This window comes from Streptomyces sp. MMG1533 (genome assembly GCF_001279775.1).
In the GTDB taxonomy this organism is placed as follows: domain Bacteria; phylum Actinomycetota; class Actinomycetes; order Streptomycetales; family Streptomycetaceae; genus Streptomyces.
This window is the reverse complement of record NZ_LGDG01000134.1, coordinates 1-57,237: the sequence shown is the minus strand read 5'-3', so window position 1 is coordinate 57,237 and position 57,237 is coordinate 1. Positions and strand designations below refer to the sequence as shown.

Here is a 57,237-nt window from a genome sequence, read left to right as displayed (position 1 = left end):
AGCGGGCGCGGCTCCTCGCCGAGGAGAAGGTGCGGGCCGAGGAAGAGGCCCGCCGGAAGGCCGCGGAAGACCGGCGCCGCAAGCAGGCCGAGGAGGAGGCCCGGCTGCGCGCCGAGGCCGAGGCGCGGCGCCTGGAGAAGCAGCGGAAGGCCGAGGATGCGCTGCTGCGGGCCGAGGAGGCCCGTCGGCTGGCCGAGCAGGCGGCGGCCGCGGCGGAGGCGGGGCCCAAGTCGCCGGGGACTCGGCGGACGGCTTCCGGCCCCGCGCCGGACGCGGCGACCGTGGCGACGCCGGTGGTGACGCCGACGAACGCGTCGGGCGGGCCGGTGGACGAGACGGCCGTACTGCCGTCGGTGGCGCCGGAGGCCGCGGACGACGAGACCGCGGTGCTGCGTCCCGTTCGGGACGAGCAGGCGGACGGGCGGTCTTCGGGGGCGGCCGCCGGTGGGGCGGACGCCGAGGTGACCGCCGAGCTGCCGCAGCCGCCGGTTCCGCCGGGGGCGGCGGACGAGACGGCGGTGCTGCCGCCGGTGGCGCCGACCGGTGCCGGGGACGAGACCGCGGTGCTTCCTCCTGTGCCGCCTGGTGCCGCGGACGAGACGGCCGTGCTGCCTCCCGTACGGGACGAGGCTCCCGGGGATCGGATTCCGCCCGGGTTCTTCCGCGACGATCAGGATGGGTCTGCGTCCGGGGCCGGGGCACGGCCGGACGGGACCCAGGACCGGACGCGTGAGCTGCCCCAGGTCGACGAGTCAGGGGTGCCCCGGCGGCGGGCGCGGTCGGACTGGGCCGAGGAGACGCCGCTGGACGATCTGCCGACGTTGGCGGACGAGCTGCTGGGGCCGCACGGGGACGAGGAGTTCGACGAGGAGCGGGGGCGGCGCGGGCGCGGCCGACGGGGCTGAGCCCGGTTGTCGGTGCGGGCGGGTGGGTTCGCTCACCCGCGCCGACGGGGCCCGTGCCTTGCCGTGGGTCGAGAGCAGCCCCCGCGGCACGACTGCCCGCACGCTGCGGGGCCTGCGGGGTGTGTGGGCCTCAGGATGTGTGGCCCTCAGGGTGTGTGGCTCGGCTCGTGGTCGCGGGGCACGGGCCGCCTCGCCTCGTTGTCAGTGCCGGCCCTCACAATGGGATCCGCAACGCGAAACGTGACGAAGGGGCGGGGTGAGGCATGGCCGTCTGGGACGACCTGGTCGGGCAGGAGAGGGTGAGCGAGCAACTCGGTGCCGCTGCCCGGGATGCCGACGCCCTGGTCACCGCGGCCACCGCCCACACACCGCCGCCCGAGGCGTCGAAGATGACCCACGCCTGGCTGTTCACGGGTCCGCCCGGTGCGGGGCGGAACCAGGCGGCGCGGGCCTTCGCCGCCGCCCTGCAGTGCGTCAGCCCGGACCGGGCTCTCGGCGGAGTCCCCGGCTGCGGTTTCTGCGACGGCTGCCATACGGCGCTGATCGGCACCCATGCCGATGTCTCCACCGTCGCCGCCGTCGGCTCCCAGATCCTCGTCGACGACATGCGGGACACCGTCCGCAAGTCGTTCACCTCGCCGGCGAACGGCCGCTGGCAGGTCATCCTCGTGGAGGACGCCGAGCGGCTGAACGAGAAGTCGGCCAACGCCGTCCTCAAGGCCGTGGAGGAGCCCGCCCCCCGCACGGTCTGGCTGCTGTGCGCCCCCTCCATCGAGGACGTCCTGCCGACCATCCGCTCCCGCTGCCGTCAGCTGAACCTCTCGACGCCGTCGGTCGACGCCGTCGCCGACATGCTCGTACGCCGGGAGGGCGTCGAACCGGTCGCCGCCATGGCCGCGGCGCGCGCCACACAGGGGCACGTCGACAGGGCCCGCCGCCTCGCCACCGACCCGGCCGCCCGCGCGCGCCGGTCGGCGGTGCTGAAGCTGCCGCTGCGGGTGGAGGACGTCGGCGGTTGCCTCAAAGCCGCCCAGGAACTCGTCGACGCGGCCTCGGACGACGCCAAGCAACTTGCCGAGGAGACGGACGGCAAGGAGACCGAGGAGCTGAAGGCGGCGATGGGCGCGTCCCAGGGCGGCCGGATGCCGCGTGGCACGGCGGGCGTGATGAAGGACCTGGAGGACAAGCAGAAGCGACGCCGGACGCGTACGCAGCGCGACAGCCTCGACCTCGCCCTGACCGACCTCACCGGTTTCTACCGCGACGTCCTCGCCCTCCAGCTCGGCTCCCGAGTGGCGATCTCCAACGCCGACGCGGAGGACGCCCTGGAGCGGCTCGCCCGCGCCGGCTCCCCGGAGTCCACGCTCCGCCGCATCGAGGCGATCGCCGCGTGCCGCGAGGCCCTCGACCGCAATGTGGCTCCGCTGCTCGCCGTGGAGGCGATGACGATGGCGCTGAGAGCGGGCTGACGGGGGCGGCCCGGCGGTCCGGCCCCGTCGCCGTGCCGCGGTTGCCGCGGTTGCCGCGGTTGCCGGTGAAGGCATCACCGGCCCGTGTCCCGGTTCACCCCTGACAGGCCCCCGCCCGCAGGAAGTTGACCATGTCACTCGTACGAGCCGCGACATGCACGGAGGGCATTCAGGTCGCTGCACAGAGTTACGCTCGGCTGATGTACATCAGGCGCAGCTTCCGCCCCCTCGCCACGGCAGGCCAGACCGACCCGCCCGTCCGCCACACCCGAACACGCAGAGCCCGTACCGGCGGAGTTCTCCTCGCCGCCACCGCGCTGCTCGTCTCTGCCTGCTCCTCGGGGAGTGCGACGAGCCCCGGCGGTGCGGCGGCTCAGGCGGCGCTGGCCGCGCTGCCGGAGGCCACGCCGACCGCCCTCGCGTCGTACTACGGACAGAAGGTGAACTGGCGCAGCTGCGGAGTGCCCGGCTTCGAGTGCGCCACGCTGAAGGCGCCGCTCGACTACGCGAAGCCGGCCGACGGCGACGTCCGGCTCGCCGTCGCCCGCAAGAAGGCCACGGGTCCGGGCAAGCATCTCGGGTCGCTGCTGGTGAACCCCGGCGGACCGGGCGGTTCGGCGATCGGCTACCTGCAGGCGTACGCCGGGATCGGCTACCCCGCCGAGGTCCGCGCCCGCTACGACATGGTGGCCGTCGATCCGCGCGGCGTCGCCCGCAGCGAGCCCGTCGAATGCCTCGGCGGGCAGGACATGGACGCGTACACGCAGACGGACGCCACGCCCGACGACGAACGGGAGACCACCGAACTCGTCGACGCGTACAAGGAGTTCGCCGAGGGCTGCGGCGCCCACTCGCCTCAGCTGCTGCGCCATGTGTCCACGGTCGAGGCGGCCCGGGACATGGACATCGTGCGGGCGGCGCTGGGCGACCCGAAGCTGAACTACGTGGGGGCGTCGTACGGGACGTTCCTCGGGGCGACGTATGCGGGCCTCTTCCCGGAGCGGGCCGGCCGACTCGTCCTGGACGGCGCGATGGACCCCTCGCTGCCCGCCCGCCGGATGAACCTCGACCAGACGGCGGGCTTCGAGACGGCGTTCCAGTCGTTCGCGAAGGACTGCGTGCAGCAGCCGGACTGCCCGCTGGGCGGCAGGAACACGACGTCCGCCCAGGTCGGCCGGAACCTCAAGGCCTTCTTCGAGAAGCTGGACGCCCGCCCGATCCCCACCGGCGACGGGGACGGCCGTAAGCTCGGCGAGTCCCTCGCCACCACCGGCGTGATCGCGGCGATGTACGACGAGGGAGCCTGGGCGCAGTTGCGCGAGGCGCTGACCTCGGCGATGAAGGAGAACGACGGCGCCGGCCTGCTGGTCCTCTCCGACAGCTACTACGAGCGGGACGCCGACGGCCGCTACGCGAACCTGATGTTCGCCAACGCCGCCGTGAACTGCCTCGACCTCCCGGCCGCCTTCGACACCCCGGACGAGGTACGCAAAGCCCTCCCCGCCTTCGAGAAGACGTCCCCGGTCTTCGGCGAGGGCCTCGCCTGGGCCTCCCTGAACTGCGCGTACTGGCCGGTGAAGGCCACGGGTGAGCCGCACCGCATCGAGGCGAAGGGCGCGGCCCCGATCGTCGTGGTCGGCACCACCCGCGACCCGGCGACGCCCTACCGCTGGGCCCGGGGCCTGTCCGCCCAGCTCTCCTCCGCCCGCCTCCTCACCTACGAGGGCGACGGCCACACCGCCTACGGCCGCGGCAGCACCTGCATCGACTCCACGATCAACGCGTACCTGCTTCGCGGCACCCCTCCGACGGACGGAAAGCGCTGCTCATAGCCCCTGCTTCCGGCCCAGGGGACCCTGCCCTCGGGGCCGGTACGGAGCACCCTCGGAAACTGTGTAGACTTTCCCACGTTGCTGATCGCACCATGGTGCGGACAGCTCGCCGCCTTAGCTCAGATGGCCAGAGCAACGCACTCGTAATGCGTAGGTCTCGGGTTCGAATCCCGAAGGCGGCTCGGATTAACCCCAGGACTCACTCGCCGTGACCTGGGGTTTTTTCATGTCCGGGGCATGCCGAGCCGCACGACGGGGATGCCGTGGAAGTGCTTGCGTGAGCGATGCGCGAGCGGAACGGTGCCGCGGCTCACTGGTCGGGCTTCCGGCGTTCACTCTTCTTCTTGCTCTTGGCCCGCGTTGAAGTGGGACCAGCTTGGCCGGGGTGCAGCGGGCTGCCCGCACGCCTCGCCGCGACGCCACGGACCTGCGCGGCAAGCGGCTGCTGGAACTCGGCTGCGGCCCCGGCCACAACGCCGCCCGCCTCGCCATCCGCTACGGCTGCCGCCGAGATCCTGGAGCAGAACGCTCAGCGACGTGCGGCGGGCTGAGGAGGGCGCGTACGTGGTCGAGATCGGCCTGGCCCGGGTGGTCTTGGTGGCCCATGTCATCCACAGCGCCTGGGGCGTCGAGGCGCCGAACGGCTTCCTCACCGTCGTCTTCGCCGCCCACGAGTGGAGCGGCGAGCCAGAGAATCGCGAACCCCGAAAGCATGCGGAGGTTCGCTGGGTGGACACTCACTCGATCCCCGCGGAGTTTGTGGACACCACGGCCAGCGCCCTGCATCGCCATCTCGACAGCGGTCCTGAAGTGTCCCTCGCCCGCTCCCGGTCCATCCGGTCAACTTTCTCCGGACTTTGGACAGAGCGGCCGGAAAGCGGGGCCCGAAGGTACGTAAGCGCGCCACCGGTCGGCATTGAATGCACCCTTTGCCCACTCGCAGAGCGAGTGCACCGGGTCCACTGTTGCGTCGACGTCCCACAACCGCACCGTATTGTCGCTGCTCCAACTAGTAATCGTCTTGCCGGCGGGACCGAATCCCACGCCGGTGACGTCAGCGCTGTGCCCTTCGAGCGGCCCGCCGATCTGCTGCCGGGTGATGACGTCCCAGAGCCTGACCGTGTGATCCATGCTGCCGGTGACCAGCGTTTTTCCGTTGGGACTGAACGCAATGGACGTCACGCCGCTGCGATGGCCGGTCAGCGGCTCCCCGATCTGTTTACGCGTGGCCACGTTCCAGAGCCGGACGGTATTGTCGCGGCTCGCGGTTGCGAGCATCGTGCCGTCGGCACTGAATGTCATCGCGTTGATCTGCGCGGTGTGACTGGGGGGCGTCTCGCCGATGCGGCGATGTGTGGCAGCATCCCAGAGCACCACTGTGTCGTCCTCGGTGATGGTGGCGAGTGTGCGGCCGTCAGGGCTGAATGCGACGCTCGTTGCTCTGACATCGAGTGCCTTGCCTATCTGACGATGCGTTGCCAGATTCCATACGCGCACGAAGCCCTCGTCGGAACTGACGAGTTTCCTGCCGTCGGGACTGAAAGCTATTGCGATAATGAAGCCGGTGCGGCTGGGCAGCGACTTGCCGATCTGGCGATGGGCTGTGAGGTCCCATAGTTTCACACTGTAATTTGTTTCGAAGGAGGTGGTCGCAAGCACCGTACTATCGGGGTTGAAGGAAATTACGGAGCCAAAATCCACGTCACTGGAGACCAACGGATCACCGATCTGGCGACGTGCGCCAACGTTCCAGAAGCGCACAGCGTCGTCGGATCCCGCGACGGCCAGGATCTGACCATGGGGGCTGAGCGCTGCCGCCAGTTGCTCCCCGGCATCGACCCATGTTCCGATCTGTCGTAGCGTGCGGACATCCCACAGCCGGACCGTGGTGTCATCACTCGAACTGGCCAGGGTCGATCCGTCCGGGCTGAAGGCCACAGCCCGGACCGTACTTGCATGGCCGGTGAACGGCGCCCCCATCCGGATGTGGCGCACGATGTCCCAGAGTTGCACGCCGCCGTCGTCGTACGCGGCGGCGAACATCGTGCCGTCGGGGCTGAAAGCCACCGAGTCGACCCCCTCGGCACTTGCGGTGAACGGTTTCCCGACCGGGGCTCGGGTGGTGGTGTCCCAGAGCCGGACGCTGCCGTCGGCATCGGCGGCGGCGATGGTCTTGCCGTCCCCACTGAAGGAGACCGACGAGATTCCGTAGCCGGCTGTCCTCAGTGCCTTGCCAATTGGCGCGCGGGAACTGGTGTCCCAGAGCTGTAGGTCGTCGTCGGCTCCGGTGGCGAAGGTTCGGCCGTCGGGGCTGAAGGCTACTGCGGCACCGTAGGCCTGACCTCCGAATGGCTCGCCGATCTGGCGATGTGTCGCCACGTCCCATATCCGTACTGTCCCGGAGTCGCCCTCGCCACCGGTGACGAGAGTCCTGCCGTCAGGGCTGTGGGCGACCGAAAAGATCGCCCCGGCATGGGCTTGGAATGCGTCACCGATCTGTGTGTGGTCGGCGACGCTCCAGAGTCGGACAGTGCCGTCGAAACTTGAGCTGACCAGAGTCTTACCGCCCGGTCCGAAGGCTACCGACGTGACGCCTTGGTTGTGCCCGATGAACGGGGCACCGATCTTCCGCTGTGTTGCCGCATCCCAGAGCCGCACAATGCCGTCGTCGCCGCCGGAAGCAATGGTCTTGCCGTCCGGGCTGAAAGCCACCGATCTCACGGGCCAGGAATGAGCGAGCAAGCCGGACCCCGGGGCAACGGCGGCGTTGAGGACTGCGAGGCGGGACTCTGGAGTGGGGTCGATCCGCCATGCTGCCAACGCTTTCAATCGGGCACCGAATGGGTCACGGGTCGCAAGGAAGGAACTCTGGCTGATCAACTGCTGCGCGACGGCGTGGTCACGCTGGCGGGTGGCCTCGGCGCGTGCGAACAGTGCGATCACGGACACCGTGCTCGCGATCAGGAGGAGCAAGCTCAGTACGGCCGCGGTGATCCTGGCTGTCCGCAGGTTGCGCGTCGTGTCGCGGATGCCTTCCGACTTCAGGTCGTCCTCTGGAAGGCCGCGTACGACGGACGCGATACCGAGTGCGATGTTGTCGACATCCGGCACGAGATCGGCACCGTTGTCGGGGCGGTGGAGGGCCGCGGATTTCCAGACCGGTTGTTGCTTGAATCGTCCTGACAGACGGGTGGGCAGCGCCGTCGAGAGTTCCGGATTCCAGTCGGCCCGTTGCTCGTCCCAGACCAGCTGTCCTGCGGTCACAATGAGCAGGATCGTGTCGACCGCCTTGTGCTTCAGCCACCACTCGATTTCCCGGTCGACCCACACCGATGCCTTTGACTCCGGCGATGCCATGACCACGAGCCAATCAGAGCGGGCGAGGCCGGATTCGATCTTTCCCCAGAGTTGCGGCCCGATCGATACACCGCTGTCATCAAGGAAGACTCTGATCCGAGGTGGCTTGTACCAGGGCCGGGACTGCTTTTCGATCGCCCGCTGCAGGTGCGGCAACCATCGTCGGTCGCGATCCCCGCTGTAGGAGAGAAAGGCGCCGTATCCGAGTTCAGTCCTTATTCGTCTGTGGCGGGCTATGCGTGACCGCAACCAAGCGAATGCCGGACCTGGCTTCCGGAGTTGAATGGGGAAGCGTCTCCTCCTCATGCGGCGGGCAGGTATTCGTGGCCGTTCCATTGCAACCTGACTTTTGCGATGGCGCCTTCGGCACAGCTGGGGTTGCACGAGTTTGCGGATTTGGCAATCGTGTAACGGCCGTCTCCGCCGGGGCCGACGAGCCGTGCGTTGTAATAGGCGAGTCTCCCGCCGCTATAGTGGTCCCCCGGGTCGCTCCAGCCGATGTCCTCGAACCCGTCTTTGTCAGGTACGAGTACCAGCACTCCGTCATAGCGTCCGGGGTTGTAGATCACGAAGGTGTTCTTGGTGGCGTCAGATACAGGAGCAGCGAAGTGTAGTTCCTTTTCGTAGACGTCCACGTCGATGGATGCCAGTGCGTGACCGCTACTGGTGACGGACGCGATGCACCCGCTGGGGCTTTGGGAATCGGTCCGCCGGACCAGGAATACGCGGACCGCCCCGAGGTCTGGATGCTTGATGTCTCGATGATCGAGCACCGTACCTGGACACTGCGCGGTGTCCGGCGGACTGGACGGAAATGAGGCGGGCGAGGGCGCTGCCGAGTGGGTCGCCGCCGATTGGGGCGATCCGCTCGTACTGTGTGTGCACCCGCCGACGAACACCATTGCCAGAGCCGAAGCCAGCACTGAGATCCGAACGCCTACCGGGCCGGGTGTGGACCGCAAGAAATGCCGATGTAAACGCTGGGAAGCGCTGGGAGGCATGGAATTCCCCCTGTGTCTGAATGGGACTGATCGGCTAGGCAGTAACTCTGAATTCTATCCGGGTGGATGTGTCGTAGGGGAGAGCCTCTACGAAATCCGACCATCCGGTACTCGTCGTCGCACGCCTGTGGCGATAGTGGCCTGTGCAGTTTCGGAGAGGCAATAGGCACACGTGTGCGTGCCGGTGCCGTGACGGCCGGGAGGGGCCCTGTGAACCAAGGGCGACATCTTCAACGGGGCATCACCGAGAAAGCCGTGTGACACCTGTCATGGCCTCTTACCAGGCGGTTCCGGACAGTGGAGCAAGGAGTGCTGCGGGCAGGTGGGGAGGGTTCAACGCGGATGAGAGTTCGAAGTCGGGGCCGAGGAGGGGTTCGAGGCGGCGTGCGAGCTGCTGGGCGACCGGTTGGTCCGGGTGGTGAGGCCAGTGCGGTGGCAACCACGAGGGCGTCGAGGAGGTATTTGTGGCCGTGCAGGCCGGCTGCGGCGAGGAGTTGGCCGGCGTGGCGGGCGATGGCTTCGGTGGGCGGGGCGATGTTGACGCGGGAGACGGCGTAGTCGAAGCGGGCCTGGTTGGTCCTGGGGTCGCGGGCCTTGACGAGGGTCGCCGAGCTCGTGACGACACGGATGTCCTCCGCCTCGGCCGGCCACTCGGTGAGCTCGGGGGCGCGCTGTACGAGCTTGGACAGGCCCTCGCAGTCCAGCACGAGCGTGCCGCTCACGCGGCGTCCGCCGAGCCGGCCGTGTCACCGCGCAGGATCGCCCGCTTGGCGTCGACCGCCGTCAGATCCACCGGGCCGTGCTCGGCCTCCGCGTCTTCGATGAGTTCGCGCAGTCGGTCCCGTTCCAGTCGGCGCTGGATGAGGGCTTCGACGTAGGCGGACATGCCGCGGGCGGGGGAAAATCAGCAAGAGAACCAAGCCCGCGATTTCCGGCGCAGTGCATTAGGCAGTGTACTAGTCGGTGCGGTACTTCTCCGCCGCCGCGTGGGCGAGTTCCTGGGATTTCTGCAGAGCCGTGTCCACCGACTGCCTTCCGGCGATGGTCCAGCTGATCTCCTGGGAGACCTTGGTGCCGAGATGGGCGAACTCGGGGATGCCCACGTACTGGACACCCGTGTAGGGGCGTGGGCTGACGCCCGGGTTCCGCGGGTCGGCGGAGTTCGTGGCCGCCATGTACTCCTGCCGGTACCAGGCGGCGGCCGCGTTCTGGTATTCGGGGTTGGCGTAGAGCGACTTCCGGCTTCCCGCGGGCGCCGCGATCCAGCCGAGTTCCGTGCCGACCAGCTCCTGGTAGTCCTTGGAGGAGGCCCAGGAGATGAACTCCCAGGCGGCGTCCTTGTTCTTGCTGGCGTTCTGGATGCCCCAGGCCCATGTCCACAGCCAACCGGCCTTCTCGGTCTTGTCGTGTGGCGCCGCGACATAGCCGACCTTGCCCTTGATCGCCGAGCCGTCGGCCTCGACCGACGACGCCAGGGCGGTTGCGTCGTACATCATGGCGCACTTGCCCGCCACGAAGGTTTCGAGCGTTTCCAGGACACCGCTCCGATGGGCGTCGGGCTGACCGTACTTGCGGACCAGGTCGACGTAGAACTGCACCGCTTCCTTGAACGCCGGTGAGGTGAGCTGCGCGTTCCACTTCATGTCGTACCAGGCACCGCCGAAGGTGTTGATGACGCTGTTGAGCGGGGCGAGGTTCTGGCCCCACCCGGACATGCCGCGCAGGCAGATGCCCGCCGCGCCGTTGGTACCGTCGACCTTGGCCGCCAGCGAGGCGACCTGGTCCCAGGTCGGGTCCCGCGGCATGGCCAGCCCGACCTTCCTGAAGAGGTCCTTGCGATACATCAGGAAGGAGCCCTCACCGTAGAAGGGCTCGGCATAGGTCTTGCCGTCGGTCCCGGTCAGCGACGCCATCAGGTTGGGGAACATGTCGTCCTGGTCGAAGGACCTGTCCGCCTTCACGTAGGAGTCCAGCGGGGCGAGCCAGCCGTTCTTCGAATAGATCGGTACTTCGTACGAGCCGACGATCGCGACGTCGTAGTGCCCGGCCTGGCTCGCGAATTCGCGATCCGTCCTGGCCCGCGACTGGTTCTCCGGCAGCAGGGTGTAATTGACCGTGATGCCGGTCTCCGCGGTGAAGTGCCTCTTCGTGAGCTGTTTCAGCTGCTGCATCTGGGCGATGTCCATGGTGAGCACGTTGATGCTCCCCTTCGACCCGCCGGACGGCTGGTCTGTGGCATTGCAGCCCGAGAGCGCCAGGCCTGTGGCCGCTGCGGCTGCCACGACCAGACGGGCGAGGCTCCTGCGCTTCATGGCACTCCGATGGCCCCGGGATTCGCTTCGATCCCTATATTTCCTATTTTGCACTGTGATAAGCAGACGATGATGAAATGTTGACGCAAGTGGTCCCGCTCAGGTGCGGCCGCGCGCCCCCGCGGAACGCCGGGAGAGCGTGTCGGCGGTGACCGCGGCGAGCAGCACACCACCAGTGATCATGAACTGGACGGCGTCCTGGACCCCCAGGAGCGCCATGCCCGAGGCGATCGACTCGATGACCAGCACGCCGAGCAGCGCGGACCATGTCGAGCCGCGCCCGCCGAACAGACTGGTGCCCCCGATGACAGCCGCAGCGATGGCGTTGATCAGCAGCATGCCGGAGCCGGCGGCGCGGGCCGTCGTGGGGCTCGCCGAGGTGAGCCCCGAGGCCACGAACAGGCCACCGATCGCGGCCAGTGTCCCCGACACCATGAACATCAAGATCCGCACCCGTGCCACGCCGACACCGGCGCGCCGCGCCGCCTCGATACCGCCGCCGAGCGCGTAGACCGTCCGCCCGTAGAGGGTGCGCCGCAGGACGTAGTCAGAAACGACGATGACCGCCAGGAAGATCAGGAGGGCGAGCGGCAGGCCCCGGAACTGGTTGAGCGCGTAGGCGGCGGCGAAGACGATCACTGCCAGGACACCTGTGCGCACCCAGATCTCGCCCAGTGGCCGGTGCGGCATCCCGGCGGCCTTGTGGCGGTTCCTGTTCCGGTGGGAGACCAGGAAGTACGTGGCGGTGCCGAGCGCCGCCAGACCGTAGGCCGCAGCGGCGGTACCGAAATAGGTGCTGGTCAGGGAGGCGACCAGACCCTCCTCGTCGAGGTTGATGGTGCCACTCGCGCCCAGGAGGAAGAGCGTCAGACCGTTCCAGGCAAGCAGCCCCGCGAGGGTGACCACGAACGAGGGCACGCCGACCCAGGCGAAGAAGACCCCGTGGACGGCTCCCGCTGCCATTCCCGACATCACCGCCACGATGACGGCGAGCCACTCCGGCATGCCGAGGTTCACGTTCAACACGGCGAACGCGGCCCCTGCCAGACCGCTGACGGAGCCGACCGACAGGTCGATCTCGCCGATCAGCAGGACAAAGACGATGCCAACGGCGACCAGGCCGGTACCGACGATGTCCACGCTGAGGTTGGACAGGTTGCGCGGCGAGAGGAAGTTGTCGTTGAGGCCCTGGAAGACGAGCCAGATCGCGACAAGCCCGAGGGCGACCAGGATCGGGCCGCGTTCGCCGCCGCGCAGCCTGGCGCGGAACTCGTCGGCATATCCCCTCAGGTTCATGTTCCGCCTGCGGGTGCGCGAATGCCGGCCCGACGTCGCGGACACGGCGTCTGTGCCGCCTCCCGTGCCGGTGGGTTCCGAATCCCGGGATGCCCCCTTCCTGCTCATGGCCAGGCCTCCTCGTCGCGCGTCGTGCGGTGGGCCACGGCGTTGTCCGCCGCGCCGGTGATGGAGGAGATGATCCGTTCCTGGGACGTGGTGTTCACGTCGAAGAGGCCGTTGTTGCGGCCGAGGCGCAGGACGGCGACGCGGTCCGCGACGGCCTTGATGTCGCCCATGTTGTGACTGATGAGGAGCACTGCGAGGCCGTGGTCGCGGAGCTCCTCGACGAGGTCGAGGAGGTGGCTGGTCTGCTCGACGCCCAGGGCGGCGGTGGGTTCGTCGAGGAGGAGGACCTTGGGTGTGGCCATGAGCGAGCGTGAGATCGCGACAGCCTGCCGCTGTCCTGCGGACAGTGCGGAGACAGGCATGCGCACATCGGGGATACGGATGGACAGGGTGCGCATCAGCTCGCGAGCGCGGCGTTCCATCTCCAGCTCGTCGAGGATGCCGATCCTGTGGATCTCACGGCCGAGGAAGAGATTGCCGACGACGTCGAGGTTGTCGCACATCGCGAGGTCCTGGTAGACGGTCGCGATGCCCAGAGCCTGGGCGTCGTGGGGGCGTTTGATCTGGACGAGCCGGCCTTCCCACTCGATGATGCCCTTGTCGGCGGGGCCGACACCCGAGATCGCCCTGACGAGTGTGGACTTGCCGGCGCCGTTGTCGCCCACCAGGGCGACGACCTCACCGGCCCGGATCTGCAGCTCGACATCCACGAGCGCGTGCACGCCGCCAAACCGCTTGGAGATGCCGCGCAACGCCAGCACCGGCGGGTACGCCACAGGGACCACCTCCCCTTACTGAGTGAGTGCGGCTTTTCGGGTGAGTCCGGCCCTGTCGCAGGCGGGCCGGATCTTCGGGGTGCAGATCTGGTCGATCGTGCAGACGCCCTCCTTGACCAGGGTCTGCCTGATGCTGCCGCCCGTCACAGCGATCGGAGCGAGCCGGAATGCCGGGACGCCCTTGGTGGTGGCGTTGTCGATGGTCGTCGTGGTGATGTCGAGACTGCGCTGCAGCATCGTCGCGAGCTCCTGCTCGGCGTCGTACGCGTGCGCACGCCCGGCCGGCCCCGCGGTCGCGGGGAGCGGGGACCGCTCATCGGGGACGAACTCGTGCGGATCGTTCCGGCCGGCCAGGCACACGCCGATGATCCGGCCCTTGGCCGGGAGCGGCAGGACGGCCAGGCCGCCGGGGCCGACGCCCGAGAGACCGGGTTCGAGGGCTGTGCCCGCGGGCAACAGGCTCATACGTCCGTGCCTCAGACCCGTCCGGAGAGTGGGCAGGGCGTTGATCGGTGCGTCGGGCCACTCGGAACGCCACTCGGAACGCCACTCGGAGTGCCACTCGGAACGCCATGTCTCCGGCCAGGCGGCGGGCTGCGGCGGGTGGAGTCGGCCGGCTATCGCGTCGGCGTACTGCTTCAGGAAGCCCCGCTGCTCGGCTCCGAAGCCGTCTGCGGCGTCCCCCACGGCGGTGAGGCAGCCCAGCTGTCCGTCCTCTGCCCCGAGAGGCGGCGCACCGAGCGACATGCCTGCTCGAACTGTCGGGTCGCCCTCGTCGTAGGAGGCGAGTGCCGCGGGAGTCGGCCGCGGTGGCCGACCCCTACGGAAGGCGTCAGCTACGGGTGAGCCACCGGACCGCGGAAAACGCTCCGGCAGCCCGTAGCGGGCAGTCGCGCCTCCAGCCGCTTCGACCGGCCGAAGCCCTTCGCACTCATCGGTGAGAACGCAAACAGCCGCCGGCGCCGCGCCGGCGTACGCCAGGACCCGCTCCCTCGCGGTGGGCTCCGCCGGAGGCAGCGCACCGGCGCCTTCCGTCCCAGCCCCGTATGCCTGCGGCCCCGCGGCTCCGGCCCGGACACCACAGTAGTGGGGCATCTCCGCGTCTACCTCCCGTTCAAGCCGCAGGTGCCAGCAGGACGAGGTCTCCGGAACACAGGCGACGGCGGAGGCGCCGGACCGGCGACGGGGGGACCACGCCGCCCACGAGTGGCAGGGAACCCACACATCAGGATCGCATATATGGGCAAACCGGGCAGGCGTGCCAGGGGTCGTCAGGGAGATCGTCCTGGCCTCGGGAGGGCCGGCATCCTGACGTCACGCCGACCGGCCGGCGGGCGCCGGACAGGGCGCCCCCTCCCCGCAACAGCACCCGCAGAGCCTGGAACTCCCCGCCTCCAACCGACCTGCACCGACCACCGCCGGAAGCGAGGACCCGGCGACGCACACGGCAGGTACGTATCAGGTGTAGGTGAAACCACTGAGGCCAGGAGCCCACCCCGGTGACAGGATCGGCGAACCCGGCGAACCCGGCGAACCAGGTGAACCTGGCGAGTCGAAGCGGGTGGGGGAGTCACGTCCCCTGGGTGACGTCGGCCGGGCAGCCGGCGGCGCCGGTTCGCAGCCCCTCCTCCGGGGCGTCGACGGGGTGAGGGGGACGCCATGCGGGGTGCGGTACAGCGGGTGACGCGGGGTGCGGCAGGGCGGGTGACGCGGAGTGTGGCCGTTGTCGGAGTGGCGGTGAGCCTCGCCGTCGCCGGGTGGCTGATCTGGCTGCTCCCGGGAGCACCCCTGGCTGCGGTGCTGGGTCTTGGACCCGTGGACGGCGTCATGACGATCGCCGAGTGCCACGAAGCCCACGACGTGGAGGGCAACGCGGACGGCACCGACTGCACAGGCAGGTACACACCGCGCCGGGCGGGCGAGCCCTCGCGCGCGATCGTGCTGAACATGGCGGCAAAGGAACACCGGCCGGGCAGCACCGTCGAGGTCCGCACCGCGAGAGGTCAGGCGTACGAACCGTCGGCCGTCGCCGTGGTGTCGATCGGAACCATCACCGGCCTCGTTCTCCTGCCGTTTCTCATACTGTCGCTCTGGCTGTTCGCCTGCGCGCGGCACGGCAGGTGGGTGAACGGGGAGGGCTACGTATTCCTGGCTCTGGGCGGGCTGTTCAGCGTCATCGTGTTGGGCATCGTGGTCGGCCTCCTGGTCGAGATCGGCGTGTGGGTGTTCGGCGGGTAGGCCCTGGGCATCGTTCGGTCGCCCGTGGTCGCCGCCCCCCGGGGCAGGGCCATCACAATCCCGGATGCGGCTGCCAACGCCAGGCCGGACAACGCAAGTTGAGTCGGGCGATACGCGGGTCCTCTACTCGGCCGGTGGGCAACAGGGCGGCGGAGCAGCGCACTTGTCGGGTTTCCCGCTGTGGGCGCTCACGCACCGATCTCCTTCGCCAGGTCCCATACACGTGCCCCGTCGTCGTACCCCGCGGTGATGATCAGCGGTGGGCCCTCCGTCGGCCGGACCTGGCATACGGCGCGTACCCAGCCGTGGCCGCTGAGCAGGCCGGCGAAGTCCATGCCCAGGTCGCCGGCGCGTTCGCCGGTGGAGGGGTCCCAGACGGCGGTGCCCGGCCCGTCGCCGCCGGCGACGAGGAGCGTGCGGCCCTCGACTTCCGCCCGGCACAGGGCGTACACGGGTCCGGCGCCGGCGGTGAACGCCCGTACCTCCTGCGGTGCCTCCACGTCCCACAGTCGGACGACCCCGTCCCAGCCGGCGGAGGCCAGCAGAGTGCGGTCGCCGTCGGACACCTCGCACAGGGTCCACACGGCGCGGTTGTGCGCGGTCAGCTCCAGTGCCGCCTGCCCGGACTCGGCGTGCCACAGGGTCACGGTGCCGTTGCCGTGTCCGGACGCGAGCAGTGTTCGCCCGCCGGTGCGCACCTGACACAGGGAGAAGATCCACCCCCTCCGGGGGCCGGCGTCCATCGTGCGCACCAGTCGGCCGTTGCGCGGGTCCCAGAGGCGTATCGTGCGGTCCCGGCCCGCCGAGGCCAGCAGGTCGCGCCCGGCGACCCGCACCGTGCACAGTGCCAACACCCAGCCGCGGTGACCGGTGAGGGAGGCCACCGGCTCGCCTCGTTCCTCGAGATCCCAGAGCCGGACGACGCCGTCCCGGCCGCCGGACGTCAGCAGGGGTCTGCCGTCGACGTGGACCTCGCACAGCGCACGGATCCAGGTGCGCGAGTCCGTGAGGACCGCCGTGTCCTCGCGCGCGGCCGGGTCCGCGAGCCGGATCACCTTGCGGTGCCCGGAGTACGCCACGAGTCTCCGGCCGCCGACCGTGACCTCGCAGGCCGCCTCGAACGACGGCCGGAACCGGTACCGGCCGTCCGACCGCCGGATGATCCAAACGATCAGGCATACGACGATCAGCAGGACGATCCCTGCCACTGTGCCGACGACCAACATCCGCCCTCCCCGAAGTCCCCGGGACCTTCCGGATGCGGCAACGGCCGCGGCCCCCCAGGGACTTGATCCTGCCGCGCGCGTCGGGCCGTGCCGATCGTGCTGTTACGTAGATCGGTTACGTAGTTTCCGCACCTGGAGGTGTGAGACCCCGGACACGAACTTCACAGGTTGTCAGTGGCGTACGTCAGGATGTACAGGGGCAACAACTGTTGCGGGGGGCATGAGGGCATGACGACGGAACGAACACCGCTGGTCGGCAGAGAGGCCGAACTCGGGCGCCTCGACCGGCTGCTGGCGGACCTGGTGGGGGACGCGCCCGGCCGCCCGGCGGTGCTGGACGTCGGCGGTGAGGCAGGCATCGGCAAGAGCCGGCTGGTCCACGAGCTGTGCCTGGCCGCGACGCGGCGCGGGGCGGCGGTGCTGCGCGGCCGGGCGACGGAGTACGAACGCCACATCCCGTTCCAGCCGTTCACCGACGCCTTCTCCGACCTCGACCCACAGATCGTGAAGTCCTTCCCGGCGGCCTCCGAGGTCGCCCCGGTGCTCAGCGGCGCTCCCCGCCGCACCGACCGCTTCCGCCTGCACCGGGCCACTGCCGCCCTGTTGGCCCACGCCGCGGCGTCCCCGCTGGTCGTGGTGCTGGACGACATGCACTGGGCGGACGCCGCGTCGCTGGAACTCCTCGACCATCTCGTACGGCACCCCGTGCGCGCCCGCGTCCTGCTGGTCCTCGCCCGCCGCGACCGGCAGAGCCCCGCCCCGCTCGCCGCGACCCTCACCCGCGGCACGGAGACCGGCACGGTACGGCGGACGGTTCTCGGCCCGCTCGGCGAGCGTGACTGCGTCGAGTTGCTCACCCCCGACCTGGCCCGCGACGAGGCCGTACGGCTCTTCACGGCGAGCGAGGGCAACCCGCTGTACCTGCTGACCCTGCTCCAGGCGCACCGCGAGGGCGCGTCGGTGAGCCGGCTGTCCACGACCGGCCTCGGCGCGCTGCTGCTCGACGAGCTGACCCCGCTGACGCCGTCGCAGGGTCGGCTCGTCGAAGCGGTGGCCGCGCTCGGCGACCACGCCACGCCCGCCCTGCTCGGCCCGGTGACCGGCCACGAGCCGGGACGGCTGGCCGAGGACCTCGCCGTGCTGACCCGGCGCGACCTGCTGCGCACCGGCACGCACGGGCGGATCGCGTTGCGGCACCCCGTGCTGCGCAGCCTCGTCCGCGACGGCACCGACCCCTGGCTGCGTACGGAGACCCACCGCCTGGCCGCCGCCGAACTCGCCCGGGTCGGCGCCCCGCTGGCCGAGCAGGCGCACCACGCCGAGCAGTCGCTGTCCGGCTGGGACCCGCAGGCGGCGGCCGTGCTGACCGAGGCCGCCGAGCAGGCCGCCCACACGGCGCCCGCGAGCAGCGCGCACTGGCTCGAGGTGGTGCTCCGGCACCTTCCGCACACGACGGAACACGCGAGCAGACGGCGCGAGTTGATGCTGCGGCGGGCCCGGGCGCTGGGCGCCGGCGGCCGGCTCCGGGAGAGCCGTGACCTGTTGCACCAGGTGCTAGCCCTGCCCGACCCGCGCGACGGGACGGGATCGCGGGCGTCCGCCGTGGTGCTGTGCGCCGTCATGGAGCGCCACTTGGGGCGTTACTCGGAGGCGGTGGCCCTGCTCCGCCGCGAGCTGCACCGCACCGATCCCGCGCCGTCGCCCGCCGACCAGGTGGCGCTGGGCCTGGAACTGGGTTCCTTGGCCCCGCACGACACGTCGTACCCGGCGGTGCGCTCCGACGTGGCGCACACCCTGGAGGTGGCCGGCTCGCTCGGGGACGAGACGGGGGTGGCGGGTGCGCTGGCCGTCGCCGCACTGGGGGAGGCGTACGAGGGGGAGACGGCTGCGGCCGACGACTTCACCCGCCGGGCGGCGGCCCTCGTGGACTCGCTGCCGGACGGCGATCTGACCGGCCTGTGCGAGCCGCTGGTCCGGTTGGGCTGGGCGGAGGCGTTCCTGGAGCGCTACGCCGATGCCGAGCGGCACGCGGACCGAGGCCTGGCCATAGCCCGCCGCACCGGCCAGCTCTACCTCCTGCCCCACCTTCTGCTCTGCAAGACTCACGTGCGCATCCAGACCTGCCGGCTCGCGTCGGCGGTGGAACTGTCCGACGAGGCCGAGGACATCGCCCGCGGCATCGGCAGCGACGAACTGCTCGCCTTCGTCCTCGCGACCAGGGCCCACGCCCTGGTGGACGCCTGCCCACCCGGCGATCCGCGGCCACTCGCCATCGCCGAGGAGGCGGTGGCCGCGGCCGGTCTGGGCGTCAACTGGTGGGCGTCCATCGCCTGGTGCGTGCTCGGCTACGCGGCGCTCACCGCCGGCGACCCGGCCCGCGCCCGGGATGCGCTGCTGCGCGCCGGCGGCCCCGGCCTGCGGCGGATGCAGCCCTCGATGCGCCCGCTGTTCCTGGAGGTCCTCGTGACCGCCGCCGTCACCACGGGTGACCTGGACACGGCGAAGGAATGGGCCGAGCGGGCCCACGAGGAGGCCGAAAGGCTCGATCTGCCCGTGCAGCGGGCCTCGGCGATGCGCAGCGCCGCGCACATACGTCTCGGTCTCGGTGACGACAGGGCGGCGGCGGACCTGTTCGTGGCGGCGGCCGAGGAGAGCGCCCGCAGCGGAGGGGCGTTCTGGGAGGCGTACTCCCTGCTCCTGTCCGCCCCCCTGCTGGCGGCGGACCCGGACGGTCCGCGGCGCGGGCGGGCGGCCTGGCACCGCGGGCAGCGGCTCGCCGCCGCCGGCGGCAGCGGGATGCTGGCCGGCCTGGCCGAGGTGGTCGGCCCGGCGGTGGCCGAAGCCGCCGACGGTCCTGTGCGCCGCCTCGCCGAACTGACGGCCCGCGAACGGGAGATCGCCGACCTCGTCGCCGACGGCCTCACCAGCCCGGCGATCGCCGACCGGCTCTGCCTGAGCCGCCGCACGGTCGAGACCCACATCTCCCGGGTCTACCGCAAGACGGGGGTCTCGTCGCGGGCAGCTCTGGCGGGCCTGATGGCGGGTCGGACGCCCGGGCCTTCGTTCAGCGGCTGAGCCACGCGCCGTTCGAGCCGCAGGTGCCGGGGGCGTCGTCCTGCGAATCGGCGCGGTGAGAGTCCGACCCCCGGCTGTGAGGCATCCGCAGAACAACGCGGCTCAGCGGTGGCAGAAGGTGATGCAGTCGGGGTTCGGCACGGGTGCCTACTGGTAGTGCCTCTGGCGCACCGCCCCTTCCCGATTTGACTTCGGCACGCGGACCGCTGCGAGTACGGCGCCGGCGCCCGGCTCCGTGCTCGGCCGACCCGGCCCCTGCCGTGGTTGACATGGTGCACACCTCACGGATGACCTGAACGTACGGTTCAGGTGTGGTTGATGCTGTCGTCCGCCCCGTAGAAGGCAGCTCGCGGCTCGTCCAACGTCCGACTCCGCATGGCGTCGACAGCGGACTCCTCTTGGCCACTGAGACTTCGACTGAGACTTCGACCGGGACTTCGACCGGGTCATTGACCGGGTCGACGCGCCGGTCAGTTCTTGACGCTTCCCGCGGTGAGCCCGCCCACGATGAAGCGCTGGAAGATCGCGAAGACGCAGACCACGGGGATGCTGATGAGGGTGGCGGTGGCCATCAGGGCCCCCCATGCGGATCCGTGCAGGCCCACGAAGGCGTTGAGCAGGACGGTGACGGGCTGTACGGCGGGCTCCGTGGCGAGGGTGAGGCCGAAGACGAACTCGCCCCAGCCGATCAGGAAGGCCAGCCCCGCCACCGCGACCAGGCCGGGCACCATGACGGGCAGGACCACCCTCAGCAGTACGCCCGCCGGACCGCAGCCGTCGACCAGGGCCGCCTCCTCCAGCTCCCTCGGCACGCTCCGCAGCACGGGGCGCAGCACGATCACCGCGAAGGGCAGGGTGAGGGTGGTGTCCGCGGCGATCAGACCGAGGTACGTGTCGTCGAGACCGGCCCGGCGTTCGAGGATGAACAGCGGGGCCGCGAGCACGATGCTGGGCGGCAGTTGGGCGATGAGCAGGGCGAGGACCATGGTGCCGGAGCCGCGCATCGGGATCCGGGCGAGCGCGTAGGCGAGGGGAACGCCGAGGAGCAGGGTGAGCGCGACCACTCCGCAGGAGATCACCACGCTGTTGAGCAGGGCCTGGGGGAGGGCCTCGGCGGCCAGCGCGGTCGAGTAGTTCTCCGTGGTGACCGGTGCGGGGACCCACTGCGGGGTCTCGGCGAGGATCCGGTCCGGCTCGGTGAGGCTGGTGTTGACCATCCAGTAGACCGGCAGGAGGAAGGCGGCGGTGATCAGCGCGGCGGTGGTGGTGAGCAGCCAGGGGCGGCGGCGGCCCGGGGTCACGCCGTTTCTCCTTCCCTGCGCAGCCGACGCACATAGAGCCCGCCCACGAGCAGGGGCACGAGCAGCAGGAGCAGGCCGGCCGCGGCGCCCTCGCCGAAGCGGAAGAACTTGAAGAAGATCTCGTAGACGTAGAGCGACAGGACGCTGGTGGCGTCGACGGGGCCGCCGCCCGTCATCACGAAGATGATGTCGAAGACCTTGAAGGTGTAGACGAGGCCGAGCAGCAGCACGGTCACCGACACGGGCCGCATCAGCGGGAGGGTGATCCACCGGAAGCGTTGCCAGACGCCCGCGCCGTCGATGGCGGCGGCCTCGTGGAGCTCCGGGTCGATGGTGTGCAGCCCCACCAGGAGCAGCAGCATGTTGAAGGGCACGCCGACCCAGACGTTGGCGAGGACGACCCCGGCCAGCGAGGTGCCCGGGTCGGTGAGCCAGTCGTGGGACAGGGCGCCGAGACCCGTTGCGCGCAACAGTCCGTTGTAGGCGCCCGATTCGCCGTCGAGCATCCAGCGGAAGAGGGTGCCGCTGACCACCGGGGGCAGCAGCCACGCCACCAGGAGCAGCGACCGCAGCAGCCCGTTCAGCGGGAACGGCCGGGCGAACAGCAGGGCCAGGGCGAAGCCGATGACGAACTGGAACAGCAGCGACGCCAGGGTGAAGACGATCGAGAGCCGTACGGCGTGCCAGAAGTCCGGGTCGGCGACGGTGGCCCGGTAGTTGGCGAGGCCGTTGAACCGCGTGGCACCGCCGAGCAGCGCGCTCAGGTCGACGTCGTGCACGGACGTCCACACGTTGTAGAGCAGCGGGTACGCCAGGAACAGGCCGAGGAAGGTCAGGCCGGGGAGCGAGAACAGGTATCCGGCCCGTCGGCGGCGCGAGGAAGGTGAAGGCGCATGGCGCCTCCTCACCGGCGCTCCAGCGCCTTGTCGATCTTGACGGCGGCGGACTTCGCCGCGGCGGCGGGGGCCGCGGAACCGGTGAGTACGGCCTGTTCGGCCACGGCGACGGCCTGCGAGGCGTCGGCGTAGTGCGGACCGTACTGACGCGGACGGGCGACGGGCAGCTGGCTGAGGAAGAGCCGCAGGGCCGGGTCGGACGCCCAGGTGCCCGTGTCCGCCAGGTCCTTGCGGGCGGGAAGGTTGCCGAGTGCCACCAGGAACGGCACCAGGACCGACGGACGCTGGGTGTACTCCAGGACCTCCCAGGCCTTGTCCTGGTGCTTGCTGCTCTCCATCACGACCCAGTTCTCCCCGCCCAGGCAGGTGGCGGACGCCCGGTCACGGGGCAGTGCGACGACCTCCCACTCCAGGTCGGCCTGCTTGAGGGTGGGGAGCTGCCACGGGCCGTTGATCTGCATCGCGGCCCGCTGGTTGACGAACCGTGTGTTGACGTCCTGCTGCGTCCAGCCCACGCACTGCTCGGACAGCGAGCCCTTGGCGACGAGGTCGTCGAGGAAGGACAGGGCGGTGGCGCCGTACGTGGCGAAGGTGTCCAGATCGCCGCCTGCCTGCCACAGGAACGGCAGGAACTGGAAGACGCCCTCCTCCGTCCTGATCGCGCTCATCGCCAGACCGAACCGGTCCCCGCCGCTCAGCTTCTGAGCCGTGTCGGCCAGTTCGTCCCAAGTGGCCGGGGGCTTCACTCCGGCGGCGTCGAGCAGCCCGGTGTTGCAGTACAGGGCGAGGCAGTTGCTGTTGTTGGGGATCCCCAGGGTTTTCCCGTCGACCTGACAGCCGGCCCACGGGCCCGCGTAGTACTTGCCCGCCTGACCCCATTCCTCGACCCTGCCGGTGAGATCGGCCAGCAGTCCGCTGCCGCCGAGTGAGTTCATGGCGACGTTGTCGACGATGGCGATGTCCGGGAGATCACCGGAGACCGCACCCAGGGTGATCTGCCGGTCGAGGTCCGCGAAGGGGAACGTCCGCCGCTCGATCCGCACGTCGGGGACGTTGGCCTCGATGTCCTTCACGAGCCGTGCGAAGGCGGGCTGGAAGTTGTCCAGGGTGAAGTAGTCCCACCAGGTGAGGGTGACTGTCTCGCTGCCGCTCTGCCGGCCCGAGTCACAGGACGCCAGGGCCGGGCCGAGGCCGAGGGCGGCGGCTCCCACCCCCGCGGCACGCAGGAAACCGCGGCGGTCGACGGCGTACGACATGCTTCACTCCAGGTCAGAAGTCGGGGTCCGACGGATCGGGTGCGTCCGGCAGATCAGGGAAGTCGTCGAGATCCGGGAATTCCCGTTCGGGCTCCGAACCGGGCACCGGCCGGCAGGCCCCGGTGCTGGCCCGCAGGGAGATCAGGGGTTTCAGCAGGACGTGCCGGGGAGGTGAGCCCGGGGAGGTGAGCCGTCGAACCATCAGGTCTACGGCCACCCGGCTCATCTCCTTGGCGGGGATCTCGGCCGCGGTGAGCTGCGGGTCCACCTGCTCCGCCCAGCGGCCGGCCGCCACGCCGACGACCGAGAAGTCGCGCGGCACGGCGCGGCCGTGCCGGGTCAGCCCGCGGTACAGGCCCTCGAGGGCCGCCTCGTTCATGGTGACCAGCGAGGTGGTCGCCGGATCGTCCAGCAGGATCTGTTCCAGGACCGCTTCCCCGGCGGCGACGTCGTCGCCGCAGAGGTACGCGCGGGGGGTGAGGACCTGCTCCGCCATGGCCTTGGTGTAGCCCTCGAGTCCGAGGTGTGCGAAGCCGTACCCGCTCTGGAAGAGCTGTTCCGACCGGTTGACGAAGGCGATCCGGCGGTGGCCCCGGTCGGCCAGGTGGTACACGCAGCCGCGTGCCAGGCCCGCGAAGTCCAGATCGACCCAGCCGGTCTCCTCCGCCCTGCTGTTCCTCCCGATGGTGACGAAGGGGAAGCCGGCCTTGGCGAGGTGCTCGACCCGGTCGTCCTCCAGCCGGATCTCCATGACGATCACGCCGTCCACCCGCCCCCCTTCGATCATCCGCCGGAAGGACGGGTCACTCGCCCGGTCGGCGGGGGAGAGGAGGAGGTCGTAGTCGTACGTCGTGGCCGCCTCGGCCACGCCGCCGACGAAGGAGAGCTGCATCCCCGTGTAGTCGCGGTTGCGTCCTGCCGGCGGATAGACCAGACCGAGGGTGCGCGTGCCACCTTCCGCCGTGGCCCCTGCCCTTGCGGGCGGGGCGGTCCCGGCTGCCCTCGGATCCTCCGTCGGCCTCGTCATCTCAGCTGACCGGCAGGGGTTGTTCGGCCCAGATGGTCTTGCCGGTCGGGGTCTGGCGGGTGCCCCAGCCCTGGGTGAGCTGGGCGACCATGTGCAGCCCGCGTCCGCCCTCGTCGTAGGTACGGGCGCGGCGCAGGTGGGGTGCGGTGCTGCTGGCGTCGGAGACCTCGCAGATCAGCGTCCGGTCGCGGATCAGCCGCAGCCCGATGGGGACCTCCCCGTACCGGATGGCGTTGGTGACCAGCTCGCTCACCACCAGCTCGGTGACGAACGCCGCTTCCTCCAGCCCCCAGGCGGCCAGCTGGCGGGAGGCCTGGGCGCGGGCGTCCGCGACGATCGACGGGTCGGACGGCAGGGACCAGGCGGCGACCTGGTCGGTGTGCAGGGCGCGGGTGCGGGCGAGGAGCAGGGCCACGTCGTCGTCCGGGCTTTCGGGGAGCAGCGCTTTGAGTACGGCGTCGCAGGTGACCTCCAGCGACGGGGCGGGTGAGCCGAGCGATTCGCACAGCCGGTCGAGGCCGAGGCCGATGTCGTGGTCGCGGGACTCGATCAGGCCGTCGGTGTAGAAGGCGAGCAGGCTGCCTTCGGGCAGTTCCAGCTCGGTGGCCTCGAAGGGCAGTCCGCCGACGCCCAGCAGCGGCCCCGGGGAGAGTCGGACCACACTGACCGTGCCGTCGGGATACAGCACGGCGGGCGGCGGGTGGCCGGCGCTGGCGAGGGTGCAGACGCGGGAGACCGGGTCGTAGACGGCGTACAGGCAGGTGGCGCCGATCTCGCCGGCGGACGGCATCTCCTCGGGGATGCTCTCGTCGTCGTAGGTGAGGTGGGTGACCAGGTCGTCGAGGTGGGTGAGGAGCTCGTCCGGGGGCAGGTCGACATCGGCGAGGGTGCGCACCGCCGTGCGGAGCCGGCCCATGGTGGCGGAGGCGTGCAGGCCGTGCCCGACCACGTCGCCGACGACCAGGGCGACCCGGGTGCCGGACAGGGGAACCACGTCGAACCAGTCGCCGCCCACGCCGACCCCCGAGCCGGCCGGGAGATAGCGGTACGCCACTTCGACGGCCGCCTGTCGGGGCAGGCCGTGGGGCAGCAGGCTGCGCTGGAGGGTGAGGGCGTTGGTGTGCTCCTGGGTGTAGCGGCGCGCGTTGTCGATGCCGACGGCCGCCCTGCCCGCGAGTTCCTCGGCGAGGACCAGGTCGTCCTGCTCGAAGGGCTCCGAGGAACTGCCCCGGGCGAAGACCGCCACACCGAGCGTGATCCCGCGGGCCCGCAGCGGGACCGCCATGATCGAGTGGAATCCGTACGCCCGCACGCTGGCGCTTCTGGCCTCGTGCCGGGCGATCCACTGGACGAAGTCGGGGTCGTCCGTCCCGCTGAGCAGGGGTCGGCCGGTGGCCAGGCAGCGGGCGGGAGGCGAGAACGCGGGGTAGGTGTCGACGTGGCCGAGGCGCACGGCGGCCTCGGGCACGCCCTCGGCGGCGGACTGGTGGGCGATCCGGCGCAGCACCACGGCCGCGTCGACGGGGCCCGGCACCGGCTCCTCCCCGCGCGTCACGGAGTCGAGCAGGTCCACGCTGACGAAGTCGGCCAGCCGGGGCACGGCCAGGTCGGCGAGTTCCTGGGCGGTGCGCTCCACGTCCAGGGTGGTGCCGATACAGGCACCCGCCTCGTTCAGCAAAGCCAGGCGCTGCCGGGCCCAGTGCTGCTCGCTGCTGTTGAACGCCGCGGTGCCGACCCCGCACACCCGGCCGGTGGAGGGGTCCGTGACGGGCCACAACTCGATGATCCAGGCGTGCTGCCGGGACGAGGAAGGTCCCGGTGCGAAGCGCTCGTAGCGCATCGGCTTCGCGTCCTCGGCCACCTGGTGGACGAGCCGCAGAAACCCCTCGTCGGCGCCCTCCGCGTCGAGGACGACCGGGTACGGCGACCCTGTTTCCGCCGACGCCACCGTGTTGGGCCGCCAGCGGCGCGACCCCGTGGTGAATGTGGACATGGCAACGGAGGACTGGGTGGACGCCCACTCCACCATCCTCCGGTCGTATCCCGGCTCGGCCGTGTCCGCGGTGGCGGTCACGACGAATCCCTGGGCCTTGCCGTCGCCGTCCAGTGAGGGGTAGGAGTGCAGGGCCAGATCGACGCGACGACCGTCCTGGTGACGGAAGGCCGCCGTGCCGCTCCATTCCTGCGAGTCGACGAGGGTGACCCCGGCCGGGCGGGAGCCTTCCACGGCGAGCAGCTCGGCCGCGGCGTGGCCCACGACGTCCGAGGCGCGGTAGCCCAGCAGCCGCCGGGCCCCCTCGCTCCAGCCCGTGACGGTGCCTCGGGGGCTGATGGTGGCCGTGGCGGCTCTGGTGTCCATCCGTGCTCAATTCACGCCGGGCGTGTCACTCATAGTCCTCAGCGTGCCCGCCGCACCAGAAACGGACAAGTCGGACTTGGTCGACCGGGTTGCACCGCCTCCGGACGTCCGCCCGGCGTCCCTCAGGCCCCGATCCTGGCGGCGATGACCGGTGCGAGGCGGTCGGCGATGACGCGGTGGCCCTGGTCGTTGGGGTGCACCGAGTCGGTGAGGTCGCCGGAGCCCAGCCAGCCCGTGGTGTCGACGAAGGAGACCCGCGAGTCGCCGCCCTGGACCGCCGCGCCGACGGCGGCTTGCGTCTGCGGGACGTACCGTCCGCGGAAGGTCTCCAGCGCGAAGATCCAGGCCTGCGGGTAGGCGGCGCGGACCTTGCGCAGCAGGCTGGTGTAGGCCGCCTGGAACTGCGTCGAGCTCACCCCGTGCCCGACGTCGTTGGTGCCGAGGTTGATGACGACCGCGTCGGCCCGGTAGCGGGAGAGGTCCCAGTCGGGTGTGGTGGCATTCGGGTTGAGCTTGGTGAACTGCTGCTCCAGGCCCACGCACCCGTCTGCCGCGGCCACGAGGCAGGCGCCTCCCTGGGCGATCTGTGTGTGCTCGGTGCCCAGCCGTTCCCCGATCAGCCAGCCGTAGGCGGTACGGGCGTTCTGCGAGGTCGTCGTGCCCACGGTGATCGAGTCGCCGACGAACTCGATCAGCTTGCCCGGGGCGGCCGGCGCGAAGGTCGTCGCGCCGCTGTCGAGGACGAGCCCCTGGAAGACGGCGTCACCGCGGTAGGAACCCGCGACCACCTGGTAGTTGACCTGGAGGGTGTGCCGGCCGGCGGGCAGCGCGGCCGGGGTCAGGTTCACCGTCCCCTTGACGTCGTCGTAGAACTTCACGGGCCCGTCGTCGATGCGCGCCCAGAAGTCGATCGTGTTCCGCTGCTTGAGCCGGACGGTCGTGCCGGTGAAACCGACGCGGTAGTACGCGCCGGCCCAGTAGGGCGTGTAGGCGGTGGCGGAACTGGTGGTGTCCCAGCGCCCGACGAACTTGATGTTCGGGTCGCCGGGCTGGCCGGGTGCCGCCGCCCTGGCGGACAGGGTCGTGGCGCCGCTGATGACGGGGGCCAGGCGGTTCGCGAACTTGGTGTGGCCCGCTTCGTTGGGGTGCCCGTTGCCGTCCTCGTAGTCGGTGCCGTCGGTGAGCCAGCCCGTCGTGTCGACGTAGCGGACCTTGGCGTCACCGGCGCTGTTGCGGGCGCTGACGGCGGCCTTCGTCTCGGTGACGTAGCGCTTCTTGAGGGTCTGCACCGCGAAGAGGACCGCGTTCGGGTACTTGGCGCGGATGTCGCGCAGGAACGCGGTGTACGCCGACTGGAACGCGGCGCCGGTCACGCCGTGCCCGATGTCGTTGGTGCCGAGGTTGATGACGACCGCGCTCGCCTGGTAGCGGGAGAAGTCCCAGTCCGTACCGCCGGTGCTGGCCAGTCTGAAGAACTGGCTGCTCAGACCGGTGCAGCCGGACTGGGCTACGAGGCAGTACCCGGAGCGGGCGACCTGGGTGTGCCGCATCCCCAGTTGTTCGCCGGTCTTCCAGGCGTACGAGTCGAGCGCCAGCCGGTCGGTGAGGGCGCCGGCGGTGATGGAGTCGCCGACGAACTCGATCAGCCCGGCCGATGCGGCCGGAGCGACCGTGCGGGCACCGGAGTCCAGGACCAGGCCCTGGAAGGCGGTGTCTCCGGAGCGGTAGTTGATCCGCAGGGTGTGGGTGCCCGACGACAGGGGCTGGGGAGTCAGGTTCACCGTGCCGCGTACGCCCGCGTAGAAGACGTCGGGCTTGCCGTCGACGCTCGCGTAGAAGTTAACCGCGTCTCTGGTCTTCACCTTCACCGTGGTGCCGGTGAAGGACGTCTGCACGTACGCGCCCGTCCAGTTGGCCACGGCCGTCGTGCCCGAGCCGGTGTCCCAGCGGCCGACGTAGGCGATGTTGGGGTCGGACACCGAGCCGTCGCCCGGCGCGGCGTGGGCTCGGGGGGCGCCGGTCAAGGAGAGCAGACAGGCGATGAGTACGGCCGTGAGAGCGGCCGCCAGTCCTCGTCCGGCCTTGCGGAGTCCGGCCGGGTGGGGTCCGGCCGGGTCGGGTCCTGCCGGGTGGGGGGAGGTCTGCATGGGGTTCCTCTCGCACCGGGTGGGGGGATTGCCCGCGTGATTATGGGAGCGCTCCCATGAAGCCATCATGCCAAGTACACGTCAAGACGTCGCGCACGCTTCGTCGCGTGAACGGCCGGTGTGAGGTCCTGGGTGGTCAGCCGCCGCCATTCGGCCCATTAAGTATTTCTATGTTATTCGCAATGCGTTAGTCGATTTCAGGGACAACGCTCGAATGAACCGTAATTTGATTTCTTGTCTGCGTAATATGCCCGCGACAGAAGCAGGCGATTCTGTGCGACCAGGAATCACCGAATAGTCGCCTTTCTCACAGGAGTTGGCCCCTCGATGACGCTGAATATTCCTGAGGCGCCTCTACGGCGTCCGATGTCGGTCTGGATTGCGGCGGTGACGGCTGTGGTGATCGCCGCCGTCATCCTCGCGTTGACGCCGACGCGCGCAAATGCCGTTGCGACTCCTGTCCCTCTGGGTACGGCGGCCAGCTTCGGAGTGCTGGCTGGTGCGACGGTCACCAACACCGGTCCCACGGTCGTCAACGGCCGCAACGTCGGCGTGAGTCCCGGGTCGGCCATCACCGGGTTCTTCGCGTCCGACGGAGGGCCCGGCATCGTGACTCCCCCCGGGACTCTGCACGCTGCCGATGGTGTCGCCGCCCTGGCCAAGAACCACCTGACCACCGGGTACAACCAGGCTGCCGGACAGGTTCCGCCGAACGCGGTGTACAACGACGCTCCCCACGAGTTCGGTGGTCAGACGCTGACGCCAGGCATCTACAAGGCGAACAGCTCCGCTGCCATCACCGGCACACTCACCCTGGACGCCTTGGGCAACCCCAATGCCGTCTGGGTGTTCCAGATCGGTTCGGCGCTGACGACGGCATCCAACAGCACGGTGAGCTTCGTCAACGGCGCCTCGCCGTGCAATGTGTTCTGGCAGGTGGGCAGCTCGGCCGTGCTCGGTACCGAATCCGAGTTCGGGGGCACCATCCTGGCCCACACCTCGATCACCGCCAACACGGACGCGTCCATCAACGGCCGGTTGCTGGCCGATGCGGGCGGTACCGGTCTCGGCGCCGTGACGCTGGACACCAACAACATCTTCCTGGGGCCGTGCGCGGACGGGACCACCGGCGGCACGACGACGGTGGGCGGCGTCATCAGCGGTGGGGTTCTCGGTGGCGTCCTGACCGGCGGCACGACGGTGGGCGGTGTCATCGGTGGGGTTCTCGGTGGCGTCCTGTCCGGCGGCACCTCAGGAGGAACCGATGGCGGCACCTCAGGAGGAACCGACGGCGGCACCTCAGGAGGAACCCCGGGTGGCGCCTCGGGAGGAACCCTGGGCGGCGGCGCCGCGGGTGGCGTGATCGGTGGACCCGGCGGCCACCATGGCGAGAAGCCGGGCCGCCACCACGGTGAGAAGCCCGGTGGCCACGAGCATGGTGAGAAGCCCGGTGGCCACGAGCATGGTGAGAAGCCCGGTGGCCACGAGGGGAAGCCCGGTGGCCACGAGGGGAAGCCCGGTGGCCACGAGGGGAAGCCGGGCAAGCCCGGCAAGCCCGAGAAGCCCGGGAAGCCCGATGGCTATGGCAGCGTTCGCGAAAGCCACGACAAGAAGTCTGCCTAGCTCCATTTGAGCGAGCAGGACGACCGGCGCGCGGCGGATCGTTTGTCGATTCCGTCGCGCGCCGTTGGCGAAATCGCAGGAGAAGCGATGAGAGAAGCCAGCGCCGGCGTCGAGCCGACAGAACAGCGAGACCGGGGTGAAAAACCCCCTGCGTACCAACGGCAGCCCGCCGAGCCTTCGCGCGTTCTCCTGAGAGCGGGAACGAGTGTCACCGTGATCCTGTGCCTCGCGACGGCCCTGGTGCATGTTCTCCTCGTGTTTTTGCACGTGGCACCACCGAACCCCCTCTCCCGGCAATACAGTCGGCAGGTCAATGCGTGGGTCTTTCCGCTGTTCGAGCAGAACTGGCGGCTCTTCGCGCCGGATCCCGAGTCGGTCAACCGGCAGATTTCGGCGAGGACCATGCACACCGCCCCGGACGGCAGCGTGCGGGTGAGTGGCTGGTTCGACCTGACCGCCGTCGACAACTCGGCGGTGGAGCACAACGCCTTCCCGAGCCATACGACACAGAACATGCTGCGGCGGGCCTGGAGTTCGTACCTCGAGACCCACGGCGGCGACGACCGGCCGGGCTCGCAGCGGGCGCTGATGATCCAGCAGTACCTGGCCAACATCGCGGCGGACCGCATCTCCGGCCGACGAGGCGGAAGCTTCGAGTCCGTCCAGCTGCGCGTGATCACGGTGCCCATCGCCGCGCCGGCCGAGGTCGGCGGGACAGGCCAGGCCGCCGCCGCATCGAAGCCTGCCGAAACGCGGTACCTGCCCTGGTGGAAGGTGACCTCCCATGGAAACTGAGCAGACGCGCGCACCGCGCCGGATCGGTGAGTTTCTCACCGTCCTGACGGAGCGGCCGGTGTCCCTCTACGCCGCGGCGGTCCTGCGCATCGGGTACGGACTCCTCTACCTGGTCTTCCTGTTGCGCGAGTTTCCGCACCGCGACGAGATCTGGGGCCCCGGGTCGCCGTGGACGCCCGAGCTGGCGAGGCAGCTGTTCGACCAGACGGGGTGGGCCAGCATCCTCACGCTGTCCGACAGCCGGGCGTACTTCGAGGTCTGTTACGCGCTGGCCCTCGTCACGTCCGCGCTGTTCATGCTGGGCTGGCGGACCAGAGCGGTGTCCGTGCTGTTCGCTGTCATGGTGGCCTCGTTCCACGCCAGAGCGATCTTCATGACCGACGGAGGAGACAACCTCATCCTCCTCATGGCCATGTACCTCGTCTTCACCACGTGCGGCAGGCGCTGGTCCCTGGATGCGCGCAGAAACCGCCTTCGGGCCTTCGCGGGCACGGCGCCGCGTACGCCGGTGGCTCAGGGAGCAGAGGAACTCCGCCGGTTCCGCCGGACGTTGACGGCGGTACTGCACAACTGCGCCATGTTCGTCATCGCGGCCCAGGTCTGCTTCCTCTACGGATCCGCGGGTCTCTACAAGGTGCAGGGCGGCTCCTGGGGCAACGGGACCGCTCTCCACTACGTCCTGAACCTCGACCTGTTCCGGCCATGGCCCGAGCTCTCCCTCATCGTGGACGAGCACGACGTACTGATCAGCATCGCCTGCTACCTCACGGTGCTGTTGCAGGTCGCCTTCCCGTTCGTCCTGTTCGGACGGCTCAAGTACCCGGTCCTGACCATGCTGCTGAGCATGCACCTGGGCATCGCCGTCCTCATGGGACTGCCCCTCTTCTCCGGCGCGATGATCATCGCGGACGCCGTGTTCCTGCCGGACCGCTTCTACCTGTCGCCGGGACGGCTGTGGCGCCGCACGAGCCGGCGGACGGATCTCGGCGAGGCGGGCGATCCGCCCCGCGGAGAGCCGGTACTGGTGCCGTCGCAGCCCGCGCAGTCCTGCCGGTGAGGGACAGGGCCAGGGACAGGGGCCGGGGCCGGGGCAGGGTCAGGGTCAGGGGCATGGGCATGGGCCGGGTCAGGCGTTCAGGCCGGGAAGAGGTTCCGCGCCGTCGATGAAGGCGCGGGCCAGGTCGGACAGGCGGCGGTTGTGCGCGCGGGCGTAGGCGCGCAGCGCGGTGAAGGCCTGTTCCATGTCGATGCCCTGGCGTTCGGCGAGTTTGCCCTTGGCCTGTTCGATCAGTACACGGCTGTTCAGCGCGTTCTGCAGCTGTTCGTTGAGGACCGTGTGGCGTTCTGTGGTGCGTTGTTGCAGGAGGCTGATGGTGGCGACGTCGGCCAGGGCCTGGGCCAGGGGTGTGGAGGCCGGGTCGAAGGGGCCGGGGGCGGCGCGGAAGAGGTTGAGGGCGCCGACGACCTCGTCCCGCAGCCGCATCGGCAGGGCCTGGACCGCCCCGAAGCCGCTGCGCCCGGCCTGTACGGCGAAGCGCGGCCAGCGGGCGGTCTCCCTGCTGAGGTCGGCGACGGCCACGGGCGCGCCGGTGCGGAAGCAGTCGAGACAGGGACCTTCGTCGTTCTGGAGCTGGAAGAGCTCCAGCAGACGTACCTGTTCGTCCGAGGCGGCCATCACGCGAAGTTCGCCGTTCCGGTCGGCGAGCAGCACCCCGGCGGCGTTCGCGCCGAGCAGGCCGACGCAGCGGTCGGTCAGCAGGCGCAGGAAGTCGATCAGATCGAAGTCGGCGACCAGGTTGTCCGCCAGCTCGACGAAGGTCTTGGCCAGGAGCTGCTGATTCATGGTGGGCACCCTCTGTTGGGAACGTTCTTGCCGGGACGGGAAGGGACGGGGCGGGACGGGAAGGGACAGGAAGGGACGGGACGGGCGGGAAGTGCGGCGCACCGCATTCCCGGCATGACTTGCGCGCACCGCGTTCCCGGAACGACCGAGGGCGTTCAAGTACCGGGGGAGAGGCGGATACGGCGGGACACCAGGTCGGCGGCCACGTCGGCGAGCCGGCGTTCGTGGGCGTAGGCATGGGCGCGCAGCCGGACGAAGGCTTCCTCGATGCCGACGCCGAGCTGGACGGTGAGCATGCCGGTGGCCTGGTCGATCTCCGCCCGGTACGCGCCCAGATCCTCGGCGGGGCCACCGCCCGGCCCGCCCGCCTCGTCGATCCGCGCGTCGAGCAGCACCAGAGTGGCGAGATCGGCGAGCGCCAGCGCGTCGGCCAGCTCCTCGGCGTTCAACCGCACCGGAACGTGGGCGTACAGGTCCAGGACTCCGGGGCTGATCGCCCCCACCTGCAGCGGGAGCGCGAAGACCGCGCGGGCTCCGGCCTCCAGGGCGGCGTCGACGAACACGGGCCAGCGGTCCTGCCGTTCACCCCTTCGCAGATCGGGTGTCAGGACGGCCGAGCCGTGGGCGAAGGCGTCCACGCAGGGGCCCTCGCCCAGCGTGAGCTGCAGCTCCTCCAGCTGTTCGCTGACGTCGTCGGTGCTGCACAGCGGATGGCTCGGTGCGGCCCCTGACATCGCCGACAGCCCGGCCCCGCCGACCGGCAGCGCGACCACGGCCGCGGTGCACACGTCCACCACACCGACGCGGGCACCGCGTACGGCCGCCTGTTCCGCGACCAGCAGCTGGATACGGGCCGCACGGCTGCCGGGCCTCACCCGGACCACCGCGTCCGGACGTGGCGGGCGAGTCCGGCCGGCCGCTCGACCGCCCGTTCCCCGTGCGGAAGGACCAGCACACGGAACAAGGTGGGGCTCGCCGGCCGCCAGATGTCTCCGGCGTCCAGCCATCCCCAGGAGTGGAGCGCGGCCAGGGTCGTGACATCGGCCTGGTCCACCGACGTCACGCCGAGCGAGGCCCGGTGGTCGGTCAGCAGCCGCTGCTGCAGCCGACGGGCCAGGGCCCGGTCCCGTGGGGGCGGCCGGACCAGGATGCCGGTGAACGCGAAAACGCCGCCGGGCCGGGCGAGTTGCCCGTCACCGCGGGGCGGCGCACTGTCGAACCCGAGCCACCAGGAGCCGTCTCGGCGTACCGGGAATCCGTGGGCGCAGCCCACCGGGCAGTCCGTCTCCGCGATCACCATGGCGAAACCGGGTCGACGCAGGTCCGCGGCGAGAGGGTCCAGGAAGTCCTCGCGGCAGCGACGGCGGTACTCCTCGCCGGGCGGTTCCTCCCGGGACGCCGTCGTACGGGAGTCCACGTACAGATCCGCCAAGTCCTCCCGCAGCCCCTCCACCTGTCGGCGGTTCACCCGGCGCAACCGCACCGCGCCCTCGGCGTACGACCCACCGCCGCCGGGTGTTCGGGCCGGCCCGCGTGGGGGCAGGGTCGTCACCGCACACCTCCGCGGGCCGCGGACGTGATCAGTGCCCGCTTCTTCCTGTCGTGCCGGTGGACGTTCGACTTCGGTAGGGACATGACGCCTCGGTTCAGGAGACCGTCCGGACAGCAGGGCAGTGGTGGTGCCGGGCTCCCGGCCCCTCTTGGCCGCGCTTCCGGTGCGGTCGGGCGTACGTTCGGCGGAGGGGGGAGGCGAAGCAGTGGCCGGTACGGCGATTTCTGCGCCGGACCTGAAACGGCCGGGTTCCCTCCCGGGCGATGCACCGGGCGATGGGACCAAGGCCCGTTCGCCACTGTCATCGTGCTGAGCAACGAGCCGCCGGGGTCTGGGACGCTGCCCCGAGCATAGCCAGGGAAATGGCGGGCCGGGGTTTGGGATGAACGGGGCGGGCAACCCAGGAGACGTCCGGCAGCCGGCCCGGGCACGAGGCACCGGAGAGTTGAGCTCACAGCTCCCGGTGCCGCCCGCACAGTGCGCACGCCGTCATCTGCGGTCCGGCGTGTGAAGGCGCTGCAGCGCTCGGCGCAGCTCCTGCCGGATCTGCTCCGGGAGCGCCTCGTCCTTCGTCGTGGCGACCAGGGCGGCAGCCACGTACCGGAGCTTGACGTTGCAGTGCTGCGACACGTCCACCAGCAGGTCCCAGGCATGCTCGCCGGAACACGGCCCCAGGGCCATCACCATCCCGCGCGCCTGGTCGATCACCGCGCGGCTCTCCAGCGCCCGGCCCAACTGCGCGTTCCTGGAACGCAGTTCGACGACCTCGGCCGCCAATGCCGCATCCCTCGCCGTGGCCACGGCCCGTACCATCCGCTGTTCCTCACGAGACGTGGTCTCCTGGCTCATGCGCATACCTCACAACGTGGTGCTCGTGTCCATGGGAGTCAGCGGCGTGTCAGTCGAAGCAGATGGGCGGCTTCCCTCTCACCGGTATGCCGCGTGATGCCGTCGCAGCGCACGCCGCATCGCCCGTTGTACGTCGTCCGGGAGAGGCACGCCCTCCCAGGCTGAGACCAGGACCGCGGACAGGCCCGCCAGTGTCATGCCGCACTGCCGCGATGCGTCCACCAGCAGGTGCCTGGCCGGTCCACGGTGGCAGGGGGTCAGGACCATCACCATGCCGCGGGCCTGGTCGATGACCGCACGGCGGGCCAGTGCCCGCCGCAGCTGATCGTTCTCGGCGCGCAGCGCGACGACCTCCCGCGCGGCAGGCGCGTTCCCCCATGAGGCCTCGGCTGTCAGAGTCCAACGCTCTTTCTGGATCACTTCCGTGCGCTGCATGACATGTACCCCTCCTTGAGGTCGATGCGTCCGGCCGGGCCGAAGCCGTTCCGGAACCGCCGGCCACCAGGCCACTCCTCGGTCACCGGCGGTCCTGGCGGTCCTGGCGGTCGTGTCGGTCCTGGCGGTCGTGTCGGTCCTCGCGGTCCCAGCGGGCCCGGTGCTGGCGGATGTAGCGACGGTCCCAGCGGTCCTGACGCTCCCTGCGGTCCCGGTACTCCCGGTACTCCCCCGAACCGGAATCACCCCCGATGCCCCGGCCGCCCCCACGGGACCGGCCGATGACGACGACCAACACGGCCGCGATCAACCACCAGACGGGATGGAGGAAGCCGAAGCCGAACAGGACCAGAACGAGGACGAGAAGCAGAACGAACACGGCGGGCCTCCCCGGAGCGAAATTGCGGCATGAATGCCGGATGCCGGGGACTGGGGCCTCAACGCGCAGCGTAGTCCTGTCCGCAGGGCACGGACAGCGTCCGAGGTCGCTACGTGCCATCCGGAGGGACGACCGCTCGGGATGGCCGCTTGTCACCTGTCGGGGAATCGGAGCGAGGACTAGCGTGCGTCGTGCCGCCCCTGCCCCCGGCAGCGTCGCACCGCCATCGCGCTCCTCAGGGGGCGCAGCGCGCGCATCGGTACGGAAATCCGCCGCGTCACGGGCTCGGCCGCTCCGGCACCGCCCGCACGATGCGGGCGCGGCACCGAAGAAGGTGGTCCGCGACCACGACACCGTCGCCGTCGAGGACTTCCGCCCCAAGTTCCTGGCCAGGACGACCATGGCCCGCAAGGCCGCCGACGCCGCCATCGGCGCCACCAGGGCCGCCCTGATCGAGATGGGCCGCAAACACGGGCGGGACATCCGCCTCGTACACCCCGCGCACACCACGATGGACTGCGCGCACTGCGATGCGAGAGCCAAGCATCGTCTGCCGCTGGGTGAGCGCACCTACACCTGCACCGCGTGCGGAACCGCGTCCCCACGGGACAAGAACTCCGCCCGCGTCATGCTCGTCCGGGCAGGTCTCAACCCGGCTGGCGCCGATGGCGGAAGACCTCCTGGAGCGCTGCTCCAGGAGGCGGCCTGAGCCAGGAATCCCCTCCCCTTCAGGGAGGGGAGGATTCAATCCGGGCGGTACTCATGTACGTACGCGCTGATCGTTCCGGCTGCGGCCCCCTTCGTCCTGCTCGCCACCTTGATGGGCCTGTCGTGGTGGGAGGACCGTCTCCTGCCGACGGCCGATCAGGCCGATCAGGTCGCGCCGACCGAGCAGGTCGAAGCTCCCCCCGAGGCTCCGTTCACCCTGGCGGGGGACGTCACCGGGCGCTGACCTGCCGCAGGGTGCAGTGCTCCCCGCGAACCGGCGAACCGGCGAACCGGCGAACCGGCGAACCGGCGACTCGGCGGCCCGGCGGCCCCGCGGCCCGGCGACGACCTGGATCCCGGTCGGAGATCGAGAGCGTGGTCGATTCGACGTCCGGGACATGTGTGAACCGTGGCGACCGCGGTACTCGGACTGCGGGTCGGCACACTCTCACGTGCAGCCGCCCGGAAGGGCGACTCCGGTGCTTCTGCGCCGGAGTCGTTGTCACAGCCGCTGCCGGTGAATGGCCCCGGCTCCGCGGGCGTACTGAGAAAGTCCTTACCGTGAACGGCTAGCATCGCGAGCGCGATGGTCGGCCGGGATTGGGGTGAGGGCGTGCGGGAACCGAGGATCGGTGTCGCTGTGGTGACCATGGGGAACCGGCCTGCGGAAGTCGACGCGCTGCTGGAGTCCGTGGCCAAGCAGGATCTTGCCCCTCAGCGCATCGTGATCGTCGGCAACGGCTGCCGGCTGCCCGAGTTCGCCGCGCGGCTGTCCCTGCCCGGCGAGGTCACCACCATCGATGTCGAGGAGAACCTCGGCTGCCCCGGTGGGCGGAACGTGGCGCTGGCCCGGCTGCGGGAATTCGGGGACATCGATGTCGTCGTCGAGCTGGACGACGACGGGCTCCTCGTCGACGCCGATGTGCTGCGCCGGGTGGCGGACCTGTTCGTCGCCGACCCGCGCCTCGGCATCGTCGGGTTCCGCATCGCCGACGAGCACGGCGAGACCCAGCAGCGGCACGTCCCCCGTGTCGGCTCCGCCGATCCGATGCGGGGCGGGTACGTCACCGGGTTCCTCGGCGGCGGGCACGCCTTCCGCATGACGATGCTCGGCGAGATCGGGGACTGGCCCGCCGAGTTCTTCTTCGCCCACGAGGAGACCGACCTGGCCTGGCGGGCCGCCGACGGCGGCTGGCGGATCCTGTACGCGCCCGAGCTGCTGCTCCAGCACCCGAAGACCTCGCCCGCCCGGCACGCCATCTACTACCGGGTGAACGCCCGGAACCGGGTCTGGCTGGTCCGCCGCCGGCTCCCGCTCGCGCTGATTCCCGTGCATCTGGGCGTGTGGACGCTGCTCACGCTGCTGCGGGTGCGGTCGGCGGCCGGATTGCGCGCGTGGTTCGGCGGATTCGTGGAGGGTGTACGACAGCCTGCCGGTGAGCGGCGCCCGATGCGCTGGCGGACCGTCTGGCGGCTCAGCCGGCTGGGCCGGCCGCCGGTCATCTGACGCCGGCCGGATCTCGTACGGCCGACCGGACGCCGCACGGACGAGGGTCCCGGCCGTTCACCTCCGACGACCGGGACCCTCGTCCGTACGCGGATCCGGCCGCGACGGCGACACTCCCCCGAGTTGCGCGTCGTACGCGCGCACCCTCGGGCCAGATCCGATGCAACGATCACATCAGGCCACACCAACGGATCGCTAACATGGCGCCAACGGTTGTCCGTTCGGCCGCCGGGTGAGAGTGCGATCGGGCGTGACGTGCGGAAGGCAGTGGGCGTGACGGGGTGCGGGCTGCAGTACGAGCTGCGGTTCGGACTGCTGGGGCCGCCCGTCCTGTACGACGGCCGGGACGACGTCGGCATCCGCGCCGTCCGAAGCCCCAAGGCACGGGTCCTGCTGGCCGCGCTGCTGCTCGAAGCCGGCCGTACCGTCTCCGTCGAGTCGCTCAAGGACGCCTTGTGGGGCGGTGCCCCGCCGCCGTCCGCCAAGGCCTCCCTGCACAACCACGTGACCCGGCTGCGGCGGCTGCTCGACGACCCCGGACGGCTGCGGGCCGTACCGCCCGGCTATCTGCTGCGCGTCGAGCAGGGCGAGCTGGACGTCCACGTCTTCGAGCGGCACGTCGCCGCCGCACGCGGCGCGCACGCCGCCCGGAACAGCGAACGGGTCGTGCGCGAGTGCCGGGACGCGCTCGCGCTGTGGCGGGGCACGCCGCTCAGCGGGCTCCCGTCCGAACTGGGCGGGTACGCCTTCGTGCAGCGCCTCCGGGAGGCGCGGCTGCTCCTTCTGGAGTGGCGGTACGACGCCGAACTGACCCTCGGCGGCACACGACTCGGCGCTCTCGTACCGGAGTTGGCCGAGCTGGCCGCCGAGCATCCGCTGCGGGAGGCGTACCACCGCCAGCTGATGCTCGCCCTGCACCGCACCGGCCGCCAGGCCGAGGCCCTCGCCGTCCACCGCGACCTGCGCACCCGCCTCGTCGAGGAACTCGGCATCGAGCCGGGGCCGGGGGTGCGGGAGGCGCATGTGGAGGTGCTGCAGGGGGTGTCGCACGGTTCGCCTGTGTACGACGCCGCTGCGTACGACGCCACTGCGCACGGCTCGCCCGTGTACGGCTCTCCCGGGTCCGACGGTGACGTGCCGCCGGTCGAAGCTACGCGCGAAGACGACCGGGCCCCCGCACCTTCCGTCCGTCCGCCCAGCCCCGCTCAACTGCCGCCGCCCCCGGCCCACTTCGTCGGCCGAACCGCCATGGGCGACGCCCTGCGCCGAACCCTCACCCCTGGCGGGCAACCGGCATCAGCCCCCGCCCTCGCCGTCATCAGCGGCATGCCCGGCGTCGGCAAGAGCGCGCTCGCGCTCCACGTGGCGCACGGGCTGCGGGAACGTTTCTCCGATGGGCAGCTCTACCTCAATCTGCACGGCGCCACCCCCGGCATGACCCCTCTCACCCCGGGCCAGGCCCTCACCGCGCTCCTCCGCAACCTCGGCGCCGACCCCCGCGCCATCCCCGAACACCCGGACGCGGCCACCGCGTTGCTCCGCTCACTGCTCGCGCCGACGCGCACGCTGCTGGTGCTGGACGACGCCGCCAACGCCGCGCAGGTGCGGCCGCTGCTGCCCGCCGGCGCCGGCTGCGCGGTGATCGTCACCAGCCGCTCACCGCTGACCGCGCTCGACGGGGCCCACCGTTTCCGGCTCACTCCACTGAGCGACGAGGAGAGCGCGGCGCTGCTGCGGGCGGCCTCCGGCCGGGGCGCCCTGGGTGCCGCCCACCCCCTCGTGGAGCTCACCGGCCGCCTCCCCCTCGCCCTGCGCGTCGTCGCCGCCCGGCTGGCCGCACGCCATGCCCTCACCCCGGACGTGTTGGCCGGCCAACTGGCCGCCACCGAAGGCCGGTTGCACCACCTGGAGTACGACGACCTCAGCGTCCGCCGGTCCCTGGCCGTCGCCCACGACGCGCTCGCCGTCTCCGACCGGCGGGCCGACCGCGACGCCGCCCTCGCCCTGCGCCACATCGGAGCCCTCGATCTCCCCGTCTACGGCGCCCCCCTCCTCGCCCGCCTCATCGGCACCGACGAGGCCCGCGCCGAGGCCGCGCTCGACCGCCTCGTCGACGTGGCGCTCCTGGAGGAGACGGCGTACGGCCGTTACGCCCCCCACGACCTGGTCCGTGACTTCGCCCGCGAACTCGCCGAGAGCGACGATGCCGACCTCGCCGCCGAGGGCCACGACACCCCGTCGACCCTCCGCGCCCTGCGCTGGTACGCCGCCGTGGCCGAACGCACCCTCACCGCGATCGTCGAACCCGGCCTCGACCAGGACGACCGCCGCCGCCCGACCGCGGCACAGCCTCCCGAACACCCGGAGCACGTCGCTGCCATACCCCCCTTCACCCGCCCCGAAGACGCCTTCGCCTGGGGCGACTCGGAGCTGGAGAACGTCGTGGCGCTGGTGGAGCGGTACGCCGAGGACACCGAGGACCGCACGGCCGCGCACCTCTCCACCCTCGTCCGCCTCCTCTTCCCCTACGTCCAGCGCAGCGGGCGCCTCGCCGAGATGGAGGTGTTCGGCCGGGCCGGCCTCGGTGTGGCGCGGCGGCTCGGGGACGAGGCCGCCGAGGCGTACGCGCTGGGCGACCTCGCCGGCCTGCGCTTCCTGAGCGGCCGTCAGGGCGACGCCCTCGACCTCAACGACCGTGCCCTGGAGATCTGGCGGCGGCTCGGCACGCCCTCCTGGATCCGCCGCTGCCTCAACAACCGCGGGCTGCTGCTCGAAGGGCTCGGCCGCCACGCCGAGTCGGGCCGGGCCCTGCGCCAGAGCCTGGAGTACTCACGGCAGTTGAACGACCCGCACGGCGAGGCCGTGACCCACAGCCACCTCGGCAACCTGTACGAGCACACCGACCCCCGGGCCGCCATCGAGCAGCATCGCCGTTCCCTCGCCATCGGCGACGCGATCGGCAACGTCATCGTGCAGCACTCCGCGCACTGCAACATCGGGTACGCCCACCTCAGCCTCGGCGAACCGGCCGCCGCGGCCGAGCACTTCGAGGAGAGCCTGCGCATCCTCGGCGGCCACGGCGACTGGCACGGCGAATCGCAGACCCGGCTCGGCCTCGTCCGCGCCCTGCGCCTGCTCGGCCGCACCGAACAGGCCGGCCACGAGTGCGCCGAACTGCTGAGCCGCGCGGACGCCCGCGCCGACCGCTACACGGGCGGTCTCGCCCACCACCAGCAGGGCCTGCTGCTGCGGGAGCGGGGGCGTGCCGAGGAGGCGTACGAGGCGTGGCGCTCGGCTCTCGACGCGCTGGAGGGGACGGACGGGAAGGCGGTGCTCCGGGAACTCCGGGAGCTGCTCGAAGAGGCGGGCATACGGTGATCACTTCGCGTCCGCATAACACTCCACCACCGCCGTGGTGAACGGAAACCGCACCGGCGTCTCGCCGAACGTCAGCCGGCCCGCCAGCTCCGCCGCCTCCCGGATCGCCGCCACGACCGTCTCGGTCTCCTCCTCGGGACAGTGCACGATCACCTCGTCGTGCTGGAAGAAGACCAGTTCGGCCGCCATGTCCGCGCAGGACTGCCGCAGCGCGGCGAGCAGCAGCAGCGTCCAGTCCGCGGCGCTGCCCTGGACGACGAAGTTGCGGGCGAAGCGGCCGCGGGCGCGGGCGTCGGTGGAGGCGTACCCGGGCGCCCACTGCCGGTCGGCGGACTCGTCCTCCGTGACGGGGATGCCGGCCTCCTCGGAGGCGTCGTCGCCCGTGCCGGCCGCCGGTGGGCAGGTCCGGCCGAGCCAGGTCCGTACGAGCCGCCCCTCCTCGCCCGCGCGGGCCGCGTCGTCGACGTACGCCACCGCCTTGGGGAAGCGGCGTCTGAGTGCGGCGAGGTTCTTGAGGCCGTCGCCGGAGGTCTGGCCGTAGACCGCGCCGAGCACGGCGAGTTTGGCCTGGGCGCGGTCGCCGGAGAAGGCACGGTCGGAGACGGACTGGTACAGGTCGGTCTCCCGGCCGGCCACCTCCATCAGGCCGGGGTCGCGGGAGATCGCCGCGAGGACGCGCGGCTCCATCTGGTCGGCGTCCGCGACGACGAGCCGCCAGCCGGGTTCGGCGACCACGGCCCGGCGGATGACCTTCGGGATCTGGAGCGCGCCCCCGCCGTTGGTGACCCAGCGGCCGGTGACGGTCCCGCCCGCCTGGAACTCGGGCCGGAAGCGGCCCTCGCGCACCCAGTCCTGGAGCCAGGACCAGCCGTGCGCGACCCAGATGCGGTACAGCTTCTTGTACTCGATCAGCGGTTTCACGGCCGGATGGTCGACCGACTCGAGCTCCCAGCGCCGGGTCGACTTCACCTTGATCCCGGCCTGCGCGAAGGCCTTGACGACATCGGCGGGCAGGTCGGGGCGGACCCGGCGGCCGAAGGCGGCGGACACCTCGTCGGCGAGCTCGGCCAGGCGCCGGGGTTCACCACCGCCCGCGTACCGCTCGCCGAGCAGTTCGTGCAGCACCCGGCGGTGCACGTCGGCGCTCCACGGCAGTCCGGAACGGTTCATCTCGGCGGCCACCAGCATCCCCGCCGACTCGGCCGCGGTCAGCAGCCGCATCCGGTCCGGGTGCGCGGTGGCGTCGTGCCGGCGCTGCTGCTCGGTGTACACCTCGACGAGGTCCGTCAGCGGCAGGTGCACGGACTGCGGCTCGAAGAGGGGCGACTGCGAGCCGGGTTCGGCGGAGCGCTGCGGCGGATCCGGCGGTACGGGGCCGCCGCGCAGCCGGGCCAGGGCGGCGGCCGCCGAACGCGGTTCGCCGGACCGCCCCTCGTGGCCCAGCAGCAGCGTCTCCGCGTCCTCGACGTCGTAGCACCGCTCCACTCGCACCCCCGTGGCGAGCAGTCGCGGATACGTCTCGGCCGTCGACCGCCACACCCAGCGCGTGACGTCCGGCAGGCCCCGTACCGCCTCGGCGGGGTCCGCGGCCCGCCGCACCGGGCCGGTGAGCAGCCCGCCGGGGCCGAGGGGGGCGAATTCCACGCCACCGTCCTCGGCCGGAGCGAGAGCCCACCGGTCGGTCATGCTGCGAGTGTGGCAGCAGGGTCTGACAACGGCCTCTGACCTGCTCGGACCTGTGCCGCCGTGCTCAGTCCTGTTCGCCGGACTTCACCGTGATCTCGGCGAGGGCGGCGGTGACGTTCTCCTCGACCGCCGCCTTGGTGATGCCGAGGCCCGACAGGACCCCCTGGCCGTTCTCGAACTCCAGCAGGGCGAGCAGGATGTGCTCGGTGCCGACGTAGTTGTGGCCGAGGCGCAGGGCCTCGCGGAAGGTCAGCTCCAGGACCTTCTTGGCGTCGGAGCCGTAGGGGACGAGCGACGGTACGTCCTCGGCCGCGGGCGGCAGCGCGGCGCCGGCGGCCTGGCGTACGGCGTCCAGGAGGACGCCCTGCGCGGTGATCGCTTTGGCGGCCAGGCCCTCCGGTTCGGCCAGCAGGCCGAGGACCAGGTGCTCGGGGCGGCCCTCGGGATTGCGGGCCGCGATGGCCTCGTTGTGGGCGGCCATCACCGTGTTGCGCGCGCGGTGCGTGTAGCGGCTGAAGTCCTGGTTCGCGCCGAGGTCCGTGCCCTCCTTCGGCACGAACCGCTTCTGCGCGGCCTGCCGGGTGACCCCCATGCTCTGGCCGATGTCCGTCCAGGAGGCGCCCGAGCGCCGCGCCTGGTCCACGAAGTGACCGATCAGATGGTCGGCCACGTCGCCGAGGTGCTCACCGGCGAGCACCGCGTCCTGGAGCTGTTCGAGGGGCTTGTCGTGGACCTTTTTGATGGCCGTGATGAGGTCGTCGAGACGTACGGACGACGTGATGTCGGGGTTCGTCATGTGTCAACCGTAGGTTGACAGGGGTTAGGTGTCAACCTCGGGTTGACACTACTTCGGCGCCGCCACCAGCCGCACCGCCAGTCCCGCGAAGACCGTCCCGGAGAGGATGTTCAGCCCCCGGTTCACCCGCGCGCTGCGGCGCAGGACCGAGGCCAGCCGCCCCGAGAGCAGGCCCACGAAGCCGTCCCACAGGAAGCCCATCACCACGATCGTGAAGCCGAGCAGCAGGAACTGGCCCTGGACGTGCCCCAGCGACGGATCCACGAACTGCGGCAGGAACGCCACGTTGAAGAGGATCACCTTGGGGTTGAGCAGATTGGTCACGGCGCCCTGCCAGAAGGCCCGCCGCAGCCCCGAACCGGCCCCCGCGGCCTCCTCCTCGCCCGGCACCGACCGGTCCCGGAACGCCTTCACCGCCAGGTAGAGCAGATAGGCCGCGCCCACCCACCGCAGCACGTGATAGAGCGTCGGGAGCGTCAGGAACAGCGCCGACAGCCCGAGCGCGGCGGCCACCGTGTGCACGAGCATGGCGCAGGCCACGCCGAACGCGGCCATCACCCCGGCCGTGGGCCCGCCCCGGCCGCCCATCGCCACGATGAACATCATGTCGGGACCGGGGGTGACGCAGAGCGCGAAGGCGGCGACGAGGAAGGCCGCGTAGAGAGACATGTCCACCATGCGGGCCATGCTCGAAGCCCGGATGTGCGGCGGCGACCGAGTTTCGGGGGGTGAGACGATCGCCCGGTGACCAGCACCGTCGAACGCGCCTTCCAGGCCGCCCTCTACGCCGACACCGACTCCGCCCTCGACACCGGTGCCTCCCTCCTCGCGGCCGACCCCGCGGCGGATGCCGAACTCGACCGGCGGGGCCGGGAGTTCGTGGCGACGGCCTGGCGGCGCGGCTGGCAGCCCGCCGACGTCGTACGGATCGTGCGGCGCGAGCTGGGCGACGTGCACGCGCGCGTGCTGTCCGCGATGATCCGCTCCCAGGTGCCGGACGACCGTCCGCGCGGCCCGCGCTGGACCGCACAGCTCGACGAACTGACGGCCGAGGCCGCCGAGGCCCCGCCCGGCACCGACCGCTTCTCGTACGCCACCACCGTCCTGGAGCTGTACCGCCTCCTCCTGAACCTGCCCGCCATCGAGCCCCTGGAGGAGCCCGCCGCCCGGCACCACCCGGGGTCCGACTCCCGCATGCTCACCCGTATCCGCGCCCTCCTCGCCAAGGCGGAGGCGACCGGCTTCCCGGAGGAGGCCGAAGCGCTCAGCGCCAAGGCGCAGGAGCTGATGGCCCGGCACAGTGTCGACGAGGCGCTGCTCGCGGCCGGGGCGCCCGCGGCCGACGCCCCCGGCGCCTGCCGGATCGGCGTCGAGCCGCCGTACGAGCAGGCCAAGGCGGTGCTGCTGGACGCGGTCGCCACCGCCAACCACTGCCGGGCCGTGTGGAACGAACCCCTCGGCTTCTCCACCGTCGTCGGCTTCGAAGCGGACCTGGAGGTGGTCGAGCTGCTCCACACCTCGCTGCTCGTCCAGGCCCGGTCCGCGATGGCGAAGGCGGAGGCGGCGCAGCGCGCGGGCGGCCGTAGGCGGACCAAGACCTTCCGGCAGTCCTTCCTCGCGGCCTATGCCCACCGGGTCGGCACCCGCCTGCGCGAGGCCGCCGCGAGCCCGGTGAGCGAGGACCTGCTGCCCGTCCTCGCCACCCGCGAGGTCGCCGTCACCGACCGCCTGGACCGCATGTTCCCGGAGACCACCACGACCCGCCTGCGAGGCGTCAGCGACGAGGCGGGCTGGACGGAGGGTTCTCAGGCGGCCGACCGGGCGCAGGTCCGGGCGCGCCGCCCGCTCGGCTGAGCCGGCCGCACGCCTGTCGGCCGCGTCAGTCGCCCACCTGCTGGAACCCGCTCACCGTGGCGTCGGGCTCCTTTCCGTCGCTCTTCAGCGCGACGTCGCCGTACGACCACGGGAAGCTGTGCACGGCCGTGGCGGCGCCGGGCAGGCTGAACTTCGCCGTCTTCACGGCCAGCGTCTTCGCGCCGCCCGGCTCGCCCCGGACGTAGGTGATCGTGAAGGACACGGCCTGGTTCGCGGCGAGGGTCAGCTTCTGGGCCTTGGCGGCCGGGTCCGGGAGGACGTTCGTCGAGGTGCCGCCCGCGTAGAGGTCGACGGCGGGGAGGCCGTCGAGGGTGCACTCGGTGGCGCCGTTGGTGATCGTGACGGGAACGCTGCCCGTGTCCCCTGCGGCGGGAGCCTCGGCGGCGGGCCCGACGTCGACGGCGACCTCGTCGATCTTGCAGGCGGTGCTGTCCTTGGCCTTGTCCTCCGTGTCGCTCCCGGCGCCGCTGTCGTCGCAGGCGGTCAGGAGGAGGGCGGCGGCGAGGGCGGCGGCGGCGAGGGTGGGGGCGGTGCGCATAAGGGTCCTCTGGGAGCGTGATGCCGATGGTCCAGTGCATGGATCATCACGCATGAAACGGAGGTGCGGTTGCCCGACCCTCCCTGGAGCCGAGGGTCAGGACCCCAGGCTCGCCGTCGGCAGGTCGCTCGGCAGCTGTCCGCCCTCCGACCTGGTGTAGGTCTCCGTGCCGAGACCACTCTTCCAGGTCACCTCGAGCGAGGACTTGCCGACGGAGTCGACCGTCCCCTCGGCCCGGTCCTTGCTGCCGTCCGAGCACTTGAGACGGATCTTCTCCGCGCCCGACTCCTTGCCGGCGGTGCCGCTGCACACGGCACCGCCGGTGGCGAAGAGCCCGGCCTCGGTGCCGGTGATCACCAGCGCCACGGCCTTGCCGTCGGTGGTGGCCAGCCAGTTGCCCTCAAGACCCTCGGACGCGGTCGTGGACCCCTCGCTGCCGCCGGTCGTGCCGCCGGTGTCCGCGCTCGCGCTCGCGGACGTACCGGGGCTGCCGGAAGCCTCGTCGTCGGAGCCGCCGTCACCACTGCACGCGGTCAGCGCGAGCACACCGGCCAGAGATGCGGCGGCGGCCGCGATCCGCACCCGCCGCCGCGTCGCCGTACGCGAGAAGGTCGCCGAAGTCACTGGAAGCTCCCAAGCTGTAGCCGGTCGGCCGGGCCGGCCGGAAGGACCGCAGCAAGCTACCAGGGCGTAACCGGGCCTACCAGGACGACTTGCGAACGCCTGGCAGGTACCCCGCGTGCGCCTGGGTACGCAGACCCACCCGGGACAGTCCGAAGGCACGGAAGTAACCGCGGGGCCGCCCGTCCACCTGGTCGCGGTTGCGTACGCGTGTGGGGCTGGCGTCCCGCGGCTGCCGGCGCAACTCCCGCTGTGCGGCGAGCCGTTCCGCCTCCGTCGAGGAGGGCCGCCGGACGATCTCCTTCAGCTCGGCCCGGCGGGCGGCGTACCGCGCGACGATCTCCTGCCGCTGCTCGTTCTTCGCGATCTTGCTCTTCTTCGCCATCAGACCTTCACCCCTCGCGCCCGGATCCGGGCCACGGCCGCCTCGACGCCGATCGTGTCGACGGTCTTGATCCCCTTGGTGCTCAGCCGCAGCCGTACGTGGCGGCCCTCGCTCGGCAGCCAGTAGCGCTTGGACTGGATGTTGGGGTCGAAGCGGCGCGAGGTGCGCCGGTGGGAGTGGGAGATGCGGTTGCCGAAGCCGGGCTGTGCTCCGGTCAGCATGCAGTGGGCGGACACGGGGTGATGCACCTCTCTCGGAGCGGTTGTGTAAATGGAATTCATTTTCAGTAAGATAGCAGCATGGCTCGTAACGAACTCCGCCCGGTCATCAAGCTCCGGTCCACCGCCGGGACCGGCTTCACCTACGTGACCCGCAAGAACCGCCGCAACGACCCGGACCGCATGACGCTGCGCAAGTTCGACCCGGTCGCCGGCCGCCATGTCGACTTCCGAGAGGAGCGCTGAACCACCGCCATGCGCAAGGGAATCCACCCGGACTACGGTCCTGTCGTCTTCCGCGACCGTGCCGCGAATTACGCCTTCCTGACCCGGTCGACTCTTTCGGCCACGACCCGCGAGAAGACGATCGAGTGGGAGGACGGCAACACCTACCCGGTCGTCGACGTCGAGATCTCCGACGTCAGCCACCCCTTCTACACGGGCACCGCCCGCGTCCTGGACACCGCCGGGCGCGTCGAGCGCTTCGAACGCCGGTACGGAAGGCAGGGCTAGCGCCGTGGCTGTGCCTTCTGCGCTCCCCGTCGTGATCGTCGGCGGGCTGCACGCCGACGCCCGCAAGGCGGCCGTGGAGCGGCTGCTCGCCGACGTGCCCGGCAGTGTCGTACTCCACCACGACCTGGCCACCGCCGCGGCCGGCACCGTCGTACGCACCGTCCGCGACGCCACCGGCATCCTGTCCGCGGGCGAGGCGCCGCTCGTCAACGACTGCGCCTGCTGTGCGCTCAGGGAGGACCTGGTGCCGGAGCTGCGTCGGCTCGCGGACGCGGGGGACACCCGCCTCGCGGTCGTCGAGCTGTGGGACTCCGTCGAGCCCAAGGCCATGGCGGAGGTGGTCATGTCCGGCGGGCTCACCGTCACCGGCGTGATCACCGCCGTCGACCCGGCGCTCGTCCTGCCGTACCTCGGCAACGGCGACGACCTGGCCGAGGGCGGCCTCGCGGCCGCGGCCACCGACCAGCGGACGGTCGCCGACACCTTCGCACGGCAGCTGGAGTACGCCCCCGTCCTCGCCCTCGCCGACTCCCCGGAGGCCGACGACGAGGACCGGGAGCTGCTGGCCCAGCTGCATCCGACGGCCCGCCGGGTCCCGATCGGCCACGGCGACCCGGCGGGCGCGAGCGGCGTACCGGGCGCATCGGGCGGCGACTTCTTGGCGTCGTCCTCGTCCGGCCCGGCGTCCGGCGGTCACCCGCCCCTGTCGTCCCCGCTGGCCCGCGCCGCTTTCGCCGGTTTCGACGTGGAAGCCGCCGCGGCCGCCCAGCACCCCGCCTGCGCCCTGCTCCCCGCCGAGGCCGACGCGCACGGCGTCTCCACCCTCGTCTGGCACCGCCGCCGCCCCTTCCACCCGGGGCGGCTGTACGAGGCTCTGGAGGACATCACCTGTGCCGCCGCCCGCAGCCGGGGCCGGTTCTGGCTCGCCGACAAGCCGGACTCGCTGCTGCACTGGGACGCGGCCGGCGGGGCGCTGTGCGTGGAGAGCGCGGGCCCGTGGCTCGCGTCCCTCCCGGACGCGGCCTGGGAGATGGTCCCGCCGGTGCGCCGCGCCGCCGCCGCGCTGGACTGGCACCCCGAGCACGGCGACTGCTGCCAGCACCTCGTCTTCACGTCCCCCGGCCTCGACCGCGACGGGCTGGCGTCGCTGCTGGAGTCCTGCCTGCTGACCGACGCCGAGTACGCCGCCGGGCGCGACACCTGGAAGCGACTGCCGCCCGCCTTCGACACCCTCCTGGAGGTCTGACCCCGCCATGCCGCCCCGCAGGACCGACCGCAAGCCCGCCAAGAACCGGCCGAATCCGCTCGACCCGGCCATCACGTACATCGACTACAAGGACACCGATCTGCTGCGGAAGTTCATCTCCGACCGCGGCAAGATCCGCAGCCGCCGGGTCACCCGCGTCACCGCCCAGCAGCAGCGACTGCTGACCCGCGCGATCAAGAACGCGCGGGAGATGGCACTGTTGCCGTACTCCGGCCGCTGACGGCGGCTCCCCGGTAACGCACCGAAACCACCGGCCGGACGACGGTCCGTTCCGGCCATCGTCCGGTCAGTGGAACACGAATGCCGCGCCATGCGTCTCTTTCTAGGGCAAGCCTTGGTGCACGCGGCATCGCGGTAAAACGTCCGTCAAAGCTGTAACCGCAGGAACACCCCCCGTGCACGTGCATCTGCAGATGCATCTGCCCATGCGTCTGCACATGAACAGGGCTATGATCCGGTCCAGTTGACCATTGCATCAATGGCCTCACCAGCCAATGCACCACCGGGGAGCGACCTGTGGACCACGACGTGTACGACGTTGAAGACGCGTCCGGCGTGTACAACGGCATGCCTGCCCCCCGGCTGGACGGGGTGGCCTGGCAGAAGAGTCGGCACAGCAACTCGCAGGGCTCCTGCGTGGAGTTCGCCCGCCTCCCGGGCGGCGAGGTGGCCGTGCGCAACTCTCGCTTCCCGGACGGCCCGGCGCTCGTCTATACCCGGGCGGAGATCGAGGCGATGCTGCTCGGCATCAAGGACGGCGAGTTCGACCACCTGATAGCGAGCTGACGCGACCGACGGCCGCTCGCTCCTCGGGGGCAACCGAGGGCAATCAGTGCTTTACGGGTCGTAACGTATGCCGTAACGCGCGTAGAACCTCGGCGTCAGAAGACGCCGAGGTTCGTCATTCGCCCGCCTGCGGCTGCGGCAGCCGGAACAGCGCCCAGACGACCTTCCCGCCCAGATTGCCCGCCAGCGGGTGCCAGCCCCAGCTGTCGCTGAAGGAATCGACGAGGAACAGCCCGCGGCCGGACTCCGCCGAGAAGTCGTCGGTCTCGCGGGTGACGGGGCTGTCCGGGCTGGGGTCGCGCACGGCGCACACCAACCGCTCGGTCCACCGCATCAGGTGCAGTCGCACGGGCGGGCCGTGCTCCGGTATGCGCGGGGTGTTGGCCGGCAGTGCGTGCCGCAGCGCGTTGGTCACCAGCTCCGAGACCACCAGAGCGACGTCGTCGAAACGGTCGTCCAGGTCCCACTGGTTCAGCGTTCTGCGGGTGAACTGCCGTGCCTCGCGCACCGCTTCGTAGCGGGCGGGCAGCGCACAGGAGGCGGCGCTGGACACGGCCGCGGGGTCCAGCGGCGGAAGGCCCTGCCGTAACGGCTCGAGCATGGTCGATCCATTCGTCCCCATGCGAGGCACTCCCGGGAGGTCGCGGTCGTTGCGATGCAGCGGTTGCGCGGGACCATGGTTTCGGATGCGTACAGCAGATGCAAGGGCAGATGCACGTGCACGTGACCGAATTGGACCCTCCCGTACCACTTGTTGGCCAATTTTTCCGCCATCTTCTCCTCGACTTCTTGCACACTCCTTTCCAGAACCTGTCTGCCCACTGTGCGGATGGATCAACTTCTTTCCATCTCTGTAATCGGACGAGTACTGCTCGGAGTGTTTTAGTGGCAGACTTCGGCCTCTGAAGACGGTTGGGGAGGCTGACGAACGTGAGCGCGGGAGAGCCCGGATCGGTGGTGCGGCGGATGCTGCTCGGCTCGCAACTCAGGCGACTGCGTGAGGCACGCGGGATCACCCGTGAGGCCGCGGGGTACTCGATCCGCGCGTCCGAGTCGAAGATCAGCCGGATGGAGTTGGGCCGGGTGAGCTTCAAGACACGGGACGTGGAGGACCTGCTGACGCTGTACGGCATCACGGACGAGGCGGAGCGCAACTCGTTGCTCTCCCTTGCCAAGGAGGCCAACGTCGCGGGCTGGTGGCACAGTTACTCGGACGTGCTGCCGAGCTGGTTCCCCACCTATGTCGGCCTGGAGGGCGCGGCGTCCCTGATCCGCGCGTACGAAGTCCAGTTCGTGCACGGCCTGTTGCAGACCGAGGCGTACGCCCGCGCGGTCGTCCGGCGCGGCATGAAGGGCGCGAGCGCGGAGGACGTGGAGCGGCGCGTGGCGCTGCGTCTGGAGCGGCAGAAGTACCTTCTGGACGACGGCGCCCCCGAGTTCCACATCGTCCTGGACGAGGCCGCCCTGCGCCGCCCTTACGGCGACCGCGAGGTGATGCGCGGTCAGCTCCAGCACCTGATCGACATCTCCGCACGCCCCAACATGCGGCTGCAGATCATGCCGTTCGGCTTCGGCGGGCACTCCGGTGAAAGTGGCGCGTTCACGATCCTCTCCTTCCCGGAGTCCGACCTGTCCGACGTCGTGTACCTGGAGCAGCTCACCAGCGCGCTGTACCTGGACAAGCACGAGGACGTCGCGCAGTACGAGAAGGCGCTGAAGGAGCTCCAGCAGGACAGCCCCGGACCGGACGAGAGCCGGGACCTTCTGCGGGGTCTCCTCCAACTTTCCTAGGGTTCTCCCTGAGTTCTCCCCACAAGATTGCGGAGAGTGCCCAACTCGCTTGCGACGCAAGTACGATGACGTGTGATCAGACCGTGACGTTGATCGTGTGTCTGCTAGTGATTTGGGGATCACATGTCGTCCTACTTCACCGACCTGGCTCAGCAGTACATCGACGGTGAGTGGCGCCCGGGTACAGGCTCCTGGGACATCATCGACTTCAATCCGTACGACGACGAGAAGCTGGCGTCGATCACCATAGCCACGGTCGACGAGGTCGACGAGGCGTACCAGGCGGCCGCCCGCGCCCAGAAGACGTGGGCCGCGACCAACCCGTACGCCCGCCGGGCGGTCTTCGAGAAGGCGCTCAGGCTGATCGAGGAGCGCGAGCAGGAGATCGCCGAGGTGATCATCGCCGAGCTCGGCGGCACCCGGCTGAAGGCCGGCTTCGAGCTCCACCTCGCCAAGGAGTTCCTGCGCGAGTCGATCCACGTGGCGCTGCGTCCCGAGGGCCGGATCCTCCCGTCGCCGGTCGACGGCAAGGAGAACCGCCTCTATCGCGTGCCGGTCGGCGTCGTGGGCGTGATCAGCCCCTTCAACTTCCCGTTCCTGCTGTCGATCAAGTCGGTCGCCCCGGCGCTCGCGCTCGGCAACGGCGTCGTCCTCAAGCCGCACCAGAACACGCCGATCGTCGGCGGCTCCCTGGTCGCGAAGATCTTCGAGGACGCAGGGCTGCCCGGCGGTCTGCTCAACGTCGTCATCACGGACATCGCGGAGATCGGCGACGCCTTCATCGAGCACCCGATCCCCAAGGTCATCTCCTTCACCGGCTCCGACAAGGTCGGCCGCCACGTCGCCACCGTCTGCGCCGCGAACTTCAAGCGCTCGGTCCTCGAACTGGGCGGCAACAGCGCGCTGGTGGTCCTCGACGACGCCGACATCGACTACGCGGTCGACGCGGCGGTCTTCAGCCGGTACGTCCACCAGGGCCAGGTCTGCATGGCCGCGAACCGTGTCCTCGTGGACCGTTCGATCGCGGACGAGTTCACCGAGAAGTTCGTCGCCAAGGTCAGGAACCTCAAGGTCGGCGACCCGCGCGACCCCGAGACCGTCATCGGCCCGGTCATCAACTCCTCCCAGGCGGACGCCCTTTCCGCCGTCGTCGAGCAGGCGCTCGCCGAGGGCGCCACGGCGCTTGTGCACGGCACCACGACCGACAACCTGGTCGAGCCGTCCGTCCTCACCGACGTCCCCGCCGACTCCGCCCTGCTCCAGCAGGAGGTCTTCGGCCCGGTCGCCTTCCTCATCCCCTTCGACGGCGAGGAGGAGGCCGTACGCATCGTCAACGACACCCCGTACGGCCTGAGCGGTGCCGTCCACACCGGTGACATCGAGCGCGGCGTGAACTTCGCCAAGCAGATCGACACCGGCATGTTCCACGTGAACGACGGCACCGTCCACGACGAGCCGCTCGTCCCGTTCGGCGGCGAGAAGCACTCCGGCATCGGCCGCCTGAACGGCGAGACGTCGGCGGACTCGTTCACCACGCTGAAGTGGATCTCGGTGCAGCACGGGCGGAGCGGCTTCCCGTTCTAGTTCTTCTTCGGCCCTTCTTTTCGGGTTGCCCGGCCCCTTGCGGACAGAAGGTGTCCGCAAGGGGCCGTAGCTTCGTCGGTGTCAGGGGAAATCCCCCGATACCGACGAAAGGCGGCCGGTCATGGTCACTCACGTTCGCGCGGAAGCCCCGGGCGACGAGCGCGGGGCGCTGCTCTCCTTCCTTGCCGAGCAGCGCGGCGGCATCCGGCGGGCGCTGCTCGGGCTGACGGACGAGCAGGCCTCGTCGCGCCCCAGTGCCAGCGAACTGTCTCTGGCCGGCCTGCTCAAGCATGTCGCCGAGGTCGAGCAGGGCTGGGTGGCCCGCGCCAAGGGTGAGGCGCCGGCGGTGAAGCGCGACGAGTCGAACTGGCACGAGTGCTTCCAGCTGGCGGGCGACGAGACCGTCGAGTCGCAGCTCGCGTACTGGGAGAAGGTCGCCGCCGAGACGGAGGCGTTCGTCCGCGCGGTTCCCAGCCTCGACGACACCTTTCCGCTCCCGAACGATCCCTGGTTCCCGCCGGACGAGCGCGTCTCGATGCGCTGGCTGGTCCTGTGCCTGATCCGCGAGACGGCCCGGCACGCCGGCCACGCCGACATCATCCGCGAGTCCCTGGACGGCGCGACCGCCTTCGAACTGGTGGCGAAGGAGCAGGGCACCTCCTGGGGTTGACGCGGGGTGCTTCGATGTGGCCGCCTAATCTGGACCACATGTCAGCGATCCGTCTCCTCGTGCTCGGCGCGGTGCGTCAGCACGGGCGGGCCCACGGCTACCAGGTGCGCAACGACCTGGAGTACTGGGGCGCGCACGAGTGGTCCAACGCCAAGCCCGGCTCGATCTACCACGCGCTCAAGCAGATGGCCAAGCAGGGGCTGCTGCACGCGCACGAGATCGCGCCGTCCACCGCGGGCGGGCCACCGCGCACGGAGTACGAGATCACCGAAGCCGGTACCGAGGAGTGCTTCAGGCTGGTGCGCGAGGCTCTGACCTCGTACGACCAGAAGATGGACATGAAGTCGGCGGCCATCGGCTTCATGGTCGAGCTGCCGCGCGCCGAGGCCGTGGCGCTGCTGAAGGAGCGGATCCGGCGCATCGAGGAGTGGCGCTCCGGTGTCACCGAGCACTACGTGCCCGAGGACGGCCCGGAGCAGCTCGGCCACATCGGCGAGATCATGAACCTCTGGATCCACACGGCCGACGCCGAGGCCGAGTGGACCCAGGGGCTGATCGCCCGTATCGAGGGTGGCGCCTACACCTTCGCAGGTGAGGGCGAGCCCTTCGTCGGCGTGCTGACGGAGGGCGAGGAGAACCCGTACGCGACGGATGAGCGGCATCCGGGAGATGCGCGCTAATCAAGTTTGACCAATGGGGGAGGCGGCGCCACTTTGGAAAGGTAGTCAAGTTTGACTAACCGGGCGAGTGAGCGAGGGAGTGGCAGTGGCCGACACGGCGATCACCGTCGAAGGCGCACACAAGAAGTACGGCGACAAGAAGGCACTGGACGGACTCGACCTGCTGGTCGGGCGAGGAACGGTGCACGGCGTGCTCGGGCCGAACGGCGCGGGCAAGACGACCCTGGTCCGGATCCTGTCCACCCTGCTGCGGCCCGACGCCGGCCGGATCGAGGTGGCGGGGTACGACCTCGTGACCCAGCCCCAGGAGGTCCGCTTCCGCATCGGCCTGCTCGGTCAGCACGCGGCCCTCGACGAGGAGTTGTCCGGCCGCCAGAACCTGGAGATGTTCGGCCGTCTGTACCACCTGGGCGCCCGGCACGCGCGCGTGCGGGCCGGCGAGCTCCTGGAGCGCTTCGGCCTCACCGACACCGGCCGCAAGGCCGTCGGCGCCTACAGCGGCGGTATGCGACGCCGCCTCGACCTGGCGGCCTCCCTCATCACCGACCCCGAGGTCCTCTTCCTGGACGAACCGACGACCGGCCTCGACCCGCGCGGCCGCGCCGAGGTGTGGGCCGCGGTCCGCTCCCTGGTCGGCGCCGGTACGACGGTCCTGCTGACCACGCAGTACCTGGAGGAGGCCGACCAGCTCGCCGACCGCATCTCGGTCGTCGACCGCGGCCGGGTCATCGCCGACGGCACGGCGGACGATCTGAAGGCGATGACCGGAGGCGACCGTATCGACGTGGTCCTGCGGGACGCGGGCCAACTGGGCGCGGCGGTGGCCCTGTTGCCGCTCGCCGCGTCGGAGGTGTCGGTCGACGCCGACCGCCGGCTGCTCAGCGCCCCGGTCACCGACCGGATGGCTGCGCTGTCCGGCGTCGTACGGGCCCTGGAGGAGGCCGGCATCGAGGCGGAGGACGTGGCCCTGCGCCGCCCGACGCTGGACGAGGTGTTCCTGCACCTCACCGGCGACCACCGAGTGAAGGAGACCGCGTGAGTACGAGCACGTACGCCACGAGCCGGTACGCCACGCGCGCGTACGCACTGACCGATTCCTGGACCATGACCCGGCGCGAACTCGCCCACTGGGCACGGCAGCCCGTGCAGGTCGTGGTCGGCCTGGTCTTTCCCGTGATGCTCCTGCTGATGTTCGGCTACCTCATCGGCGGCGGGCGGGAAGTCGAAGGGGGCTACGTCGACTACCTGGTCCCCGGCATGCTCGCGCTCACCATGGCCTTCGGCCTGGAGGGCACGATGCTCGCCGTCACGCAGGACCTCAACAAGGGCGTGATCGACCGCTTCCGGTCCATGCCGATGGCCAACGGCGCGGTGCTGGTGGGGCGTTCGGTCGCCGACATGCTCCAGTCGGCGGTGAGTCTGACGGTGATGATCGGCGTCGGGTACGCGATCGGCTGGCGGACGCACGGCGGGGTCTCCGGCTTCCTCGGAGCCGTCGGGCTGCTCCTGCTGTTCCGTTTCGCCATGCTGTGGATCGGCATCCATCTGGCGATGGTGGCCGGGAAGCCGGAACTGGTGCAGGCCGTGCAGATCCTGGTCTGGCCGGTCGGCTTCCTCTCCAACGCCATCGCGACCCCCGAGTCCATGCCGGAGTGGCTGGGCACGGTGGTCGAGTGGAACCCGATGTCCCAGACGGCGACGGCGGTACGGGATCTGTTCGGCGGCCCGGGCGGGGAGCCGGGGCATGTGTGGGCGGCGGTGCTGTGGCCGTTGGTGCTGGTGGGGGTGTTCTTTCCGTTGGCGGTGCGGCGGTTCGGGGGGTTGGGAACTTCTGCCGGTTGACTGCGCATGAGTGACTTTTGGTGAGCGTGAGTGAGTGCCCGGGGCTGGATGTGGTTGTTCCGCTGCGCTTCAGGAGGGTCTGCTCCGGCCTGGGGTGTGTTTGTGGCCCTTCGTTCTTCGGGGGAACGGGAGTTCCTGGGTCGAATGGGTGACCTTTGCGGAGGCTGCTCGTTGACTGCCGTGACGGGAAACTTCGGCCGATGGGGGTGAACGGGTGGGCGGGTTGCGGGAGTTGACGGCGTCGTTCGTGGTGCCCGGCCCGGGCGGGGTGGCTGTGCGGGACCGGCTGCGGGTGTCGCAGGCGGACGCGTCCGTACTGGCCGAGGTCGGCGTCT

Annotated in this window: 49 protein-coding genes, 1 tRNA gene and 4 pseudogenes (1 of these 54 only partly in view); 25 read left to right on the top strand and 29 right to left on the bottom strand. The window is 70.6% G+C overall.

The genetic code is table 11. The features are described 5' to 3' along the window. From tmk to ADK57_RS51155, 5 genes and pseudogenes are all read left to right on the top strand, one after another. On the top strand, positions 1-905 hold the 3' portion of the coding sequence (gene tmk / locus ADK57_RS15660) for a dTMP kinase (protein ID WP_053750064.1). The gene continues 2,395 nt to the left of window position 1, outside the view; only the last 905 of its 3,300 coding nucleotides appear in the window; its start codon lies beyond the left edge, outside the window; its stop codon occupies positions 903-905. 263 nt (positions 906-1,168) lie between these two features. After that, positions 1,169-2,374, top strand: a complete 1,206-nt coding sequence (locus ADK57_RS15655; RefSeq protein WP_053750063.1) for a DNA polymerase III subunit delta' — start codon at positions 1,169-1,171, stop codon at positions 2,372-2,374. Positions 2,375-2,574: 200 nt separating this feature from the next. Continuing rightward, positions 2,575-4,206: an alpha/beta hydrolase gene (locus ADK57_RS15650; protein ID WP_078973153.1), complete on the top strand. Its 1,632-nt coding sequence runs from the start codon at positions 2,575-2,577 to the stop codon at positions 4,204-4,206. A gap of 108 nt (positions 4,207-4,314) precedes the next feature. Next, positions 4,315-4,388, top strand: a tRNA-Thr gene (locus tag ADK57_RS15645). A gap of 415 nt (positions 4,389-4,803) precedes the next feature. After that, positions 4,804-5,025, top strand: a pseudogene (locus ADK57_RS51155) (DNA mismatch repair protein MutT); the annotation flags it as partial. A gap of 21 nt (positions 5,026-5,046) precedes the next feature. On the opposite strand, the gene ADK57_RS15640 reads toward ADK57_RS51155, so the two are convergent. From ADK57_RS15640 to ADK57_RS52420, 8 genes and pseudogenes are all read right to left on the bottom strand, one after another. Beyond that, positions 5,047-7,869, bottom strand: a complete 2,823-nt coding sequence (locus tag ADK57_RS15640; protein ID WP_107091558.1) for a toll/interleukin-1 receptor domain-containing protein — start codon at positions 7,867-7,869, stop codon at positions 5,047-5,049. After that, positions 7,866-8,198 carry a hypothetical protein gene (locus tag ADK57_RS49910; RefSeq protein WP_159050067.1) on the bottom strand — a complete coding sequence of 111 codons (333 nt, stop codon included), beginning with the start codon at positions 8,196-8,198 and terminating at the stop codon, positions 7,866-7,868. Before ADK57_RS49910 ends, ADK57_RS15640 begins: the two co-directional genes overlap by 4 nt. 782 nt (positions 8,199-8,980) lie before the next feature. Beyond that, a pseudogene (locus ADK57_RS47350) lies at positions 8,981-9,286 on the bottom strand (type II toxin-antitoxin system VapC family toxin); the annotation flags it as partial. Continuing rightward, positions 9,283-9,450 carry a hypothetical protein gene (locus ADK57_RS50455; protein WP_199830589.1) on the bottom strand — a complete coding sequence of 56 codons (168 nt, stop codon included), beginning with the start codon at positions 9,448-9,450 and terminating at the stop codon, positions 9,283-9,285. The gene ADK57_RS50455 and the pseudogene ADK57_RS47350, both read right to left, overlap by 4 nt. 70 nt (positions 9,451-9,520) lie before the next feature. Beyond that, entirely contained in the window at positions 9,521-10,876 is a 1,356-nt protein-coding gene (locus ADK57_RS15635) for an ABC transporter substrate-binding protein (RefSeq protein WP_053750061.1), read from the bottom strand. 99 nt (positions 10,877-10,975) lie between these two features. Continuing rightward, positions 10,976-12,280 carry a sugar ABC transporter permease gene (locus tag ADK57_RS15630; RefSeq protein ID WP_053750060.1) on the bottom strand — a complete coding sequence of 435 codons (1,305 nt, stop codon included), beginning with the start codon at positions 12,278-12,280 and terminating at the stop codon, positions 10,976-10,978. Then, positions 12,277-13,056, bottom strand: a complete 780-nt coding sequence (locus tag ADK57_RS15625; protein ID WP_199830588.1) for an ATP-binding cassette domain-containing protein — start codon at positions 13,054-13,056, stop codon at positions 12,277-12,279. Before ADK57_RS15625 ends, ADK57_RS15630 begins: the two co-directional genes overlap by 4 nt. 219 nt (positions 13,057-13,275) lie before the next feature. Beyond that, positions 13,276-13,665: pseudogene (locus ADK57_RS52420) on the bottom strand (PAS sensor protein); the annotation flags it as partial. 1,107 nt (positions 13,666-14,772) lie between these two features. Here ADK57_RS52420 and ADK57_RS15615 point away from each other — a divergent pair. Further along, positions 14,773-15,294, top strand: coding sequence for a hypothetical protein (locus ADK57_RS15615; RefSeq protein WP_053750058.1), 522 nt, complete (start codon positions 14,773-14,775; stop codon positions 15,292-15,294). A gap of 188 nt (positions 15,295-15,482) precedes the next feature. Here the strand turns inward: ADK57_RS15615 and ADK57_RS15610 are convergent, their stop codons facing one another. Beyond that, positions 15,483-16,520, bottom strand: a complete 1,038-nt coding sequence (locus tag ADK57_RS15610) for a WD40 repeat domain-containing protein (RefSeq protein WP_053750057.1) — start codon at positions 16,518-16,520, stop codon at positions 15,483-15,485. Between the two features lie 228 nt (positions 16,521-16,748). Here ADK57_RS15610 and ADK57_RS15605 point away from each other — a divergent pair, with 228 nt between their 5' ends. Next, positions 16,749-19,595 carry a helix-turn-helix transcriptional regulator gene (locus ADK57_RS15605; RefSeq protein WP_199830587.1) on the top strand — a complete coding sequence of 949 codons (2,847 nt, stop codon included), beginning with the start codon at positions 16,749-16,751 and terminating at the stop codon, positions 19,593-19,595. A gap of 470 nt (positions 19,596-20,065) precedes the next feature. Here the strand turns inward: ADK57_RS15605 and ADK57_RS15600 are convergent, their stop codons facing one another. The 6 genes from ADK57_RS15600 to ADK57_RS15575 form a co-directional block, all read right to left on the bottom strand. Beyond that, a complete protein-coding gene (locus ADK57_RS15600; RefSeq protein WP_053750056.1) occupies positions 20,066-20,896 on the bottom strand; it encodes a carbohydrate ABC transporter permease in 831 nt (276 codons plus the stop codon). After that, the gene (locus ADK57_RS15595; protein ID WP_053750055.1) at positions 20,893-21,804 is read right to left on the bottom strand and encodes a carbohydrate ABC transporter permease; all 912 of its coding nucleotides are present in this window, start codon (positions 21,802-21,804) and stop codon (positions 20,893-20,895) included. The genes ADK57_RS15600 and ADK57_RS15595 overlap by 4 nt, the downstream gene beginning before the upstream one ends. Continuing rightward, the gene (locus ADK57_RS15590; RefSeq protein WP_053750054.1) at positions 21,801-23,048 is read right to left on the bottom strand and encodes an ABC transporter substrate-binding protein; all 1,248 of its coding nucleotides are present in this window, start codon (positions 23,046-23,048) and stop codon (positions 21,801-21,803) included. Before ADK57_RS15590 ends, ADK57_RS15595 begins: the two co-directional genes overlap by 4 nt. A 13-nt stretch (positions 23,049-23,061) precedes the next feature. After that, complete coding sequence (locus tag ADK57_RS15585; RefSeq protein WP_053750053.1) at positions 23,062-23,940, bottom strand: substrate-binding domain-containing protein; 879 nt, start codon at positions 23,938-23,940, stop codon at positions 23,062-23,064. Positions 23,941-24,076: 136 nt separating this feature from the next. Then, on the bottom strand, positions 24,077-26,434 hold the full coding sequence (locus ADK57_RS15580) for an ATP-binding SpoIIE family protein phosphatase (RefSeq protein ID WP_053750052.1): 2,358 nt from the start codon (positions 26,432-26,434) through the stop codon (positions 24,077-24,079). Between the two features lie 122 nt (positions 26,435-26,556). Continuing rightward, on the bottom strand, positions 26,557-28,581 hold the full coding sequence (locus tag ADK57_RS15575; protein WP_063785954.1) for a GDSL-type esterase/lipase family protein: 2,025 nt from the start codon (positions 28,579-28,581) through the stop codon (positions 26,557-26,559). Positions 28,582-28,977: 396 nt separating this feature from the next. Here ADK57_RS15575 and ADK57_RS15570 point away from each other — a divergent pair, with 396 nt between their 5' ends. Genes ADK57_RS15570 through ADK57_RS15560 form a run of 3 tightly spaced genes read left to right on the top strand, consistent with a single transcriptional unit; the run spans position 28,978 to position 32,056 of the window. Then, complete coding sequence (locus tag ADK57_RS15570; protein ID WP_234390201.1) at positions 28,978-30,204, top strand: ice-binding family protein; 1,227 nt, start codon at positions 28,978-28,980, stop codon at positions 30,202-30,204. A gap of 6 nt (positions 30,205-30,210) precedes the next feature. Continuing rightward, positions 30,211-30,999, top strand: coding sequence for a DUF5819 family protein (locus ADK57_RS15565; protein WP_324612194.1), 789 nt, complete (start codon positions 30,211-30,213; stop codon positions 30,997-30,999). Then, complete coding sequence (locus tag ADK57_RS15560; protein WP_053750049.1) at positions 30,989-32,056, top strand: HTTM domain-containing protein; 1,068 nt, start codon at positions 30,989-30,991, stop codon at positions 32,054-32,056. The genes ADK57_RS15565 and ADK57_RS15560 overlap by 11 nt, the downstream gene beginning before the upstream one ends. A 69-nt stretch (positions 32,057-32,125) precedes the next feature. On the opposite strand, the gene ADK57_RS15555 is transcribed toward ADK57_RS15560, so the two are convergent. From ADK57_RS15555 to ADK57_RS15530, 6 genes are all read right to left on the bottom strand, one after another. Beyond that, on the bottom strand, positions 32,126-32,842 hold the full coding sequence (locus tag ADK57_RS15555; RefSeq protein ID WP_053750048.1) for a GAF and ANTAR domain-containing protein: 717 nt from the start codon (positions 32,840-32,842) through the stop codon (positions 32,126-32,128). A 155-nt stretch (positions 32,843-32,997) separates the two neighbouring features. After that, positions 32,998-33,717, bottom strand: coding sequence for an ANTAR domain-containing protein (locus ADK57_RS15550; RefSeq protein WP_053750130.1), 720 nt, complete (start codon positions 33,715-33,717; stop codon positions 32,998-33,000). Continuing rightward, positions 33,714-34,394 carry a hypothetical protein gene (locus ADK57_RS51145; protein WP_234390199.1) on the bottom strand — a complete coding sequence of 227 codons (681 nt, stop codon included), beginning with the start codon at positions 34,392-34,394 and terminating at the stop codon, positions 33,714-33,716. The genes ADK57_RS15550 and ADK57_RS51145 overlap by 4 nt, the downstream gene beginning before the upstream one ends. 489 nt (positions 34,395-34,883) lie before the next feature. After that, positions 34,884-35,243 carry an ANTAR domain-containing protein gene (locus tag ADK57_RS15540; protein ID WP_053750128.1) on the bottom strand — a complete coding sequence of 120 codons (360 nt, stop codon included), beginning with the start codon at positions 35,241-35,243 and terminating at the stop codon, positions 34,884-34,886. Between the two features lie 78 nt (positions 35,244-35,321). Next, entirely contained in the window at positions 35,322-35,678 is a 357-nt protein-coding gene (locus tag ADK57_RS15535; protein WP_063785953.1) for an ANTAR domain-containing protein, read from the bottom strand. An 82-nt stretch (positions 35,679-35,760) separates the two neighbouring features. Continuing rightward, a complete protein-coding gene (locus ADK57_RS15530; RefSeq protein WP_053750047.1) occupies positions 35,761-36,057 on the bottom strand; it encodes a hypothetical protein in 297 nt (98 codons plus the stop codon). Between the two features lie 325 nt (positions 36,058-36,382). Between ADK57_RS15530 and ADK57_RS15525 the strand changes: the two are divergent. The 3 genes and pseudogenes from ADK57_RS15525 to ADK57_RS15515 all read left to right on the top strand — a co-directional run. Beyond that, positions 36,383-36,766 (top strand): annotated as a pseudogene (locus ADK57_RS15525) (zinc ribbon domain-containing protein); the annotation flags it as partial. Between the two features lie 612 nt (positions 36,767-37,378). After that, positions 37,379-38,272, top strand: a complete 894-nt coding sequence (locus ADK57_RS15520; protein ID WP_107091562.1) for a glycosyltransferase family 2 protein — start codon at positions 37,379-37,381, stop codon at positions 38,270-38,272. Positions 38,273-38,527: 255 nt separating this feature from the next. Continuing rightward, entirely contained in the window at positions 38,528-41,650 is a 3,123-nt protein-coding gene (locus ADK57_RS15515) for a BTAD domain-containing putative transcriptional regulator (RefSeq protein ID WP_420711860.1), read from the top strand. Here ADK57_RS15515 and ADK57_RS15510 read toward each other — a convergent pair whose 3' ends face one another. The 3 genes from ADK57_RS15510 to ADK57_RS15500 form a co-directional block, all read right to left on the bottom strand. Next, positions 41,651-43,336, bottom strand: a complete 1,686-nt coding sequence (locus ADK57_RS15510; protein ID WP_053750045.1) for a bifunctional 3'-5' exonuclease/DNA polymerase — start codon at positions 43,334-43,336, stop codon at positions 41,651-41,653. It lies immediately after the preceding gene. A 64-nt stretch (positions 43,337-43,400) separates the two neighbouring features. Then, positions 43,401-44,132 carry a Clp protease N-terminal domain-containing protein gene (locus tag ADK57_RS15505; protein WP_053750044.1) on the bottom strand — a complete coding sequence of 244 codons (732 nt, stop codon included), beginning with the start codon at positions 44,130-44,132 and terminating at the stop codon, positions 43,401-43,403. A gap of 48 nt (positions 44,133-44,180) precedes the next feature. Further along, positions 44,181-44,810 (bottom strand): LysE family translocator, encoded by a 630-nt coding sequence (locus tag ADK57_RS15500; RefSeq protein WP_053750125.1) that lies wholly within the window; start codon positions 44,808-44,810, stop codon positions 44,181-44,183. A 66-nt stretch (positions 44,811-44,876) separates the two neighbouring features. Here ADK57_RS15500 and ADK57_RS15495 point away from each other — a divergent pair, with 66 nt between their 5' ends. Next, positions 44,877-45,986: a DUF2786 domain-containing protein gene (locus tag ADK57_RS15495; protein ID WP_053750043.1), complete on the top strand. Its 1,110-nt coding sequence runs from the start codon at positions 44,877-44,879 to the stop codon at positions 45,984-45,986. A 25-nt stretch (positions 45,987-46,011) separates the two neighbouring features. Here ADK57_RS15495 and ADK57_RS15490 read toward each other — a convergent pair whose 3' ends face one another. The 4 genes from ADK57_RS15490 to rpmB form a co-directional block, all read right to left on the bottom strand. Next, the gene (locus ADK57_RS15490) at positions 46,012-46,545 is read right to left on the bottom strand and encodes a DUF4232 domain-containing protein (protein ID WP_053750042.1); all 534 of its coding nucleotides are present in this window, start codon (positions 46,543-46,545) and stop codon (positions 46,012-46,014) included. 96 nt (positions 46,546-46,641) lie between these two features. Beyond that, positions 46,642-47,169, bottom strand: coding sequence for a hypothetical protein (locus ADK57_RS15485; protein ID WP_053750041.1), 528 nt, complete (start codon positions 47,167-47,169; stop codon positions 46,642-46,644). A gap of 76 nt (positions 47,170-47,245) precedes the next feature. Beyond that, positions 47,246-47,551 (bottom strand): 30S ribosomal protein S14, encoded by a 306-nt coding sequence (gene rpsN, locus ADK57_RS15480; RefSeq protein WP_053750040.1) that lies wholly within the window; start codon positions 47,549-47,551, stop codon positions 47,246-47,248. Then, on the bottom strand, positions 47,551-47,787 hold the full coding sequence (gene rpmB / locus ADK57_RS15475; RefSeq protein WP_030043313.1) for a 50S ribosomal protein L28: 237 nt from the start codon (positions 47,785-47,787) through the stop codon (positions 47,551-47,553). The genes rpsN and rpmB overlap by 1 nt, the downstream gene beginning before the upstream one ends. 63 nt (positions 47,788-47,850) lie before the next feature. On the opposite strand from rpmB, the gene rpmG reads away from it, so the two are divergent. From rpmG to ADK57_RS15450, 5 genes are all read left to right on the top strand, one after another. After that, positions 47,851-48,015: a 50S ribosomal protein L33 gene (gene rpmG, locus ADK57_RS15470; RefSeq protein WP_030846000.1), complete on the top strand. Its 165-nt coding sequence runs from the start codon at positions 47,851-47,853 to the stop codon at positions 48,013-48,015. Positions 48,016-48,024: 9 nt separating this feature from the next. After that, positions 48,025-48,282, top strand: coding sequence for a type B 50S ribosomal protein L31 (locus tag ADK57_RS15465; protein ID WP_053750039.1), 258 nt, complete (start codon positions 48,025-48,027; stop codon positions 48,280-48,282). A gap of 4 nt (positions 48,283-48,286) precedes the next feature. Next, entirely contained in the window at positions 48,287-49,528 is a 1,242-nt protein-coding gene (locus ADK57_RS15460; protein ID WP_420711859.1) for a CobW family GTP-binding protein, read from the top strand. A gap of 7 nt (positions 49,529-49,535) precedes the next feature. Next, complete coding sequence (gene rpsR, locus ADK57_RS15455) at positions 49,536-49,769, top strand: 30S ribosomal protein S18 (protein WP_053750037.1); 234 nt, start codon at positions 49,536-49,538, stop codon at positions 49,767-49,769. Between the two features lie 296 nt (positions 49,770-50,065). Beyond that, positions 50,066-50,335 carry a DUF397 domain-containing protein gene (locus ADK57_RS15450; protein ID WP_053750036.1) on the top strand — a complete coding sequence of 90 codons (270 nt, stop codon included), beginning with the start codon at positions 50,066-50,068 and terminating at the stop codon, positions 50,333-50,335. A gap of 115 nt (positions 50,336-50,450) precedes the next feature. Here ADK57_RS15450 and ADK57_RS15445 read toward each other — a convergent pair whose 3' ends face one another. Next, positions 50,451-50,936 (bottom strand): ATP-binding protein, encoded by a 486-nt coding sequence (locus ADK57_RS15445; protein ID WP_053750035.1) that lies wholly within the window; start codon positions 50,934-50,936, stop codon positions 50,451-50,453. A 365-nt stretch (positions 50,937-51,301) separates the two neighbouring features. On the opposite strand from ADK57_RS15445, the gene ADK57_RS15440 reads away from it, so the two are divergent. The 6 genes from ADK57_RS15440 (at position 51,302) to ADK57_RS15415 (ending at position 56,902) form a co-directional block, all read left to right on the top strand. Further along, complete coding sequence (locus ADK57_RS15440) at positions 51,302-52,126, top strand: helix-turn-helix domain-containing protein (protein ID WP_053750124.1); 825 nt, start codon at positions 51,302-51,304, stop codon at positions 52,124-52,126. Between the two features lie 123 nt (positions 52,127-52,249). Further along, positions 52,250-53,710: an aldehyde dehydrogenase family protein gene (locus tag ADK57_RS15435; protein WP_053750034.1), complete on the top strand. Its 1,461-nt coding sequence runs from the start codon at positions 52,250-52,252 to the stop codon at positions 53,708-53,710. 121 nt (positions 53,711-53,831) lie between these two features. After that, positions 53,832-54,380 carry a DinB family protein gene (locus ADK57_RS15430; protein WP_053750033.1) on the top strand — a complete coding sequence of 183 codons (549 nt, stop codon included), beginning with the start codon at positions 53,832-53,834 and terminating at the stop codon, positions 54,378-54,380. A 38-nt stretch (positions 54,381-54,418) separates the two neighbouring features. Further along, positions 54,419-55,060 carry a PadR family transcriptional regulator gene (locus tag ADK57_RS15425; protein WP_053750032.1) on the top strand — a complete coding sequence of 214 codons (642 nt, stop codon included), beginning with the start codon at positions 54,419-54,421 and terminating at the stop codon, positions 55,058-55,060. Positions 55,061-55,145: 85 nt separating this feature from the next. Further along, positions 55,146-56,099, top strand: coding sequence for an ATP-binding cassette domain-containing protein (locus ADK57_RS15420; protein WP_053750031.1), 954 nt, complete (start codon positions 55,146-55,148; stop codon positions 56,097-56,099). Between the two features lie 65 nt (positions 56,100-56,164). Beyond that, positions 56,165-56,902, top strand: coding sequence for an ABC transporter permease (locus tag ADK57_RS15415; RefSeq protein WP_053750123.1), 738 nt, complete (start codon positions 56,165-56,167; stop codon positions 56,900-56,902). The last annotated feature ends 335 nt before the right edge of the window (positions 56,903-57,237 follow it).

Bases quoted from the DNA above. Each gene is read 5' to 3' on its own strand.
- ADK57_RS15655 (WP_053750063.1), top strand. From the start codon at position 1,169: ATGGCCGTCTGGGACGACCTGGTCGGGCAGGAGAGGGTGAGCGAGCAA.
- ADK57_RS15650 (WP_078973153.1), top strand. From the start codon at position 2,575: ATGTACATCAGGCGCAGCTTCCGCCCCCTCGCCACGGCAGGCCAGACC.
- ADK57_RS15640 (WP_107091558.1), bottom strand. From the start codon at position 7,869: ATGAGGAGGAGACGCTTCCCCATTCAACTCCGGAAGCCAGGTCCGGCA.
- ADK57_RS50455 (WP_199830589.1), bottom strand. From the start codon at position 9,450: ATGTCCGCCTACGTCGAAGCCCTCATCCAGCGCCGACTGGAACGGGAC.
- ADK57_RS15635 (WP_053750061.1), bottom strand. From the start codon at position 10,876: ATGAAGCGCAGGAGCCTCGCCCGTCTGGTCGTGGCAGCCGCAGCGGCC.
- ADK57_RS15630 (WP_053750060.1), bottom strand. From the start codon at position 12,280: ATGAGCAGGAAGGGGGCATCCCGGGATTCGGAACCCACCGGCACGGGA.
- ADK57_RS15610 (WP_053750057.1), bottom strand. From the start codon at position 16,520: ATGTTGGTCGTCGGCACAGTGGCAGGGATCGTCCTGCTGATCGTCGTA.
- ADK57_RS15605 (WP_199830587.1), top strand. From the start codon at position 16,749: ATGACGACGGAACGAACACCGCTGGTCGGCAGAGAGGCCGAACTCGGG.
- ADK57_RS15590 (WP_053750054.1), bottom strand. From the start codon at position 23,048: ATGTCGTACGCCGTCGACCGCCGCGGTTTCCTGCGTGCCGCGGGGGTG.
- ADK57_RS15585 (WP_053750053.1), bottom strand. From the start codon at position 23,940: ATGCAGCTCTCCTTCGTCGGCGGCGTGGCCGAGGCGGCCACGACGTAC.
- ADK57_RS15580 (WP_053750052.1), bottom strand. From the start codon at position 26,434: ATGGACACCAGAGCCGCCACGGCCACCATCAGCCCCCGAGGCACCGTC.
- ADK57_RS15575 (WP_063785954.1), bottom strand. From the start codon at position 28,581: ATGCAGACCTCCCCCCACCCGGCAGGACCCGACCCGGCCGGACCCCAC.
- ADK57_RS15560 (WP_053750049.1), top strand. From the start codon at position 30,989: ATGGAAACTGAGCAGACGCGCGCACCGCGCCGGATCGGTGAGTTTCTC.
- ADK57_RS15555 (WP_053750048.1), bottom strand. From the start codon at position 32,842: ATGAATCAGCAGCTCCTGGCCAAGACCTTCGTCGAGCTGGCGGACAAC.
- ADK57_RS15540 (WP_053750128.1), bottom strand. From the start codon at position 35,243: ATGAGCCAGGAGACCACGTCTCGTGAGGAACAGCGGATGGTACGGGCC.
- ADK57_RS15535 (WP_063785953.1), bottom strand. From the start codon at position 35,678: ATGCAGCGCACGGAAGTGATCCAGAAAGAGCGTTGGACTCTGACAGCC.
- ADK57_RS15510 (WP_053750045.1), bottom strand. From the start codon at position 43,336: ATGACCGACCGGTGGGCTCTCGCTCCGGCCGAGGACGGTGGCGTGGAA.
- ADK57_RS15505 (WP_053750044.1), bottom strand. From the start codon at position 44,132: ATGACGAACCCCGACATCACGTCGTCCGTACGTCTCGACGACCTCATC.
- ADK57_RS15500 (WP_053750125.1), bottom strand. From the start codon at position 44,810: ATGGTGGACATGTCTCTCTACGCGGCCTTCCTCGTCGCCGCCTTCGCG.
- ADK57_RS15490 (WP_053750042.1), bottom strand. From the start codon at position 46,545: ATGCGCACCGCCCCCACCCTCGCCGCCGCCGCCCTCGCCGCCGCCCTC.
- rpsN (WP_053750040.1), bottom strand. From the start codon at position 47,551: ATGGCGAAGAAGAGCAAGATCGCGAAGAACGAGCAGCGGCAGGAGATC.
- rpmG (WP_030846000.1), top strand. From the start codon at position 47,851: ATGGCTCGTAACGAACTCCGCCCGGTCATCAAGCTCCGGTCCACCGCC.
- ADK57_RS15465 (WP_053750039.1), top strand. From the start codon at position 48,025: ATGCGCAAGGGAATCCACCCGGACTACGGTCCTGTCGTCTTCCGCGAC.
- rpsR (WP_053750037.1), top strand. From the start codon at position 49,536: ATGCCGCCCCGCAGGACCGACCGCAAGCCCGCCAAGAACCGGCCGAAT.
- ADK57_RS15445 (WP_053750035.1), bottom strand. From the start codon at position 50,936: ATGCTCGAGCCGTTACGGCAGGGCCTTCCGCCGCTGGACCCCGCGGCC.
- ADK57_RS15440 (WP_053750124.1), top strand. From the start codon at position 51,302: ATGCTGCTCGGCTCGCAACTCAGGCGACTGCGTGAGGCACGCGGGATC.
- ADK57_RS15435 (WP_053750034.1), top strand. From the start codon at position 52,250: ATGTCGTCCTACTTCACCGACCTGGCTCAGCAGTACATCGACGGTGAG.
- ADK57_RS15430 (WP_053750033.1), top strand. From the start codon at position 53,832: ATGGTCACTCACGTTCGCGCGGAAGCCCCGGGCGACGAGCGCGGGGCG.
- ADK57_RS15425 (WP_053750032.1), top strand. From the start codon at position 54,419: ATGTCAGCGATCCGTCTCCTCGTGCTCGGCGCGGTGCGTCAGCACGGG.
- ADK57_RS15415 (WP_053750123.1), top strand. From the start codon at position 56,165: ATGACCCGGCGCGAACTCGCCCACTGGGCACGGCAGCCCGTGCAGGTC.